Genomic DNA, 57,671 nt, shown 5'->3' on the forward strand with positions numbered 1-57,671 from the left:
ACGACCCCGCCGGGTCCCCGATTCCGCCCCCAGGGTGGCACCCGCCACGGGACGGCCATGTCGAATCCACCCAAACCACCCACCGGAAACGGACATCCGCCACCAGCCGGGGGTTGATCGACACGCGATCGGCGATATCGGGGTATCCGGGCGCCCGGGACACCCCGACATCAGCGAACCCGAGTGGATCACCTCCGCGCGGGACCCTGCGCCCATCTGATGATCGTGCTCGATCCAGGAAACAGGGCCCTCACCACGCGGGCAAGGCCACTACATCCGGGATCGAGCACGATCATGCCCGCCGGAACGTGCCGTGCACGGTGTCCGTCGATTGGGCGGCACGTCTTGCACGGAAACCTCGGGGCCACGCCACCGCCCGAGGGCTGATCGACTCGACTTCGGCGAAGTCGGGGTATCCGGGCGCCCGGGACACCCCGACATCACCGAACCCGAGTCGATCACCACCGCGCGGCCCCACGGCAAGCTGGATGATCGTGCTCGATCCAGGAAACAGGGCCGTCACCCTGCCTGCGAGGCCACTACATCCAGGATCGGGCGCGATCATGAAGGCCGGCGGGATTGTCCGCCGATCACCTGGGCGGGCCGGATGGGTCGGGTGGGACCGGCGTGGGAACGCACGGGGTAGACCGGGGAGGTTCGATCGGGCCCGGGTCGTCAGGCGGGGTCTGCGGGTTTGGCTGCCTCACTGGCCTGGGCGTGACGTTCCAGTAGCCGCTGCCGGATCTCCTCCGGCGTGTACGCGCGCCGGCGCCGTTCGGCCCGCGCTATGACCACACCGGACGCCGCGACCCCGGCGAGGCCGGCGAGCCCGAGGACCTTCCACCACCGCATTCGTTGCCGCATCGGCCTAGGCTAGACCCTCATGAGCATCAGCCTGGATGAGGCCGTCGAGTTGACCCGCACCGGCGACGTGTGGGTGTTCCGGGGTCGTAGCGTGCCGGACCGGGCGATCCAGTTCACCACGAACAGCCCGGTCAATCACGTCGGGATGGCCGTGGTGCTGGACGACATGCCGCCGTTGATGTGGCACGCCGAGCTGGGCCGATCGTTGCCGGACCTGTGGTCGGGCACGCACCAGCGCGGTGTGCAGCTGCACGACCTGCGGGACGCGGTCTGCGTGTGGGCCAACCGGTACGGGCAGCGGGCCTGGCTGCGGCAGCTCGACCCGCCGGCGGACGGGGAGATGGAGCGGGCGGTGCTGCGGACCGTCGCGCGGTTGGACGGCACGCCGTTCCCGTCGACCGCCCAGTTGGCGTGGCGGTGGGTGCGCGGTCGGGTGCCGTCGCTGCCGGGTCCCGGCCGGGCCGCACTCCGCGCCGTGTCGCGGGCCGCCCAGGCGACCTGGGCCAACCCGGCGGCTCCCTGGCCACAGTCCAACCCGGCCGCTCCGGGCGCTGCGCGCAACCCGGCCGCTCCGGGCACTGGGCGCAACCCGGCCAACCCGGCCGCTCCGGGCACTCCGGCCAACCCGGCCGCTTCCGGCACTGCCGGCAACCCGGCAGCCTCGGGCACTGCGGCGAACCAGGGGACGACGGCCGCTCCGACCAGCGCGGCTGCCCGCGAGAGGGCGTTGGAGACGGCGTACTGCGCCGAGGTGGTGGCGGTGACCTACGAGGCGATGGGCCTGCTCCCGGGCGGTAAGCGTCCAAACTGGTACGACCCGGGCCGGTTCTGGAGCGGTGACGATCTGGGGTTGACCGGTGGCGCCCGGTTGGGTGCGGAGATCGAGGTGCGGGTTCCGCCCCGCTGAGGTTTGGCCGGCCCGGTGAGCGGCAATTGCTGTCGCGTGAACGCCTCCACTGATCTCGACGCGCTGACCGGCTTCTTCGACCGGTACGGCGCCGCGATGACCTCCGGCGACCTGCCGTCGCTCGCTGGTTGTTACGCCCTGCCCGGGTTGGTGGTGGCCGACACGTACAGCTTCTCGTTCACCTCCCTCGCTGCGGTCGCGCTGTCCTTCGTGGGCGCCGCGCCCGACTACCAGGATCGGGAGTTGATCGCCGCGCACGCGCGGATCGAGGACGTGCAGCCGGTGTCGGCGCTGCTGACCATGGTGTCGGTGGAGTGGGAGTTCCTGGACAGCCGGGGGTACGCGGTGCCGGGGGAGCGGTACCGCTATCTGCTGCGTACCTCGGGTGAGGGGCCGGTGATCTGCACCGTTATCCGGACGGCCTGACCGGCGGGCGACCGTCCACGCGGGCGAGCCGTTTTCCGCTTCGGGTGGGCCGGTCGGTCCGATCTGTACCCGCGAGGTTTTCGGTCTGGCCGCCGCTGGCTACGCTGTCGCGTCGGTGGGACGAGGGGAGACCTGATGGCGTCAGGGCCGGACGGTGCGGGGGGTCCGCGGACGGCGCGCGTGTTGCTGTCGGTGCCGTGGATCGTGGTGCTGCTCGGCATCGGCGCGCTGGTGGTGCTGTTGGTGATCGCGCTGTTGTCGTTCCGTACCCGGGAGCGGGAGAGCGCGCCGCAGGCCGCGCCGCCGGTGTTCCTGCCGACCGTGCCGGCTACGGCGTCGTCGGCGCCGACGCCGGGCGGGCTGGAGCGGCGCACGGCGTCGCCGCGGCCGTCGCGCAGCAGCCGGACACCGTCGCCGCGCGCCACCACGGGTTCGCCGTCGCCGGCGCGGACGAGCGCTCCGGCGGTGGCGCCGGCGAAGGGGGCGGTGACCGCTCGGTACCAGGTCGGTACGGACGGCTCGGACGCAACCGAGGCCGTGCTGTCGGTGACGAACGAGTCGGGCCGCTCGGTGGACTGGCGGGTGGAGCTGGCGTTCCAGGACGACATGCGGGGCCTGCGGGTGAGCGGTGACGCGGGGATCTCCGTGTCGGCGCAGGGTGACGGTGAGTTCGTGCTGAGTGGCGGGACGTCGCTTGATCCGGGTGACAGGCAGACGTTGCGCCTGGGCTGGGACGGGTCGGCGCAGCGGCTGGTGCGGTGCACGGTCAACGGCGTCGACTGTCGCTTCGGCTGAACCGGTGCCGATGGCGGCGGTCGGCGCTTCCGGGCCCGGCCGTCGATCGCTACGCTGCCCGGACGGCACGCTGAGGGAGGCACATGTCCGGCATGCGTCGCGCGCCGCGACCGTCGCACGGTCCGGCTGCCATCGCGTCGTCGCCGTGGATCGTGGTGTGCGCTGGCGTCGTCGTGATGGTGGTTCTGCTCTTCGTGGCCCTGGGTGCGTACCGGGGGCGTAGTCCGGCTTCCGACGACGGGCCGCCGCCGGCGGGGTTGCCGTTGCCGCAGGCGCCGGTCACGCCGTCCGAGCTGTCGTCGACGCCGCCGCCGGAGAGGGCGCCGGTGCGGCCGGGGCTGTCGCCGCGGGCGAGCGGGCCGCCCCCGAGCACGCCGGCCATGTCGCGGCCACCGGTCGTCGGCCCGACGGTGGCACCGACCTCGCTGCGACCGTCGACCGGGGTGTCGCCGCAGCGGCCACCCGCGATGAGCGGGCGGTACCGGGTCGTGCAGAGCTTCGACGGGGGTTTCATCGGCGAGGTGCTGATCGTCAACGCGTCGGGTGCGGACCATGGCTGGACGGTGCGGTTCGACTTCGCTGGTGGGCGGCTGGTGACCGCCTGGGTGGAGGGGGTGCCACAGGGGACGCTGCGCCAGTCCGACGGCAGCTTCACGTACGTCAGTGGGGTGGACGTGCCGGCCGGCGGGTCGGTGGCGTTGCGGTTCCACCTGGAGCGGGCGTCCACGACGCCGCGGGGCTGCACAGTCGACGGAGTGCGCTGCAGCGGGTTCTGAGCTGTGCTTCCGCAAGGGCATTGCTTGGTTACGACTTTGTTTGCAAGGTATTGCAGATTGTTTCGGCAAGGGTTAGCGTGCGGCCAATCACGACCAGAGGAAGGCCGTCGATGAAACCCCCGCCGATCCCCCGTAGCGCCCTGCTCGCGCTCGTCTGCCTGCTCACCTTCACCCTCGTCGGTACGCCGGTCTCCGCGCGGCCCCTCGGCGCCGACGCCGACCCGCGACCGTCGGGCACCGACCCCCTCGCCGCGGCCGGCGCCGTTCAGTGGCGCGACGAGCCCACCACCGAGGCGTTGCTGGCCGCCGGCGCCGACACCGCGCGTGCCGAGCAGTTCTACTTCGTCCTGCCGGACCGGTTCGCCAACGGAGACCGGCGCAACGACTCCGGTGGCCTGACCGGTGACCGGCTGCGCACCGGGCTCGACCCGACCGACAAGGGCTTCTACCACGGCGGTGACCTCAAGGGTGTCATCGACAAGCTGGCCTACATCCAGGGTCTGGGCACCACCGCCATCTGGCTCGCCCCGATCTTCAAGAACCGTCCGGTGCAGGGCACGGGCGACGACATCTCGGCCGGCTACCACGGCTACTGGATCACCGACTTCACCCAGGTGGACCCGCACTTCGGCACCAACGAGGAGATGAAGCAGCTGGTCAAGCTCGCCCACCAGCGCGGCATCAAGATCTACCTCGATGTGATCGTCAACCACACCGCCGACGTCATCAAGTACGCCGAGGACAGGTACGCGTACGTGGACAAGGCGACCTCGCCGTACACCGACGCGCAGGGGCGGGCGTTCGAAGACCGCAACTACGCCGACGGCAGCCGTGCCTTCCCGCCGGTCGACGAGACGTCGTTCCCGTACACCCCGACGTTCGACGAGCCGAAGGACGCCACCGTCAAGGTGCCGGCCTGGCTGAACGACGCCACCATGTACCACAACCGGGGCGACTCCACCTTCTCCGGTGAGAACAGCGAGTACGGCGACTTCTTCGGCCTCGACGATCTGTGGACCGAGCGTCCCGAGGTGGTGCGGGGGTTGACCAAGGCGTACGGGGACTGGATCGGCGCGACCGGCGTCGACGGGTTCCGGCTGGACACGGTCAAGCACGTCAACATGGACTTCTGGCCGCAGTTCAGCCAGGGCATCGAGCGGGCCGCCGAGAAGGCCGGCAAGAAGGACTTCTTCATGTTCGGCGAGGTGTACAGCGCCGACCCGGAGATCAGCTCCAGCTACGTTCGGCAGGGTGGCCTGCCGGCCACCCTCGACTTCGCCTTCCAGGAGGCCGCACGCGGCTACACGGCGGGCGCCGGCTCGGCGAAGGCCCTCGCCGACGTGTACGCCCGCGACGACCTCTATGCCGCCCGGGACACCGACGCGGGTCGGCTGACCACGTTCCTCGGCAACCACGACATGGGCCGGATCGGGTCGTTCATCGCCGGCGGCGGCACCGCCCCGGCCAGCCACCTGCGGCGGGACCAGCTCGCCCACCAGTTGATGTTCCTCACCCGCGGCCAGCCGGTGGTCTACTCCGGTGACGAGCAGGGCTTCACCGGCCCCGGTGGGGACAAGGACGCCCGGCAGGACATGTTCGCCTCGAAGGTGCCCGACTACCTCGACGACGACCTGCTCGGCACCGACCGCACCCACGCCAGCGACCAGTTCGACACCGGCCACCCGCTGTACCGGACGATCGCCGAGCTGGGCCGGCTGCGCCAGGCGCACCCCGCGCTGCGCGACGGCATCCAGGTCACCCGGTACGCCGCCGACGGCCCCGGCGTATTCGCCGCCTCCCGGATCGCCCCCGCAGACCGGACCGAGTACGTGGTGGCGGTGAACAACGCCGAGACCGCGCAGACTGTCACCGTGGACACCTGGTCGGCCGGCGCCACCTTCACCGGCATCTACGGCGGATCGGGCGGCCAACAGGCCGGCGGCGACGGGAAACTGACGCTTACCGTGCCGCCGCTGTCGACGGCCGTGTACCGCGCGGGCACCCCCATAGCCCGGCCGACCGGCACGCCGACCATCAGCATCACCACCCCCGCGCCGGGCGCTTCGGTGGCGACCCGCGCGGCGGTTACCGCGAAGGTGACCGGCGACCCGCTGGCCACCGTCACCGTGGCGGCCCGGGTGGCCGGCGGCAGGTGGACGTTGCTGGGCAGCGCCGACCACGCGCCGTACACCGTGCACCACGACCTGGACGGGCTGGCCGGCGGCACCCGGATCGAGTACCGCGCCGTCGTCCGCGACGGCCGTGGCCGCACCGCGACGACGCGGTCCGTCGCCGTCGTCGGCACGCCCGAGCAGGGCGGGTCCCGGGAGTGGGCGGTGGTGCACTACCAGCGTCCGGCCGGAGGTTACGACGACTGGGGGCTGTACGCCTGGGGTGACATCGACCCGGCATACGTCACCGAGTGGCCCAAGGGACAGCCGTTCGCCGGGGAGGACTCCTACGGCCGGTTCGCCTGGGTGAAGCTCAAGCCGGGCGCGAAGTCCGTGGGCTTCGTGGTGGTCGACAAGAATGGCACCAAGGACGTCGCCCAGGATCGCAGCATCGACGTGACGGCCACCGGTGAGGTCTGGCTCAAGCAGGGTGACCCGGCGATCTACCCGAGCAGGCAGGCGGCCACCGGTCAACCGGATCCGCCGGTCGAGGAGGGCACCGCCCTCATCCACTACCGGCGGGCCGACGGCAACTACGACGGATGGGGCCTGCACCTGTGGGACGGTGCGGCCAACCCGACCGACTGGGCCACGCCGCTCGCGCCGACGTCGATCGACGCGTTCGGCGCGGTGTTCCGGGTGCCGCTGGCGGCCGGGGCCACCGGGCTGAATTACATCATTCATAAGGGCGACACCAAGGATCTGCCCGACGACCAGCGGCTCGACTTCGCCAGCGCCGGCCGGGAGGTGTGGCTGCTCGCCGCCACCCCGGGGCGGCTGCTGCCGTCGACCGCGACCAGCGCAGGCGGGGACACCGACATCGGCAAGCAGAAGGCGCACTGGATCGACAGGTCCACCGTGGCCTGGCAGACACCACCGACCGACGGTCGGGTGTACGCCCTGGTGGCCGCCCCCACCGGCGGGGTGAGCGTCGTCGACGGCGAGCTGTCCGGGACGTACACCAGCCTGCCGTTGCGGGCGCAGCGCAACGGGCTCACCGAGGCCCAGCGCGCGGCGTTCCCGCACCTGTGGTCCTACCGGGCCTTCACCCTCGACCGGGGTGACCTGGCGAAGGTGCCGGCGGCGCTGCGCGGGCAGCTGCTGGTCACCGAGCGCGACGCGGCGGGCGCCCTGCTCGCCGCGACCGGCGTGCAGATCCCCGGCGTGCTCGACGACGTGTACTCCCGGGCCACCCAGGTCACGCTCGGTCCGACCTTCGCCGGCCGTACGCCGAGCCTCGCGCTCTGGGCGCCGACCGCCCGGACGGTGGCGCTGCAACTGTTCGACTCACCCGCTGCGGCGCCGAAGACGGTGCCGATGCGCCGCGACGACCGCACCGGCGTCTGGTCGGTGCGCGGCAGCCACGCCTGGACGGGGAAGTACTACCGCTACCAGGTGCAGGCGTGGCAGCCGGCCGCGCAGCGGATGGTCACCGCGTCGGTGACCGACCCGTACTCGGTGGCTCTCGCCGCGGACTCCACGCACAGCCAGCTGGTCGACCTGAACGATCCGGCGCTGGCCCCGGCGGGGTGGCGGACGCTGCGCAAGCCGGCGGCCGTGCCGGCGTCGAAGGCGCAGATCTCCGAGCTGTCGGTGCGCGACTTCTCCATCGCCGACGAGACCGTGCCGGCCGAGCGGCGGGGGACGTTCCTGGCGTTCACCGACCCGAAGACCGCCGGGATGACCCACCTGCGGGCGTTGGGCGACGCCGGCGTGACGCACCTGCACCTGCTGCCGGCGTTCGACTTCGCCACGATCCCCGAGAAGCGGGCCGACCAGCGCCAGCCGGCCTGTGACCTGGCGGCGCTTCCGCCGGACTCCGAGCAGCAGCAGAAGTGCGTGGCGGCGGTCGCCGAGACCGACGGCTACAACTGGGGATACGACCCGCTGCACTACACCGTGCCGGAGGGCGGGTACGCCGTCGACCCGGTCGGCACGGCGCGGACCACCGAGTTCCGGCGGATGGTCGCCGGGGTGAACGAGGCCGGCCTGCGGGTGGTCATGGACGTGGTCTACAACCACACCTCGGCGGCCGGCGTCGACGAGAAGTCGGTGCTCGACCAGGTGGTGCCCGGCTACTACCACCGGTTGCTCGACGACGGGACGGTGGCCAACTCCACCTGCTGCGCCAACACCGCCCCGGAACACGCGATGATGGGCAAGCTGGTCGTCGACTCGCTGGTCACGTGGGCCAAGCAGTACAAGGTGGACGGCTTCCGGTTCGACCTCATGGGCCACCACCCGAAGGCGAACATCCTGGCCGTACGTGCCGCGCTGGACCGGCTGACCGTCGCCCGCGACGGGGTGGACGGCAAGGCGATCATGCTCTACGGCGAGGGCTGGAACTTCGGCGAGGTCGCCAACGACGCCCGGTTCGTGCAGGCCACCCAGGCCAACATGGCCGGCACCGGCATCGGCACGTTCAACGACCGACTGCGCGACGCGGTACGCGGCGGTGGGCCGTTCGACGCCAACCCCCGCGCGCAGGGTTTCGCGTCCGGGCTCTACACCGACCCCAACGGCGACCCGGTGAACGGGTCGGCGGCGGCGCAGAAGGCCCGCCTGCTGCACGCCCACGACCTGATCAAGGTGGGTCTCACGGGCAACCTGCGGGACTACCGGTTCACCGACACCTCGGGGCGGACGGTCACCGGGGCGCAGGTGGACTACAACGGCTCCCCGGCCGGCTACACCGCCGCGCCCGGGGAGGCGGTCACCTACGTCGACGCGCACGACAACGAGATCCTGTACGACGCGCTGGCGTACAAGCTGCCGCAGGCCACCACCGCGGCGGACCGATCCCGGATGCAGGTGCTGGCGCTGAGCACTGTGGTGCTGGGGCAGGGCACCGGGTTCGTCACCGCAGGCACCGAACGGCTGCGGTCGAAGTCGTTGGACCGCAACTCGTTCAACTCCGGTGATTGGTTCAACCAGATCCGCTGGGGTTGCGAGCGGGGCAACGGGTTCGGCGCCGGCCTGCCGCCGGCGCAGGACAACCAGGACAAGTGGTCGTACGCGAAGCCGCTGCTGGCCGATCCGACGTTGGTGCCGGACTGCGCCGCGATCAACCTGGCCGACGCCCGGTACGCGGAGCTGCTGCGGATCCGGAAGTCCTCGCCGGTGTTCGGGCTGGCCGCCGCCGGCCAGGTGCAGCAGCGGGTCGCCTTCCCGCTCTCCGGCGAGAAGGAGACGCCGGGCGTGCTCACCATGACCCTGGACGCCCGAGGGCTGGGCGGGAAGTGGAAGTCGGTGACCGTCGTCTTCAACGCCACCCCTGGGGCCGCGAAGCAGACGGTGACCGGCCTGCGCGGGGCGAACGTGGCGCTGCACCCGGTGCTGCGCGAGTCCGCCGACCCGGTGCTGCGGACCGCCTCGTTCGACCAGGCGAGCGGCACGTTCACCGTGCCGGCGCGCAGCGTGGCGGTCTTCGTCCAGAACTGATCCCACGACGATCCGGCCCCCTACCACCGAGGTGGTAGGGGGCCGGACCCTGCGTGGATCCGTTCGCTGACCGTCGGTCAGTTGAAGCAGTCCTTGACGGTGCCGGCGCAGTTGGTGGGGTCGTTGTTGGTGATGGTCGACTTTTCGTCGAGGCGGACCTTGCCGTTGTTGTTGAGGATGCCGCCGGCGACTCGGTGTGTCTTGGAGGAGTCGGTGGCGGTGTTCTTGGTGACGCGGGTCTTGGTCAGTGTGACGGTGCCCTTGTTGTTGAAGATGCCGCCGCCGTTGAGGGCGGTGTTGGCCTTGATTTCGGTGTCCCGCAGGGTGAGGCGGGCGTTGTCGTCCTTGTTGTCCTTGTTGTCGGGCTCTTCGAAGCCTTCCTTGAGCTTGACGTCGGGGTCGCCGTTGAAGATGCCGCCGCCGAAGCGTCCGGCGGTGTTCTCGACGATCTCGCTGTCGGCGATGGTGGCGCTGGCTTCCTGTTCCTTTTGCTCGTTCTTGTCGTCGCTGTAGGACGGGCCGTGCTTCTTTTCTTCGCCGCCGGTGTTGACGACGCCGCCGCCGTCCTTGCTGGCGTGGTTCTTGGCGACGATGACCTTCTCGAGGTCGAGGTTGGTGTTGCGGGCGTAGATGCCGCCGCCGCTTTCGCAGGCGGTGTTCTTCGTGATGGTCGACAGGACGATCTTGACGAAGCCGCTGGAGCTGAACACGCCGCCGCCGTTGCCGTTGGCCGTGTTGCCGTCGATGGAGGTCTTGAAGATCTCCACGCTGCCGGCCTCGTCGCGGCCCTGCACGCCTGGCCAGTAGTCGTTGTTCTTGTCCTTGTCCTTGCCGTGTTCGTCCTTCTTGCCGCGGCCGTTGGCGATGCCGCCGCCGTTGTCGCCGGCGGTGTTGTTGGTGATGCGGGACTCGTGATCCCGCTCGTGGGAGAACTCGTCCTTGCCGTCGGCCTTGCCGTCGGCCTTGCCGTCGGCGGACCCGCCCTGGCCGTGGGAGGAGGACCAGTCCTTGTCGTCGGAGGACCCCTTGACCTTGAGTACGCCGACGTTGAAGATGCCGCCGCCGTTCTCCCGGGCGTGGTTGTTGTCGACCTCGCTGTCGTCGAGGTCGACCCGGCCGAAGTTGGCGATGGCGCCGCCGTTGCCTTCGGCGTTGTTGCGGGTCAGTTCGACCTTCACCAGGTGGGCGCTGCCGCCGCGCTCGACCAGCAGCGCACCGCCGTCCGCGTCGCCGTCCTTCTTCGGCGGCGTGGGCTTCCCCGGGGCCGCCTGAACAGCGTCGGCACCCTGAACAGCGTCGGCACCCTGAACAGCGTCGGCACCCTGAACAGCGTCGGCACCCTGCGGAGCGTCGGCAGTCTGCGGCGCACCGGGAACCTGCGGACCGCCGGGAACCTGCGGACCGCCCGGACCCTGCGGACCGCCGGGGCCCTGCGGACCGCCCGGACCCTGCGGACCACCGGGGCCCTGCGGGCCGCCCGGGCCCTGCGGGCCGCCGTACTTGAACTCGGCGGCGTTGCCGTCCTTGATGGTGAGGTCCTTCAGGGTCAGGTCGCCGCCGTCGGCGACCCGGAAGATCCGGAACGCGTCCTCGGAGTCCCGCTTGATCGTCGCGTCGTTGCCCTTGATCGTGATCTCCTGCCGGATCGTCGGCAGACCCGTACCGGACTTCTTGTCGGAGAAGCTCAACTCATAGGTGCAGTGCGGGGCCAGCTTCAACGTGCCGCCCTGGTCCCGGTTGGCCAGATCGACCGCCTCGATCAGCTTCTCATCGTCACACGGCACCTCCCGCACCCTGCCGTGCTCATCCCGGTCCTCACCACGCCCGTCCCGGTCCTTGCCACGCTCATCCCGGTCCTCGCCACGCTCATCCCGGTCCTTGCCGTCGTCCTTCTTGAGCTGCTGAGCCGTGGACCACTTCACGTCGGTCAACCGGTGGGCACCGGTGGCCCCGGTGGTCGCATAGGCGACCCCTGCGAGGCTGACCGCTCCTGTGAGGCCCACAATGCCGGTGGCGAGCCAGAGCCGGCGACGACGGATCGGAAAGGTCGTCTCACCGTTGGCGTCCTCGTTATTGCGAAGGTAGTTGGACATCGGAGCTCTCTGCCCTCTCCTTGTACCCGACAAGGTCGCTTCGCCACAGCGAGGCGGCCTTCGCTACAAATCGGTTGTAGCTGCTGAAGAACACCGTATGAGAACCTTCTTCGCCTCGTGGGCGTATGCGAAAAAAGCCCACATTAGGTATGTGGGCGGTGCAGCCGACAGCACGGCGGACGGCCGGGCAGCAGGGGCGTCACGGATGGCGAAGGGTGTCGCGGAGGGCGGAAAGCGCGCGGTCACGTCCGATGACCGCGCGGCCGCCTCCGGCGGCACGCGTTCCTGACGCGCGGCGCACCACAACCGGGTGGGCGACGCGGGGAGGGGAGGGGAGTCCCTTTCCGCCGTGAGGCGGAAAGGGACTCCCGCGATCATGCGCTGGTCAGTTGAAGCAGTCCTTGACGGTGCCGGCGCAGTTGGTGGGGTCGTTGTTGGTGATGGTCGACTTTTCGTCGAGGCGGACCTTGCCGTTGTTGTTGAGGATGCCGCCGGCGACTCGGTGTGTCTTGGAGGAGTCGGTGGCGGTGTTCTTGGTGACGCGGGTCTTGGTCAGTGTGACGGTGCCCTTGTTGTTGAAGATGCCGCCGCCGTTGAGGGCGGTGTTGGCCTTGATTTCGGTGTCCCGCAGGGTGAGGCGGGCGTTGTCGTCCTTGTTGTCCTTGTTGTCGGGCTCTTCGAAGCCTTCCTTGAGCTTGACGTCGGGGTCGCCGTTGAAGATGCCGCCGCCGAAGCGTCCGGCGGTGTTCTCGACGATCTCGCTGTCGGCGATGGTGGCGCTGGCTTCCTGTTCCTTTTGCTCGTTCTTGTCGTCGCTGTAGGACGGGCCGTGCTTCTTTTCTTCGCCGCCGGTGTTGACGACGCCGCCGCCGTCCTTGCTGGCGTGGTTCTTGGCGACGATGACCTTCTCGAGGTCGAGGTTGGTGTTGCGGGCGTAGATGCCGCCGCCGCTTTCGCAGGCGGTGTTCTTCGTGATGGTCGACAGGACGATCTTGACGAAGCCGCTGGAGCTGAACACGCCGCCGCCGTTGCCGTTGGCCGTGTTGCCGTCGATGGAGGTCTTGAAGATCTCCACGCTGCCGGCCTCGTCGCGGCCCTGCACGCCTGGCCAGTAGTCGTTGTTCTTGTCCTTGTCCTTGCCGTGTTCGTCCTTCTTGCCGCGGCCGTTGGCGATGCCGCCGCCGTTGTCGCCGGCGGTGTTGTTGGTGATGCGGGACTCGTGATCCCGCTCGTGGGAGAACTCGTCCTTGCCGTCGGCCTTGCCGTCGGCCTTGCCGTCGGCGGACCCGCCCTGGCCGTGGGAGGAGGACCAGTCCTTGTCGTCGGAGGACCCCTTGACCTTGAGTACGCCGACGTTGAAGATGCCGCCGCCGTTCTCCCGGGCGTGGTTGTTGTCGACCTCGCTGTCGTCGAGGTCGACCCGGCCGAAGTTGGCGATGGCGCCGCCGTTGCCTTCGGCGTTGTTGCGGGTCAGTTCGACCTTCACCAGGTGGGCGCTGCCGCCGCGCTCGACCAGCAGCGCACCGCCGTCCGCGTCGCCGTCCTTCTTCGGCGGCGTGGGCTTCCCCGGGGCCGCCTGAACAGCGTCGGCACCCTGAACAGCGTCGGCACCCTGAACAGCGTCGGCACCCTGAACAGCGTCGGCACCCTGCGGAGCGTCGGCAGTCTGCGGCGCACCGGGAACCTGCGGACCGCCGGGAACCTGCGGACCGCCCGGACCCTGCGGACCGCCGGGGCCCTGCGGACCGCCCGGACCCTGCGGACCACCGGGGCCCTGCGGGCCGCCCGGGCCCTGCGGGCCGCCGTACTTGAACTCGGCGGCGTTGCCGTCCTTGATGGTGAGGTCCTTCAGGGTCAGGTCGCCGCCGTCGGCGACCCGGAAGATCCGGAACGCGTCCTCGGAGTCCCGCTTGATCGTCGCGTCGTTGCCCTTGATCGTGATCTCCTGCCGGATCGTCGGCAGACCCGTACCGGACTTCTTGTCGGAGAAGCTCAACTCATAGGTGCAGTGCGGGGCCAGCTTCAACGTGCCGCCCTGGTCCCGGTTGGCCAGATCGACCGCCTCGATCAGCTTCTCATCGTCACACGGCACCTCCCGCACCCTGCCGTGCTCATCCCGGTCCTCACCACGCCCGTCCCGGTCCTTGCCACGCTCATCCCGGTCCTCGCCACGCTCATCCCGGTCCTTAGCGTCGTCCTGGCCTTCGGCCTGGCCGGCATCGCTGACGTTCTGCTTCGGCGCCGCCTGCGAGTCGCTGGCCCGCTGTGCGTCGTCGGGCTTGTTGTCACGGGCAGCCAGCCCGCCCAGTGCCGCCAGACCGACGACGCCGGTCAGGCCGGCCACGCCGGTGGCGACCCACAGCTTGCGTCGCCTAGTCGACGGCGCGGCCCCTGGGGCCCCGCCGTCGGGAGTCGTTACGTCGTTGGACATCAGAGCCTTCCGCCCTTTCCTGCTACCAGACGGGCTCGTACCACTTGAGCGGCACGAGCAGCTACAAATGGGTTGCAGCCTGTTATCCACACCGTATGAGAAGGATCCTCGCGAGGCGGACGTATCCGAAAAAAGCCCGCATTCGCCTCACGTCGGTCGGGGTGGGCACACCAGGGCGCAGGGCGTGAAGAAAGGTTCTCGGCAACGCAAACAGCGACGGGCCCCGCCACCGGTGTCAGGACGACGGAAAACGTCGCCGGCACCGGGGGCGGGGCCCGCCGGGGGTCGTACCAGGTCAGCCGGGCAGGCGCGGACCCGCCTCGCGCTGCTCGGCCAGCCAGGTCTCCACCTCGTCGGCGGTGCGTGGCAGGCCAGCTGACAGGTTCACCGCACCGGTCGCGGTGACCAGGACGTCGTCCTCGATGCGGATGCCGATGCCGCGCAGCTCGGCGGGGACCAGCTCGTCCTCGGGCTGGAAGTACAGGCCCGGTTCGACGGTGAGCACGTATCCCTCGCCCAGGGCGCCGTCGCGGTACGTCTCCTTGCGGGCGTTGGAGCAGTCGTGCACGTCGATGCCGAGCATGTGACCAAAGCCGTGCAGCGTCCAGCGCCGGTAGACCGAGGACTTCTCGTCCATGGCCTCGTCCACGCTCACCGGCAGCAGGCCCAGGTCGGAGAGGCCCTCGGCGAGCACCCGCATGCAGGTCAGGTGGACGTCCTTGAACTTGACGCCGGGGCGGATGGCGTCGATGCCGGCCTGCTGTGAGGCGTACACGATGTCGTAGACCTGGCGTTGCAGGGCGGTGAACCGGCCGTTGACCGGCAGCACCCGGGTCACGTCGGCGGTGTAGAGGTTGCGCCCCTCGACGCCCATGTCCATCAGTAGCAGGTCGCCCGGACGGGTGGCGCCGTGGTTGTGCACCCAGTGCAGGATCGTGGCGTGCTCGCCGGCGCCGACGATCGAGCCGTACCCGACGTCGTTGCCGTCGTGCCGGGCGCGCAGCGCGAAGATCCCCTCCAGCAGTCGCTCCGACACGGCGCGGTCGGCGGGGAGGATCCGGGCCACGTCCTCGAAGCCGCGCACCGTGGCGTCGATGGCGTCCTGAAGCTGGCCGATCTCCCACTCGTCCTTGACCAGCTTCTGCTCCGAGATGGCGATCGCCAGCTCCCGGTCGCGGGGCGGCTGGCCCTCGGCGCGGACCCCGTCGTACGGGCGGACGGCCGCGTCGACCTGGGCGTCGAAGCCACGCAGCACCCGGGTGCGACCGGGTGCCAGGTCGGCCAGCGCCGCCTCCAGGCCGCTCAGGTCGGCGGTCGGCAGGCCCAGCTCGGTGGACTTCTCGCCGAGGGTGTGTCGCCGGCCGACCCACAGCTCGCCGTGGCGGCTGCGGAAGAACTCGTCGGTCTCCCGGGACGAGCGGGGCCGCATGAACAGCGTCGCGTCGTGCCCCGAGCCGTTCGGGCGCAGCACCAGCACGCTGTCCGGGTCGTGGTCGCCGGTCAGGTAGGCGAAGTCGCTGCCCGGCCGGAACGGGTAGGTGGTGTCGTTGGCGCGGACCTTCTCGCCGCCGGTCGGGATGACAAGCGTCTCGCCGGGGAAGGCCGCCGAGAGCGCGGCGCGGCGCTTGGCGTAGTTGGGCGCCTCGGGACGGGGCGTGACCGGGAGTTCGGTGTCCCGCCAGCCCTGCCGCATGAAGGACAGGAACGCCTCCGGAAAGTCCGGATCGTGCGATTCCGTGCCGTCTGTCGGCGTACCGTCGGTGCGTTCCTCGGTCATTGCGCCGCTCCCTCCGCGTCGTTGCTGGTCCCGACGGTACCGCGTGCCCGGTTCGTGTTGGTGGCGGCCGGGAGCGCTCCGGATCGACGGACGGCTGCGACGGGCCGACGGACCGCGTGGAAAGATGGCCACCATGTGCGGACTCCTGGCCTTCTTCAGCGCGAACGGCAACGCCGCCGCGCACCGCGACCACATCGCCGGAGCATTGGAATGCCTGCACCACCGTGGCCCCGACGAGACAGGGGTCGAGGTGGTCGGCGACGCCTCCGGCCGGTACGCGGACGGCGTGTTCGCCCACAAGCGGCTCGCCATCATCGACGTCGCGTCGAGTCACGAGCCGCTGCCCTACGCGAACGGCCGTTATCTGCTCACCTTCAACGGTGAGATCTACAACTACATCGAGCTGCGCGACGAGCTCGTCCGGAACTTCGGCGCGCAGTTCGCGACGGCCGGTGACGGCGAGGTGATCGTCGCCGGCTACCACTACTGGGGCGAGCAGGTGCTCACCCGCCTGCGTGGCATGTTCGCCTTCGTCATCTGGGACCGGCAGGAACGGCGCGCGTTCGGCGCCCGCGACTACTTCGGCATCAAGCCGCTGCACTACCTGGAGACCGCCGATGGCCTCTACCTGGCGTCGGAGAAGAAGGCGCTGCTGCCGTTCGCGCACAGCAACTACCAGGGCGACGCGGGTGTCGACGCGGCCAACCTGAGCCACTACCTGACGCTGCAGTACGTTCCCGAGCCCGGCACCCTGCACAAGGGCATCAGCCGCATCGGCTCGGGGGAGTATCTGACCTGGTCCCCGGGCGGGCGGATCGACGTACGGCGGTGGTACCGGCCGGTGTTCCGGCCGGCGCCGGTCGACGACGAGCAGAAGCTCTACCACGAGATCCGCGAGACGCTGCGCGAGAGCGTACGGATGCACATGCGCTCCGACGTGCCGGTCGGCTCGTTCCTGTCCAGCGGCATCGACTCGACAGCGGTCGTCGCGCTGGCCCGCGAGTTCAACCCGAACATCCTCACCTTCACCGTCGGCTACGACGTGCCGGGTTATTCGGAGATCGACGTCGCGCAGGAGTCGGCCCGGCACCTGGACGTCACCACCATCCCCACCAAGATCGGTCCGCAGGACATGATCGACGCGCTGCCGAAGATCGTCTGGCACCTCGACGACCCGGTGGCGGACCCGGCGCTGGTGCCGCTCTACTTCGTGGCGAAGAAGGCCGCCGAGCACGTCACCGTGGTGCTCTCCGGCGAGGGGGCCGACGAGTTCTTCGGCGGTTACACGATCTACCGGGAGCCGCTGTCGCTCGGCACCGTCAACGGCCTGCCCGGCGGCGTGCAGAAGGGCCTGCGGGCGGTCTCCAAGGCGATCCCGCAGGGTGTCAAGGGCAAGAGCTTCCTGGAGCGCGGCACCACCCCGATCGAGGAGCGCTACTACGGCAACGCCCGGATGTTCACCGAGGAGGAGAAGCAGCACCTGCTGCGCCGCTACGACCCCTCGGTGCGCTACACGGACGTGACCGCGCCGATCTACGCCGAGTGCACCGAGCTGGACGACGTCACCAAGATGCAGTACGTCGACCTCTACACCTGGCTGCGCGGCGACATCCTGGTCAAGGCCGACCGGATCTCGATGTCGCACTCGCTGGAGGTGCGGGTGCCGTTCCTCGACCGCGAGGTCTTCGACGTCGCGGCGAAGATCCCGGTGGATCTCAAGCTGCCGCCGCGCTCGGACGCCACCAAGTACGCGATGCGGCAGGCGTTGCAGGGTGTCGTGCCGCCGGCGATCGTCAACCGCAAGAAGCTGGGCTTCCCGACGCCCACCCGGGTCTGGCTGCGCGGCGAGATGTACGAGTGGGCCCGGCACGTGCTGAGCACCTCGGGCGCGGGTGACCTGCTCGACCTGTCGTACGCCCTGCGGCTGCTCGACGAGCACAAGCGGGAGGAGGCCGACCACTCCCGCAAGGTGTGGACGGTGCTGATCTTCTGCATCTGGCACGCGATCTTCGTGGCCAAGACGCTCGACCCGGGCATCCAGCGCAACCAGTCGGCTCTGCTGACGAAGCCGGTGGTCGGCTCCATGGTCCGCTGACCAGCGACCCCACCCTGTCGATCAAGAGGTTTGCGTCACCCGAGTGACTCCGGGTGACGCAAACCTCTTGATCATTTCAGGGAACCTCAGCGGCGCGCGCAGGTCACCGTCGGGATGCCGTTCGTTCCTGTGCTGCTGGCCAGGAAGCCGAACGTGGTCGTGCCCTCGGGTGCGACCGTGCCGTTGTACGAGACGTTCGTCGCCGTCACCGAGGCGCCGGACGTCGTCTGGGTGGCGCTCCAGATCTGATTGATCACCTGCCCGTTGGGCCAGGTCCAGCTCGCGGTCCAGCCGGCGAACGGCGTACTGCCGTGGTTCATGATCGTGACTTCGCCCTGGAAGCCGCCCTGCCAGGCGCTGGTCACCTTGTAGACGGCCATGCAGTCACCGGTCGACGGCGGCGGCGTGGTCGGCGGCGGGGTGGTCGGCGGCCGGGTCGTGGGAGGAGGCGTGGTCGGCGGCGGCGTCGTGGGCGGGGCAGTGGTGGGCGGAGGCGTCGTGGGCGGCGGGGTGGTGGGCGGGTTCGAGCCGCCCGGACCCACACCTGTCACCTGGCCGTTGCCGCCGTCGAAGGCGACGTCGGAGCAGCCGAAGAAGTTCTCCTGCGAGTCCGAGCGCACCCAGCGGGAGTAGATGATGTGCCGGCCGCTCTTGCCCGACGGCAGGTTGCCGCTGAAGTAGTAGTGACCGTCATTGGTGCCGACGCCGCCGCGCTGCGGCGGGTTGGTCACCGTCAGGAACGGCTGCTCCTCCAGGTCACTCCAGGCCAGGGCCCGGGTCGGGCTCCAGCTGTCCTTGGTGACGTAGAAGTAGAAGGTGCCCGGGTGGTGTGCCCAGTTGCTGTACCGGAAGTCCAGCCGCGCGCCGGAGGTCAGGTGGGTCAGCGGCCAGTCGGTGCGGGGCAGGTCGTAGCCCCGGTAGCCGGTGTTGCCACCACTGCACAGCTGCCCGTCCGGAATGAAGCCGGTGGTACGGCCACCGGCGTCCGAGCGCAGCACGCTGAACCAGTTGTAGAGCGAGTTCGTCCCGCTCTGCGCCACCGCGGCGGCGCACGCGGGGTTGTTCGGCCTGATCTCACCGGTCTGGCTGAGACCGTCCTGCCAGCAGAGGTAGGTCCGGGCGCCCGGCGTCATCGCCGCGCCGTGCGCGGCCGCCGGTTGCGGACTGGACACCAGGGCTACGGCGCCCAGCGCGAAGGTAAGGGCCGCGGTGAGCAACGCGGCCGTACGGGAACGGTTCACGGGTTCTCCTGACTCGCGAGGCGTGCCGCCCGAGCCGCCCCGCCGCAATCGGGTGGGGTTGTGGTGTCGTCGCAGCGCCGTGGGGGCGGTTGCGGCGATCACGGTGACGTGCCCCGGCCGAGGAGCGGCCAGCGGACACACGCCATCAACGGTCCTGTCCTGGACCGGTGCCCTCGCGTCGAACCAACCCGGCAACCGGCGGCGCGGCAGCCCTCGCACCGCCCGGTACGCGTCATCCCACCATGCGCCCGTCGCCGACGCAATAGTCGATCCTCGATGTGTGAAAACGCCTGTGGCGCGGCCAGTCGGGCCACCGTCGGCTCACCCGTCTCCGGATCGGATCGGGTGGTTCTCTCCTATAGTGATGGTCTGCATCCCCACGGCGACGACTGCCGTCCGGGCAGATCTCCCGCGTCGGGGCGGCGCACGCCGCCCTGTCGGTCGTACGGTGGGGCCGGACGGCGACGAGACGAAGGAGGCGGCAGCGCGTGCCCGACGTGTTCGACGACCTGCACCGCCGCTGCCGCGCCGGCGAGCCGGTCGCCCTGGCAACCGTCGTGGCCACCTGGCGATCGGCGCCCCAGCCGCCCGGCGCCGCCATGCTCGTGGCCGCCGACGGCACGGTCACCGGCAGCGTCTCCGGCGGCTGCGTCGAGGCCGACCTCTACGAGCGCGCCCGCCACGTGCTCGACACCGGCGTACCCGAGCTGGTCCACTACGGTGTCAGCGACGACGAGGCGTACGCCGTGGGCCTGACCTGCGGCGGGATGCTCGACGTGTTCGTGGAGCGGATCGACGGCGGCGCCCTCGCGCAGGTGGACGCGGTCGCCGCCGCGCGGCGGGCCGGCGAACCGGCCGCGGTCATCACCTGCGTGGCCGCCGACGCCGGCGACCCTCCGGGCGCGGCCCCGGCCGACCCGGCGGGGCGACTGGGCCGACGGCTGGTGCTGACCGGTGGACAGGTGACCGGCTCGCTCGGCGACGACCGGCTGGACGACGCCGCGACCGACGACGCGCTCGGGCTGCTCGCCGCCGGGCACAGCGGCGTGCTCCGGTACGGCTACCACGGGCAGCGCCGGGGCGCCGGCCTCAGCCTCTTCGTGGCCGCGTACGCCACCGCGCCCCGGATGATCGTCTTCGGGGCGATCGACTTCGCGGCCGCGGTGGCCCGGATCGGCGCGTTCCTCGGCTACCGGGTGACCGTCTGCGACGCCCGGGCCGTCTTCGCCACCGGCCGGCGCTTCCCGGACGCGCACGAGGTGGTGGTGCAGTGGCCGCACCGCTACCTGCGGGCCGAGGTCGACGCCGGCCGGGTCGACGCGCGCACCGTCGTCTGCGTGCTCACCCACGACCCGAAGTTCGACGTGCCGCTGCTGGCGCTGGCCCTGCGCCAACCGCTGGCGTACGTCGGCGCGATGGGGTCACGGCGTACCCACGACGAGCGGCACAAGCTGCTGCGCGAGGCCGGGCTCAGCCCGGAGCAGCTCGACCGGCTCGCCTCACCGATCGGGCTGGACCTCGGCGGTCGTACGCCCGAGGAGACCGCGGTGAGCGTCGCCGCGCAGATCGTCGCCGCCCGTTGGGGCGGCAGCGGCCGGCCCCTGTCCGCGCTCGACGGGCCGATCCACCACCCGGGCTGACGCCGCACCGGTACCGCGTCTTCGCCGCCCAGCAGGGCGTCCTTGTGCCAGCCTGGTGCCAGCGGACCGTGTCCGCCCGACCGTTTGATCGGCGGGCCGGCGTGCGGCACGCCGGGACGCTGCCGGCTGACGACGAAAGGACTTCGATGGGGTACGCGGTGGTGTTCGGCGAGGCGCTCGTCGACCTGCTCGACACCGAGCGCGACGGGGAACGGGTCTACCGGCAGGCGATCGGCGGTGGGCCGCTCAACGTCGCCGTCGGGGTGACCCGGCTCGGCGGTGCGGCGCAGTTCGTCGGTTCGCTCGGCGACGACGTGCTGGGCGGGCGGATCCGCGGCTTCCTGACCGATGTCGGCGTCGGTCTCGCCGGTGCGGTCACGGTGCCGGCGTCGACCGCGCTCGCGGTGGTCACGTACGACGGGCCGGAACCCGACTTCCGCTTCTACGGCGAGCCGCCCTCGTACAGCCTGCTCGGCGCCGACGAGCTGGACCTGGCGCTGCTGGAGGGCGCGGACGTGCTCTACTGCGGCTCGGTCGTGCTGGTGCAACCGCGCACCCTGGCCGCCGCGCGCCGGGCCTGGTCGCTCGCCGCCGGGCTGCGCGTCTTCGACCCGAACGTACGCCCCCACCTGCTCGACGGGCCGGCCGCGCTGGACGGGCTGCGCGAGGTGGTGGCCGAGTTCGCGGCGGGCGCGCACCTGGTCAAGCTGAGCACCGCCGACGCCAAGCTGCTCTACCCGCGCGAGCCGGTCGAGGGGGTGGCCGCGTACCTGCGTGAGCTGGGCGCGGCCACGGTGGTGGTGACGCTCGGTGCGGCCGGCGCGGTGCTGGCCGCCGCCGGTGCGGATCCGGTACGGGTGCGGGCCCCCAAGGTCAACGCCATCGACGCCACCGGCGCCGGCGACTCGGTCATGGCTGCGCTGATCGCTGACCTGCTCCTCGACGGCGAGCCCGACGACCCGGCGGGCTGGGTCGAGCGGGTGGCCTTCGCGCTGCGGGTGGCGGGCCTCGTCTGCGAATCCCCGGGCGGCGCCACAGCCATGCCCACCCGCGCCGACGTCGACCGCCGCTTCACACCCTGACCCGTCACGGGGTGGGGGGTCAGACCGTTCCGTTCAGTTCGGTGTAGCCGCGGCGGGCGGCGATCAGGGCGGCGCGGGCACCGAAGGGCGCCTCGGCGGCCACCCGCTCCGGTGGCGCGTCGCCGGTGTGCGCGGCGCGGATCAGCCAGGCCAGTCGCGCCAGTTCGGCGTGCTGGGCGCGGACGAACCCGACGTCCACCGGGTCGCCGTGGCCCGGCACGACCACCGTGCGCGCGGTCGTCAACCGCAGCACGTCCGCGACCGCGTCCGGCCACTGCAGGGGGTACGAGTCCTCGAAGGCGGGCGGTCCGCTCTGCTCCACCAGGTCGCCGGCGACGAGCACGTCCGCGTCGGGCACGTGCACCACGAGGTCGGCGTCGGTGTGCCCACGCCCCGGGTGCCGCAGCAGCACCCGCCGGCCACCCAGGTCGAGCGCGGTCTCGGTGTGCACCGTGTGCGTCGGTGCGAGCAGCGGGGTGTCGGCCAGCTCGGCTGCCAGCTCCGGGTGCTCCGTGCGTACCTCCTCGTACGCCTCCCGGCGTAGCCGCTCCGGCTCGTCGCGCAGGGCCGCGGCGGCCCGCTCGTGCGCGTACACCGGGCGGGGTGGGTCGCCGGCCAGGACGGCGTTGCCGAAGCAGTGGTCGTAGTGATGGTGGGTGTTGACAAGCGTCAACGGACAGTCGGTGACCCGCGCGACGGCGGCGGCCAGCTCGACGGCCTGCCCGGCCGAGGAGAACGTGTCCACCAGCAGCGCCTCGTCGTCGCCGACGACAAGGGTGACGTTGACCCGCAGCAGGGGCTCGCGCAGCACGTACACCCGGTCGGCGACCTCGCTGAACCCGGCGCTCACGACGACCGCCCGGCCCGGTCGACGAAGCGTTGCCGGTCCACCAGGATCCGGTCGACCCGGCCCCGGGCCACCGTCTGGTCGCCGTCCGCGACGGTGACCTCGAACGACAACCGGCGACCGTCGACCGTCGCGAGCAGCGCCTGCGCCCGTACCGTGCGCCCGACCACCGTCGGCGCGAGGTGCTCCAACTCGACCCGGGTGCCCACCGTTGTCGACCCGGGCGGCAGCGTGGCCGCCGTCGCCGCGACGGTGGCCGCCTCGGCGAGTGCGAGCACCCGGGGTGTGCCCAGCACCGGTACGTCCCCCGAACCGACCGCCTGGGCGGTGTCCGTGTCGGTGACGGTCAGTTCGACCTGGGCGGTCAGACCCGGCGCGAAGGCCGGCTCGGGCTGCTCCTGCATGGTCGTCAGCCTAGGTGCTCGCCGAGCCCGTCGAGCACGCGCCCGGCGATCCGCACGCCGACCGCCGCCCACGTGTGCACGGCTTCGTCGGGTGGTCCCCGTCGGTCGATGCCGTACCCGTCGTTAACCTTGACCGCGATGGCCGTCGTGACTGACCCCCAGCCCCCCGCCCGGACCGACCCGCCCGCGTCCCCGGACGGGGGCCGTCGGCGCATCGTCGCCATGACGGTCTGGGCGGTCGCCTTCGTCGCCGCCTGGCTCGCGATCGGGCTGCCCACCGACCCTGCGTACGCCTTCGTGTGGATCTGGCTGGCGACGATCGCCTGGAACAGCGACCGGCCGTGGCGCAGCCACCTGCGCTTCGCCCGGGACTGGGTGCCGGTGGTGCTGCTGTTCGTCGTCTACAACCTCTCGCGCGGGTTCGCCGACAACGGGGCCACCCCGCACGCCATGGAGTTGATCGTCGCCGACCGGTTCATGTTCGGCTGGGCCACCGGCGGGGAGGTGCCCACCATCTGGTTGCAGGAGCACCTGTACCGCCCGCAGGTGCACTGGTGGGACGTCGCGGCGAGCTGGGTGTACTTCTCGCACTTCGTGGTGGCGCTGACCGCCGCGGCGGTGCTCTGGCTGCGCGACCGGCGCCGCTGGGCCGCGTACATGCGGCGTTGGGGTTTCCTCTGCGCCGCCGGCCTGGTGACCTACTTCGTGTACCCGGCCGCCCCGCCGTGGTGGGCGGCGCAGAACGGCCTGCTCACCGAGGTCGCCCGGATCTCCACCCGGGGTTGGAAGGCGTTCGGCATGCACGGCGCCGGCAACGTGCTCAACGCCGGCCAGATCGCCTCGAACCCGGTCGCCGCGATGCCGTCGCTGCACACCGCGTGGGCGCTGTTCGTGGTGCTGTTCTTCCTGACCACCACCCGTCGCCGCTGGTGGCCGCTGCTGCTCGCGTACCCGCTGGCGATGACCTTCACCCTGGTCTACTCCGGTGAGCACTACGTGATCGACGTGCTGGTGGGCTGGACGTACGTCGGGCTCACCTACCTGGTCGTCGGCCTGGCCGAGCGCGCCTGGGCGGCGCTACGGGCCCGCCGAGCGGGGGCGGCCGCCGAACCACCAGGGCGGACCGCCATCCCCGAACCACCGGCCGACAGACACCCCACACCAAGCGACAAACCACCGATCCCCGCCGACCACTAACCAACCCCGCCCTGCCCGACCCTCCCCCTGCCCTGCTCCCGTCGATCATGAAGTTGTTGGCCGTCCGCTCGGCGTGTCGGGGCAATAACTTCATGATCACCGGTGGGGTGGGGTGGGGTGGGGTGGGGTTAGGGCGTGCGGCGGGCTTGGGTTGCTCGGGTGGTCAGCTCGGCTGCCAGGGCCCACGCCTCGGTGAGGTCCCGGTCCTGGGCGGCCGCGCCTGAGCCGCCGGCGGTGTCCGCGTACACGGTCGCCAGCCCCAGTCGGCGCTGCACCGGCCCCTGCACCACCCGCACGCTCTGGATCCGCGCGTACGGGACGATCGCCAACTGCCGGGTGAGCAGCCCGGACCGGGTGGCGAAGACCCGCTCGAACAGGCCCGCCCCGAGCGCGCCGCGCCCGAGCGGGTGCAGCCAGCGCGTCCGGGGCGGTGGTGGGCTCAGCGTCAGCGCGTCCAGGCGTACGCCCGGCAGCACCTCGGCGACGATCATCGTGGCGGTCGGCAGGTCGCCGACCGGCAGCAGCCGGTCCGGCCGGTTGCGGTCGTCGGCCTCCGCCACGGAGTAGCCGGCCACCTCCAGCCGCAGCCGCAGCCAGTCGTTGACCCGCCACAGCAGCGGCCAGGTGGCCCGCACGGTCTGGACCCGGTCCAGCGGCACGGTCTGCGCGCGCGTCTCCAGCAGGCCGTTGTGCACCCGCAGGGTGCCGCCGTCGCGGCCCAGCCGGAAGTTCCAGTCGTCGAGCACCCGGCGGATCGGTTGCAGCAGCACACCGGCCATCGCGGTGAGCGTGCTCGCCACCGCGACGAAGGACCACGACCCGGCGGTGACGAACTGCACCACGACGAAGGCCAGGCCGAACGGGAGCAGGAACGCCTGCGGGGTGAGCAATTGGCTGACCAGCAGGTTCTGGTTGCGCACCGCGTGCAGCGGTCGGCCCGGCGCGGCCGTCGGCGTCCCGGGTCCCGTCGGGGGCGCGGAAACGCCGGGCGGGGCCGGCGGGGTCGTCCGCCCGGCGAGCGCCAGCAGCCGCTCGCGCAGCCGGGCCGCGTCGGCCACTCCGAGGTACGCCAGCGGCGCCTCGGTCTTGCCTCCGCCGACCACCTCCAGGCGCAGCTCGGCCAGGCCGGTGAGCTGGGCGAGCAGCGGCCGGACCACCTCCACGGCCTGCAACCGCTCCAGCGGGATGGCCCGGGTACGCCGCCAGAGCAGCCCCTCGTGCACCCGCAGTTCGCGGCCCACCACGTGGTAGCCGGTGTTGTACCAGCTGATCACCGACAGCACTGTCGCGCCGAGCGCCAGCACCACCACCATGGCGGCGAACCAGCCGAAGCCGACCCGCGACAGCGTCGACCAGGACAGGCCCGCGATCACCACGACCAGCGACTTGGCGCCGTGCAGCAGCGGGCTGAGCGGGTGCAGCCGCTGTCGCGGCTCACCGCCACCGCCGCCCGGCGACGCAGGCCACGGGTAGACCGCCCCGGGCGGCACCCCAGGCGGGCCGGCGGGATGCGGAGGAGCAGGCGGTCCGGCGGGATGCGGAAAAGCAGGCGGTCCGGCGGGGTACGGCGGAGCAGGCGGTCCGGCGGGGTACGGCGGAGCAGGCGCACCGGCGGGATGCGGCGGAGTGGGCGGGCCAACGGGGTGCGGTGCGCCGGCGGGAGGCGCGCTTCCGGCGGGCAGCGGCGGCCGGGTGCCCGGCTCGGCGGGACCGTCGCTCATCGGGCCGGCTCTCGGCGGTGCCGACGGTCACCCGCGCGGGCGGTCACAGCCCCTCCGCCCGGTCCTCGCCCAGCGCCGTGAGCCGGTCGCGCAGTCGGGACGCCTCCGCCGGACGCAGCCCCGGCACCCGCGCGTCACTGGCGGCCGCCGCCGTGTGCAACTGCACCGTGGCCAGGTCGAAGGCACGCTCCAGTGGACCGGCGCTCACGTCGACGAACTGCATGCGGGAGTACGGGACGATGGACAACCGCCGGACCAGCAGCCCGTGCCGCACCAGCAGATCGTCGTCGCGCTCGGCGTAGCCCCAGGCGCGTACCGCGCGGACGATGGCCGTGGCCCGCCACGCGCCGAGCACCACCACGAGGGCGAGGGCGAGCCCGAACAGCCAGTGGCCGCTCAGCGCCCAGCCGATCGCGGTCACCGCCAGGCCGATGGCCACCACGACCGCGAGCCGGATCAGCTCCACCCAGATCAGGTTGGTGGAGATCGGCTGCCACCGGACGGTGTCCGGCCAGGGCTCCAGCGGCCCTCGCTCCGACGACTGCGGACCGGGGTGGGTCAGCGAACCCGTGCCCGACGGCAGGAGACCAGGCGACGGCAGGTCGGACGGGGGCGGACCGGCGTCGTACCCGCCGGGCGGGGGCAGGGCGTTCGGCGGCAGTGGGGCCGGCCACGAGACGTCCGGTGGCGAAGGGTCCGGGCCGAGTGTGCCGGGCGCCGGGAACGCGCCGGGCGGCGGCGCGACGCCGGGTGGCGGCGGACTGGCCGGTGAGGTGGGGTCGGGGGGACTCGGGCGGTCGACGCGGTCTTCCGCGCTCACCGGCGGGCGCCATTCCGCACGCCGCTACGCCGCACGATCCGTGCGCCGTGTGCCGCCGCCTCGCCCTGCCCGTCGGCGGCGCGGAGCGCCACGCTGCCGTGCCTCATCGGTCGCTCGCTGCGCTCGCTCACGTGTCGAGGGTAGGCGATCCGGGCACCGGAGTGACGGCACGAAGGAAGCCGCGAACGTTCAGGAATTCGCCGAGACTGTCGCGGTGCTCGGCGCAGGCCAGCCAGGTCTTGCGCCGATCGGCGGTGTGCAGGCGCGGATTGTTCCACTCCAGCGCCCAGACGGCGGGGGCGCGGCAGCCCCGGGCCGAGCAGACCAGGGGCTCGTCGGCAGGGGAGGGGAGGCTCATCCGGGCCAGTCTAGGGCGGCCGGACGGAAAACTTGAGCGCCGGGCGGCCACGGGGGGAGCCGCCCGGCGACGGGGTGAATCGTACACACGGCGGGCCGGTCCCTGTCCACCCGTGACACGCGAATCGGGCATTGGACGCTCGCGGCGAAAATCGGCTTCTCCCCACCTCGGCACTCAGGAAGGCGTGCGAGTCTTGATACCGCACCAGCCGCGACGACCGACCAACGCTGTGGAGGACCGGTGGCCCAGCCGACCACGCCCGACGCCCCGACGCCGAACGGGACGGCACCGGACACACCCGCGCCGGTGACCACACCCGCGCAGGACGCCAGCCTGCTGGAGAAGGCGCTCTTCGAGATCAAACGGGTGATCGTCGGGCAGGACCGGATGGTCGAGCGGATGTTCGTCGCGCTGCTCGCCCGGGGTCACTGCCTGCTCGAAGGCGTGCCCGGCGTGGCCAAGACCCTGGCCGTGGAGACCCTCGCCAAGGTCGTCGGCGGGTCCTTCGCCCGCGTGCAGTTCACCCCGGACCTGGTGCCGGCCGACATCATGGGCACCCGGATCTACCGGCAGTCGAGCGAGAAGTTCGACGTCGAGCTGGGCCCGGTCTTCGTCAACTTCCTGCTCGCCGACGAGATCAACCGCGCTCCGGCCAAGGTGCAGTCGGCGCTGCTGGAGGTCATGAGCGAGCGCCAGGTGTCGATCGGCGGGGAGAGCCATCGGGTGCCCGATCCGTTCCTGGTGATGGCCACCCAGAACCCGATCGAGCAGGAGGGCGTCTACCCGCTGCCGGAGGCGCAGCGGGACCGGTTCCTCATGAAGATCGTCGTGGGCTACCCGACCGACGCCGAGGAGCGGGAGATCGTCTACCGGATGGGCGTGACCGCCCCGGAGCCGACGGCGGTCTTCGACACCCCCGAGCTGATCGCCCTGCAACGCAAGGCCGACCAGGTCTTCGTGCACAACGCGCTTGTCGACTACGCGGTGCGCCTGGTGCTGGCCACCCGCGCACCCGCCGAGCACGGCATGCCGGACGTCGCCCAGCTGATCCAGTACGGGGCCAGCCCGCGCGCCTCGCTCGGTCTGGTCCGGGCCACCCGCGCGCTGGCGCTGCTGCGCGGGCGCGACTACGCCCTGCCGCAGGACGTGCAGGACATCGCCCCGGACATCCTGCGCCACCGGCTGGTGCTCAGCTACGACGCGCTCGCCGACGACGTGCCGGCCGACCACATCGTGCACCGGGTGATGTCGACCATCCCGCTCCCGGCCGTCGCGCCCCGACAGCAGGCCACCCCGCCGCCGAGTACCCCGCCGCCGGGCGCCGGCTGGCCCGGGCAGCGGCCGTGACCTCACCCACCCCTCATCCCGCCCCCGACCGCAGCGAGGCCGTGCTGTCCCGACTCCAGTTGCTGGTCACCCGCAAGCTCGATGGTCTGCTCCAGGGTGACTACGCCGGCCTGCTCCCGGGGCCGGGCAGCGAGGCGGGCGAGTCGCGGGAGTACCGCCCCGGTGACGACGTACGCCGGATGGACTGGCCGGTGACCGCGCGGACCACGACTCCGCACGTGCGGCGGACGGTCGCGGACCGGGAGTTGGAGACGTGGCTGGCTTTGGACCTCTCGGCCAGCCTGGACTTCGGCACCGGGCAGTGGCTCAAGCGGGAGGTGGTGGTGGCCGCCGCTGCCGCCATCACCCATCTGACCGTGCGTGGCGGCAACCGGATCGGCGCGGTGATCGGCACCGGTGGCGGCGCGTCCGCACCGGCGCGACGGTGGCGCGGTGGCCCGCCGCCGGTCGGGCCGGGGGTGTTCACCCGACTGCCGGCCCGCTCCGGCCGCAAGGAGGCGCAGGGCCTGCTGCGGGCCGTCGCCTGCACCGCGATCCAGCCCGGCCGGGGCGATCTGGGCGCGCTTGTCGACATGCTCAACCGTCCGCCCCGGCGGCGCGGGGTGGCCGTGGTGGTCTCGGATTTCCTGGCGCCGACCGAGCAGTGGGCCCGGCCGATGCGCAAGCTGCGCGTCCGGCACGACGTGCTGGCGATCGAGGTGGTGGACCCGCGCGAGCTGGAGCTGCCCGACGTGGGGGTGCTGCCGGTGGTCGACCCGGAGAGCGGTGAGCTGCACGAGGTGCAGACCGCCGACCCGCGGCTGCGGCAGCGCTACGCCGAGGCCGCCGCCGCCCAACGGGCCACGATCGCCGCCGCGCTGCGTGGCGCCGGCGCGGCCCACCTGCGTCTGCGTACCGACCGAGACTGGCTGCTGGACATGGTGCGTTTCGTGGCCGCGCAGCGGCACGCCCGCACCCGGGGGACGACACGATGATCCGTTTTCTGCAACCGTGGTGGCTGCTGGCCGTGCTGCCGGTGTTCGCCCTCGCCGCGTTCTACGTCTGGCGGCAGCTGCACCGCCGGGCGTACGCGATGCGGTTCACCAACGTGGACCTGCTGCGGACCGTCGCGCCGAAGGGTCTGGGCTGGCGGCGGCACGTGCCGGCGACCGCGTTCCTGCTCTGCCTGCTGGTGCTCGCCACGGCGCTGGCCCGTCCGGCGGTGGACACCAAGGAGCCGCTGGAGCGGGCGACGGTGATGCTCGCCATCGACGTGTCGCTGTCCATGCAGGCCGACGACGTGGCGCCGAACCGGCTGGAGGCCGCGCAGGAGGCGGCCAAGCAGTTCGTGGGCGAGCTGCCGGAGAGCTACAACCTGGGCCTCGTCTCGTTCGCCAAGGCGGCCAACGTGCTGGTGCCGCCGGGCAAGGACCGGGACGCGGTGACCGCCGCGATCGACGGGCTGGTGCTGGCCGAGGCGACCGCGACGGGCGAGGCGGTGTTCACCTGCCTGGAGGCGATCCGGTCGGTGCCGGCCGACGGCGCGGCGGGTATCCCACCGGCGCGGATCGTGCTGCTGTCGGACGGGTTCCGCACCTCGGGCCGGTCGGTGGAGGAGGCGGCGGCTGCCGCGCAGGCGGCCAACGTGCCGGTCTCCACCATCGCGTTCGGCACCGACACCGGTCAGGTCGACATCGGTGGGCAGCTCCAGCGGGTGCCGGTGGACCGGCTCGCCCTCGCGGAGCTGGCCGAGACCACCGAGGGCTACTTCTACGAGGCGGCCTCGGTGAGCGAGCTGAAGCAGGTCTACCAGGACATGGGCAGCTCGATCGGGTTCCGCACCGAGCCGCGCGAGGTGACCCAGTGGTACGCGGGGGTGGCGCTGCTGCTGGCGCTCTGCGCCGGCGCGCTCAGCCTGCTCTGGTCGTCACGGATGCTCTGAACGCCGACAGGCAGCGAACGGCCAGCAAAGAGAACGGGCCGGCGGTGGTCAGTGACCGCCGCCGGCCAGGACGAAGACGACGGCCACCCAGACGGCGGCGAGGGTGAAGCCCAGCGGGGCGACGTAGCGGCTCATGGACGGCTCCGAGTGGCGGCTGGACGGTCCGCGTGCGGGGGGCGGACCGCAGGGGGTGGGGACGCGCACACGAAGTCGTGACCGGGCGGCTCCCGGCGACCGTCCGGTGACCGGACGGCGCGGCACACGCGCCCCGGCGTCAGCCGAGGCGGTGGGGGAGCGGAGCGGGGTCAGCTCGCCAGACTGAGTCGTGGCTCAGCGGGGCTGACCATCGGCCCGGCCACGACTAGGAGGATCGCTATCTCGCACAGCGATCACCTCCTGCAAGTCGGCCGGGCCGGAACGTCGATGATCGTACACCTGAGCCGGCGCCGGGACGCACTCGGCCGACCGGTCGGCGACCGCTCCACCGCCCGGCCGACGCCGCCGGTCGGGGCGGTCCGCCGACCCGCGCCGACGGCCCGTACGCACGACGGTGACCAGCACCGCGGCGAGCAGGGGCAGCCAGCAGAATCGGGCCAGCACCCACGCCGGACCGTCCGGCGCGGTGTGCAGCCCGGGCAGGGCCAGGCCACCCCGGGCGGTGAGCGCCGTCACCGTGACCAGCACCGGCTGGTGCCACAGGTAGATCCGCACGGCGCCGCGGTTCACCGCGGTCACCGCCCGGCCCGGCAGCGGTCGGGCCAGCAACCGTTCCCAGCCGGGCCGGGCCAGCAGTCCCAGCCCAACCTGGGTGAGGGCCAACGCCACCGCCAGCAGCGAGGGTGGGTTCAGGTTGGACACCCCGTCCCCGGGCACCCCGACCGCGCTGACCGGGTAGCCCACCGCCAGCAGCACGGCCAGCGCCGCGGCCCCACCGGCCGCCAGCAGGCCGGCTGCCCGCCGCCCGGCCAGGCGCCCGTCGGCGTACGCCAGGCCGAGCAGGTACGGCACCGCCCAGGCCGCCACCACGCTGACCGGTGCCACCGCCACGCCGTCCGGCAGCAGGCGGACCGCCAGGTCGCTCGCCGCCACCACGGCCACCGCCGGCACGACGCAGCGGGCCAACCCCCACCGGCGTACGGCGGCGCGCAGCGGGCCGCTCACCGCCACCAGGAGCAGCAGCGGCACCAGGAACCAGAGCGGACTGACCGCCAGTCGCAGTCCGACGGTGAGCGTGTCGTCGGGTGCGCCCGCCACGGTGGCGGTCAGCAGCACGGCGGCGCCGGCGCCCAGCAGCGCCACCGTGGGCAGCAGCAGCCGGCCCGACCGGCGGGCCAGCCAGCGACCCGTCCCGTCCCGGTGCCGGGCCAGCGAGCGGGCCGAGCCGAAGCCGGCGGCGAAGAAGAACAGGCCGAGCGTCTGCAACACCCAGGTCACCGGGCGCAGGTCGGGCAGCGTGGTGAGCGGGCTGGCCTGGCGCAGCCCGCCGTCGCCGGCCAGCACCAGACCGGTGACCAGCCAGTGCCCGAGCACCACCCCACCGATCGCGTACGCCCGCAGCGCGTCGACCGCGCGGTCGCGGCTCACCGGGCGTCCTCGACGGGGCCGGCGCCGAGCACTACCGCCGTGACCGCGACCAGGGTGGCGCTGCCGGTCGCCAGGTAGCCGTCGTGCCCGGACACCCCGTCCACCGGCAGCGGCCGGGCGCCGAACGCCGGGTCACCGGGGCGACGCCCGTAGCCGAGGCCGGGCAGCCGCACCGGTGGCACCCGGCGGATCCAGTCCGACGGCGCCTCGGCCGCCCAGAACCGCAGTCCGTCACGCAGGTCGCCGGCGCGCTGCACCCCGGCGCCGACGCCACCGAGGCTGACCACGTCGGCGACCTGCGCCGGGGCGTGCGTCGCCGCCAGCGCCGCCACCAACGCCCCGTAGCTGTGCCCGATCACCGTGATCGTCGCGCCGGGACGACGCGCGGCCAGTTCCCGTAGCAGCCGGGCCAGCCCGGCCGCCCCGCGCCGGGCGCTGGCGTCGCTGACGGCGTTCACCACCCCGTCGGGCGGGTCGTAGCCCAGCCAGGCCAGCACCGCGACCCGCGCCGTCGGGTCGGTCGACCGCAGTTGCGCGTACAGCTGCGTGGCCTGCACCGCCGGCGCCCGCCGGGCCACCCCGCCCAACCCGCGGTCGAAATCCGCGAGGGTGCTGCCCACCCCCGGCACCAGGACCGCGATGTGGTCCGCGCCGGCCAGGTCGCCGATCACCTCGACCGCCCGGCCGTCACCGCGCTCGTCGAACAGCAGGAACCGGCGTCCGTCGGCCGCCCAGTCCGCGTACGGGGGGCCGGCCGCGCGCATCGCCGCCGCGGTGACCGGGTACGCCTCGACGAATCCCGCCGCCGCGACCGGCTCCGGCCGGGTGGGCAGGACCAGGTTCACGCCGAGCAGTGCGCTCAGTGCGAAGCGGGCGGCACCTCGTCGTCGCATCACGTTCTCCCTCTCCGAATGTCGTTCGGAGGGAGAGTGCGGGGGCGCACGGGTCGCGGGCGTCGCCCCGGGGAGCCGTTTCCCGGCTGGCCCTGTAGGGCTACTCGCCGGCGGCGACCAGACCCGTCTCGTACGCCAGCACCACGGCCTGGGCCCGGTCGCGCAGCCCCAGCTTGGCCAGGATCCGCCCGACGTGCGTCTTCACGGTCTGCTCCGCCACCACCAGGTCACCGGCGATCTCGGCGTTGTTGCGCCCCCGGGCGATCAACCGCAGCACCTCGGTCTCGCGGGGCGTGAGCCCGGCCAGGTCGGTGGGGCGGGGTCGGCGGCGGTCCGGGCGGGCCGCGAACTCGGCGATCAGTCGGCGGGTCACCGCCGGGGCGAGCAGCGCGTCCCCGGCCGCCACCACCCGTACCGCCTGCACCAGGTCGGCCGCCGGCGCGTCCTTGAGCAGGAAGCCGCTGGCGCCGGCCCGCAGCGCCTCGTACACGTAGTCGTCCAGGTCGAACGTCGTGAGGATGAGCACCCGGGGGCGCTGCGCCGAGCGGTCGCCCAACAGCTTGCGGGTGGCCTCCAGCCCGTCCATGACCGGCATCCGCACGTCCATCAGCACCACGTCCGGGTCGAGCCGGCGGGCGGCGGCGACGGCCTGCGCGCCGTCGGCGGCGTCGCCCACCACGAGCAGGTCCGGCTGGGCGGCGAGCAACGCGCCGAAGCCCTGCCGGACCATCGCCTGGTCGTCGGCGATCAGCACCTTGATCATGCGTCTCCGCTCTCCGGCTCGTACGGCAGTTCGGCCGCCACCGCGTAACCGCCGTCGGGCAGCGGCCCGGCGGTGAACGTACCGCCCAGTGAGGTGGCCCGCTCCCGCATGCCGGTCAGCCCGTGCCCCGGGCTGCCGTCGGCGGTCGGTCGGGCGTCGGTCGGGGAGTTCTCGACGCGTACTCCCAGACCGGATTGGCGGGCGCGGACGGTGACGCGCACCGCGGCGCCGGCCGCGTGCCGGGCCGCGTTCGCCAGCCCCTCCTGCACGATGCGGTACGCGGCCAGCCCGACCGGCGCGGGCACCCGCCCGTCACCCAGCGGGCCGACGTCCAAGGTGACCGGCAGCCCGGCGCGGCGGGCCGCGTCCACCATCGGGCCCAGGTCGGTCAGGTCGGGCTGCGGAGCGGTCTGCGGGCCGGTGGCCTCGCTGCGCAGCACCCCCAGCAGCCGCCGCATGTCGGTAAGCGCGTCGCGGGCCGAGCCGGCGATGGCGGCGAACTCGGCGGCGGCCGGCGCCGGGACGTCGGTCAGCCGGTACGGCGCGGTCTCGGCCTGCACCGCGATCAGCGACATGTGGTGGGCCACCACGTCGTGCAGCTCGCGGGCGATCCGGGTGCGCTCCTCCAGCACCGCGCGGCGCTCCTGCTCCCGCTCGCTCAGCTCGGTCTGCGCGGCCAGCGCCCGCCGGGACAGCCGGTTGCGTCGGATCAGGTCGCCGACGATCGCCAGCGCGCCGAGCAGCAGCAGGACCGGAACCCGATTGTCGGGGTGCACCAGGGTGAGCACCGGGACCGTGGTGATCAGCACCACCCAGACCAGCACCGGCCGGTCGACCCGCGCGACGACCACCGCGACCACCACGATCGACCCGAGCGCCAGCGGCGGGGTCCACGGCCAGGACTGGTCGGACGGCGCGTTGAAGGTGCAGATCAGCAGGGCCAGCACCGACAACCGCCAGGCCAGCAGCGGACGCCGGGGCAGCGCCAGCAGCGGTGCCACGGTCATCGCCGCGAACAGCAGCGCGACCAGGATGGGCAGACCCCACTCGCTTTCCACGGTCAGCGTGATCAGGAACAGGCCGAGCGCGGCGAGCAGGCCGACCGGGGCGGCGTAACGAGCCGGGCCGGGCCAGCGGGCCAGCAGCGGCCGACCGGGCGGGGCGTCCCGGCCCCACAGGGTCTGCCCGAGGCCCCCGAGGGCCACGGTGATCGGTCGCCGGTTCACCACTCGGAGGCTACGGGCCGACTCCGCCACCAGGCGTGCCACCAGGGGTTGATCCCGGTGTCGTACCACGGTGTGACGCGGCTCCCGTTAGCGCTTACCTGCCGGTAACGCCTAGGCTCCGACGCGTCCGTGCTGACCATTCGCAAGGAGGAACCGTGGCCCGTACCGTGCTGGTGACCGGGGGTAACCGGGGGATCGGCCTGGCCATCGCGCAGGCCTTCGCCAAGCAGGGCGATCGGGTGGCGGTCACCCACCGCAGCGGCGATGCCCCCGACGGGCTGTTCGGTGTGCGCGCCGACGTCACCGACGCGGCCTCGATCGACGCGGCGTTCACCGCCGTCGAGGCCGAGCTGGGACCGGTCGAGGTGGTGGTCGCCAACGCCGGCATGACCGACGACACCCTGCTGCTGCGGATGACCGAGGAGCAGTTCACCGGTGTACTGGACACCAACCTCACCGGCGCGTTCCGGGTCGCCAAGCGGGCCTCCGGCAAGATGTTGCGGGCCAAGTGGGGCCGGATGATCTTCATCTCCTCGGTGGTGGGCCTCTCCGGCGGCGCGGGTCAGGTCAACTACGCCGCCAGCAAGGCCGGCCTGGTCGGCGTGGCCCGGTCGATCACCCGTGAGCTGGGCAGCCGCAACATCACCGCGAACGTGGTGGCGCCCGGCTTCATCGACACCGACATGACCGCCAGCCTCAGCGACGACCGCAAGGCGGAGATCCGCAAGTCCATCCCGGCCGGCCGGATGGCCAGCCCGGACGAGGTGGCCGCCGTGGTCACCTGGCTGGCCTCGGACGGCGCCGGGTACGTCTCCGGCGCCGTGATCCCGGTCGACGGCGGCCTCGGCATGGGCCACTGACCAGCGCTTCGACAACGTACGGAGGAAACCCTGCATGTCCGGACTGCTCGCCGGTAAGCGGCTGCTCGTCACCGGTGTGATCACCGAGGCTTCGATCGCCTTCTCGGTGGCGAAACTCGCCCAGGAGAACGGCGCGCAGGTCGTGCTGACCGGCTTCGGACGGCTCTCCCTGGTCGAGCGGATCGCCAAGCGGCTGCCCGAGCCCGCGCCGGTGATCGAGGTCGACGTGACCAACGCCGAGCACCTGGCCAGCCTCGCCGACCGGGTCCGCGAGCACGTCGACGGTCTCGACGGCGTCGTGCACTCGATCGGCTTCGCCCCGCAGAGCTGCCTCGGCGGTGGCTTCCTCGATGCCCCCTGGGAGGACGTGGCGACCGCCCTGCACGTCTCCACCTTCTCGTACAAGTCCCTCGCCATGGCGGCGCTGCCGCTGATGTCGGCCGGCGGCGCGGTGGTCGGCCTGACCTTCGACGCGACGAAGGCGTGGCCGGTCTACGACTGGATGGGCGTGGCCAAGGCCGGCCTGGAGTCCGCGTCCCGCTACCTCGCCATGCACCTGGGCAAGCAGGGCATCCGCAGCAACCTGGTGGCCGCCGGGCCGCTGCGCACCATCGCCGCGAAGTCGATCCCCGGCTTCGACCAGTTCGAGGAGGCCTGGGCCGAGCGGGCCCCGCTGGGCTGGAGCCTCACCGACCAGGAGCCGGCCGCCCGGGCCTGCCTGGCGCTGCTCTCCGACTGGTTCCCGGCCACCACCGGCGAGATCGTGCACGTCGACGGCGGCTACCACGCCGTCGGTTCCTGACGCTGCGCCGCGACGCTCCCTGGTCGCCGTCCGCGTGATCCACGCGTCCGGACCAGGGGGCGTCGCCGGGCCGTCGCGGCCGAGGGGCGAGAATGACCCCATGGCGTACGACGCGGTGGTGCTGGTGTCCTTCGGCGGGCCCGAACGGCCCGAGGACGTGATGCCGTTCCTGCAGAACGTGACCCGCGGCCGAGGCGTGCCGCCCGAGCGGCTGGCCGAGGTCGCCGAGCACTACCAGCACTTCGGCGGGGTGTCCCCGATCAACCAGCAGAACCGCGAGCTGCTGGCCGCCGTGCGCGCCGACTTCGCCGCGCACGGTCTCGACCTGCCCATCTACTGGGGCAACCGCAACTGGGACCCGATGCTCGCCGACACCGTGACGCAGATGCGCGACGACGGGGTCACCCGGGCGCTGGCCTTCGTCACCAGCGCGTACGGCGGCTACTCGTCCTGCCGGCAGTACCAGGAGGACATCGCCGCCGCCCGCGCCGCCGTCGGCCCGGACGCCCCGGTGATCGAGAAGATCCGCCAGTTCTGGGACCACCCCGGCTTCATCGAGCCGCACATCGACGCCGTTCGTGCCGCGCTGGGCCAGCTCGACCCGGCCAGGCGGGACACCACCCGGCTGGTGTTCACCGCCCACTCCATCCCCACCTCGATGGCGGCCAACGCCGGCCCGCACGGCGGCCGGTACGAGGCGCAACTGCGGGAGGCCGCCGCGCTGGTGGCCGCTGCCGCCGCCCCCGACCTGGCGTACGACCTGGTCTGGCAGAGCCGTTCGGGCCCCCCGCACGTGCCGTGGCTGGAGCCGGACATCAACGACCACCTGGGCACCCTCGCCGAGGGCGGCACCACAAGCGTGGTGGTCAGCCCGATCGGGTTCGTCTCCGACCACCTGGAAGTCGTGTGGGACCTCGACACCGAGGCACTGGAGACGGCCAAGCAACTCGGCCTGGACTTCGTCCGGGCCGGCACCCCCGGCACCGACCCGCGCTTCGTGACCATGGTCCGGGAGTTGGTCACCGAGCGGACCGACCCGGACGGCGCGCAGCTGCGTCGTCGCCTCGGCGAGCTGCCGATGTGGGACACCTGCCCGACCGTGTGCTGCGTACCGACCCGCCGTCCGACGCCCGCTGGGAGCACCGATGCATGACCGCAAGCCCGTGCAGAGCTGGCTCACCGACATGGACGGCGTGCTGGTGCACGAGGGCCAGCCGGTGCCGGGCGCACCGGAGTTCATCAACCGGCTACGCGCCTCCGGCAAGCCGTTCCTGGTGCTGACCAACAACTCGATCTACACCCCGCGGGACCTCACTGCCCGGTTGAGCCGGATGGGTCTGGACGTGCCGGAGGAGTCGATCTGGTCCTCGGCCCTGGCCACCGGCCAGTTCCTCGCCGACCAGCGGCCGGGTGGCACCGCGTACGTCATCGGGGAGGCCGGCCTGACCACCGCGCTGCACGCGGTCGGCTACGTGCTCACCGACTTCGCCCCGGACTACGTGGTGCTCGGCGAGACCCGCACCTACAGCTTCGAGGCGATCACCAAGGCGGTGCGGCTGATCAACGACGGGGCCCGGTTCATCTGCACCAACCCCGACGTGACCGGCCCGTCCGTCGAGGGCGCGTTGCCCGCCGCCGGCTCGGTCGCCGCCATGATCTCCAAGGCGACCGGGGTGGAGCCGTACTTCGTCGGCAAGCCCAACCCGATGATGATGCGCTCCGCGCTGAACACCATCAACGCGCACTCGGAGACCACGGCGATGATCGGCGACCGGATGGACACCGACATCCTCTGTGGTCTGGAGGCCGGGCTGGAGACCATCCTGGTGCTCACCGGCATCAGCAGCCGTACCGAGGCGGAGCGCTACCCGTACCGACCGTCCCGGATCATCAATTCGGTGGCCGACCTGCTCGACGAGGTCTGACCGCGCGGCGCGCTGGTGAGCCCCGGCGGCGTGGGTCAGGGGCGTAGCGGGGCGTTGCAGGCGGCGACCAGTGCCTGCCGGCAGGCCGTGGTGAGCGGACGCAGCGCGGCGTCGCGCTGCTGGGCCTCGTAGTTGTTGATCGCGCCACCGGGGGCGGCGTGCCCGGCCAGCGCGAGCACCCGGTCGAGCACCGCGGCCCGGGCGAAGAGCCGGCGGGCCCGTGGGTCGAAGCCGGGTGGCAGGTCGGTGGCGCCATCCGGGCGGCGCAGCGCGGCCAGCGCTCCGGCCAACTCGGGCCGCCACTGGGCCACGTCGAGGCGGGTCAGCGCGGCAGTCGTCTCGGCCAGCGCGGCGGCCAGCTCGGCCTCCGCCTCGGCGGCGCCGGGCAGCGACAGCGAGGCGGCCGGGGCGTTGGCCGGCAGCGGGTACACCCGCCACAGCACCGTCTCGAAACAGTCCCCCGAGCCGGAGGTGTGGCTGCGCACCTGCGGGATCAGACCCAGCCCACCGGCCACCACCGCCTCACCCGCCACCAGCGCCGCCCCGGCGAAGTCCCCGGGACCGGGCAGACCCCGCGGGTCGCCCGGCGCGGGCAGCACCAGACGGATCTCGTCGGGGGAGAGCTTGGCCAGGGTGGGCAGCGCGGCGCCCAGCGGGACGTCGGTCCAGGTGCCGGGGGCGTCCGCAACGAGGTGCTCCTCGTCGCCGGCGATGGCGTCGGCGACCTCGTCGTACGGCACCAGCCCGGCGCGCCACGCGCGCACCCAGGCAACGAACCGGCTCGACCGGCGCGGCGCAAGCGTGGCCGCGCCCGTTGCGGGGGTGGACATGCCGAAAGGGTACGTGGTCATCGGTGGCCGTGTCTCGACTGCCGCTCCGGCCGCCCTGCCTGCCCCGATCTGCCCCCTTCGCCCGATCCGCGCCCGCAGCGCGGTCCGCTGATCCGCGGTTGTCCGTCAGCCGCCGGGGCGCGGCGCTGCGACCCCGTCCCGCGCATCTCCCTGAGCGCTGGCGCAGCCGCAGACCTCGATGGGGTGGCGCGGTGTGTCGGGGGGCGGGGTGCTGATGGGGGCGTTAGCGTGATCGACATGGCGGGGCGATACGGCGAGGACGTGCTGGCGGGGGACTGGCGGCGGCGGAAGGTCACCCCCGAGGTGGACGCCGAACCGGATCTCGTGGTGGAGGACGCCGACTCCGGGTTCTGCGGCGCGGTGGTGGGCTTCGAGGCCGGCGCGGTGGTGTTGGAGGACCGGCACGGCCGGCGACGCAACTTCCCGCTGCTGCCGGCGGCGTTCCTGCTCGACGGTCGCCCGGTGACGTTGCGTCGCCCGAGCCGCGCGCCGGTGCCGGCGGCCCGCCGACGTACCGCGTCCGGCTCGGTGGCGGTGGACAACGTTCGCGCCCAGGTGGCCAAGGCCAGCCGGATCTGGGTGGAGGGCATCCACGACGCCGCCCTCGTCGAGCGGATCTGGGGCGACGACCTGCGGATCGAGGGCGTGGTGGTCGAGCCGTTGGACGGCATCGACGACCTGGACGCCGACGTACGCGACTTCGGCCCCGGCCCGACCCGACGACTCGGCGTGCTCGTCGACCACCTGGTGCCGGGCAGCAAGGAGAGCCGGATCGTCGCCCGGGTCAACTCGTCGTACGTGTTGGTGACCGGGCACCCGTACGTGGACGTCTGGCAGGCGGTCAAACCGGCGGCGCTGGGTATCGCGGCGTGGCCGGTCGTGCCGCCGGGGCAGCCGTGGAAGGAGGGGGTCTGCGCGGCCCTCGGGGTGGCCGAGCCGGCCGACATGTGGCGGCACATCCTGTCCCGGGTGAACAGCTTCGCCGACGTGGAGACCCCCCTGATCAACGCCATGGAACGCCTCATCGACTTCGTCACCGAGCCAGCCTGACCCGTCGCCCCGGCGGCGTGTCGGGGCGACGGGCGGGGGCGTTCTCAGGGCTCCTGGTCGGGGCTGCGGGTGTAGACGAAGGTGGCGATGTCCAGCGCGACCGCGCGGCCCTGCCCGTCGCGGCGCACCGTGAGGATCTCGCCGTCCTGCCCACCGGCCCGACCCCGCCAGCGGTCCGGGCCCTCGGGAACGAACCGGAGGTTCGGTGCGCCGACCGGGCCGGCGTGCAGGTCGCCGGCGGCGTCCGCGTACACCTCGATGGTGGTGCCCATCCACCACCAGCGGCCGGTCAGCTCGGCGAGTTCGGCAGGCGGCGGGGCGGCGGCTGGCAGCCACGGGGTGACCGGGGCGGGTTCGGCGTCCAGCACCAGCGTGAGCAGTTGCCGGCCCAGCCCGCCGATGTGGCCGGTGCGGAAACCGTAGGAGTTGGCGAAGCCGACGACCGCGGTGCGGCTGGGCCGGTGCACGGCCAGCGAGGCGACGTAGCCGGGCATGGAGCCGCCGTGTCCGACGTACACCCGGTCGCCTTCCCGGTGGAGCTCCAGCCCGAGGCCGTGGCCGTGTCTCCAGGACTCCTGGTCGCTGATCACCACGGGGGAGCACATCTCGGTAAGCGTCTCGGCGGCCAGCACCGAGGGGTCGGGATCGGCCAGGAACGCCGCCCAACGGCCCAGATCCTCGATCGTCGACCAGAGCTGCCCGGCCGGGGCCATCGCCCCGGTGTCGGTACGCGGCTCCTCGCGCAGGGTGTCGTGCCAGGGGTGTACGACGTAGCCAGGGGCGAACGGCTCGGTGGCCGCGTACGTGGTGCGGCGCAGGCCCAGCGGGGTGAGGATCCGCTCGTTGAGCAGGTCGGCCCAGGGCGTTCCGGTGAGTCGTTCGAGGATGCCGCCGAGCAGCCCGTACGCCAGGTTGGAGTAGTGGTAGGTGAGGTGCGGCGGGTAGGCGATCTTGTCGGGGGTGACCCCGGCGAGCAGGGTGGTGAGGTCCACGCCGGCCGCCCGCTCCCACCAGTCGCCCTCGGGTTCGCGCTGGATGCCGCTGGCGTGCGCGAGCAGTTGGCGCAGGGTGAGCGCGCCGACGCTGGTGCCCTGCAGGTGGCGCTCCACCGGGTCGTCGATGGCGAGCCGGCCCGCGTCGCGCAACTGCATGATCAGGGTCGCGGTCATGGTCTTGCTGATCGAGCCCAACCGGTACTGCAGGTCGGCGTCCGGGCGGGGGTGCGCGCCGGCGGTGGCCAGGTGCGCCAGCGTGCCGTCACGCACCACGCCCAGCACCAGCGACGGGGTGTGGCCGTCGGCCTGGGCCTGCGCGACCCGGGCGTCGATCTGCCGGGCGGTCTCGGGCAGCAGCGTCAAGGGGATCTCCTCGGGTCGGGCCGCCGATCGGTGGTGTTTCGGCGGGCCGGTAGGGGCCTGGTCGAGCCTACTGATCTTCGCGGGGAGGTCGCGCGTGCGTCTGCGTGTCAGGATCGTGGTGTGGACGCCGTGGTGTGGATCGTTTTGGGTGTGGTGCTGGCGGTCGCCGAGATCTTCACGACGACCCTCTTTCTCATCATGTTCGGGGTCGGGGCGTTCGCGGCCGCCGGTGCCGCCGCTCTGGGTGCGCCGGTGGCCGTGCAGGCCCTGGTCTTCGCGGTGGTGTCCGCCTTGAGCCTGGTGGTGGCGCGACCGGTGATGAAGCGGCACCGTCGTTCGGCGCTGGAGAGCGGCGAACAGCCGTTCGGCGTGGAGGCGATCGAGGGCTCCACGGCGCTGGTGCTGGAGCGGGTGGACGCCGACAGGGGCCTCGTCAAGATCGACGGGGAGCTGTGGAGTGCCCGGCCGTACGACACGACGCAGACTTTCGAGCCCGGCGAGCGGGTTCGGGTGATAAAGGTCCGGGGCGCGACCGCCCTGGTCTGGCAGGACGACGTTTCTTCCGCCGGTGAGTTGCCGGAAGCGAGAGGGTGAACGGGATGACGATAGTCGGGGTGCTGGTGATCGCGGTGGCGTTGATCGCCGTGATAACGCTGGCCAAGGCGGTACGGATCGTGCCGCAGCAGCGCCAGGACGTGGTGGAACGGCTCGGCAAGTACAAGCGCACCCTCAGCCCCGGCCTCAACCTGCTGGTGCCGTTCATCGACGCGGTCCGGACCAAGGTCGACATGCGGGAGCAGGTCGTCAGTTTCCCGCCGCAGCCGGTGATCACCTCGGACAACCTGGTGGTCTCGATCGACACGGTCCTCTACTTCAAGGTGGTCGACTCGGTCCGGGCGACGTACGAGATCTCCAGCTTCCTCCAGGCCATCGAGCAGTTGACCGTCACGACGCTGCGCAACGTGATCGGCTCGCTGGATCTGGAGCGGGCGCTGACCAGCCGGGACGAGATCAACCGGCACCTGTCCGGCGTGCTGGACGAGACCACCGGCCGCTGGGGCATCAAGGTGACCCGGGTGGAGATCAAGGCGATCGAGCCGCCGGCCAGCATCCGCGACTCGATGGAGAAGCAGATGCGCGCCGAGCGGGACCGCCGCGCCGCGATCCTGACCGCAGAGGGGCACAAGCAGTCGCAGATCCTCACCGCCGAGGGTGAGAAGCAGTCGGCGGTGCTGCGGGCCGACGGTGACCGGCAGGCGCGGATCCTGCAGGCCGAGGGTCAGGCGAAGGCGATCCGGACGGTGTTCGACGCGATCCACCAGGCGAACCCGAGCCAGAAGGTCCTCGCCTACCAGTACCTGCAGGCCCTCCCGCAGATCGCCCAGGGCAGCGCCAACAAGGTCTGGATCATCCCGGCCGAGCTGACCAAGGCCCTGGAGGGCATGGGTGGCGCGCTCGGTGGGCTGAGCCAGATGGTGGGGGATCTGCCCGCGCCGGAGGCGGCCGACCACGCGAGCCAGGTGGAGCGCGAGGCGGCGGAGGCGGCGCAGGCCGCCGCGGACGCCGCCCAGCAGATCCACGACGAGGTACGCGTCGCCGAGGCGCAGGCCACCGGCGGCAACAAGCCGCAGGGGCTGCCCGCGCCGGAGCCGGTCACCCCGGCCAGCCTGACCGAGGACCCGGCCGACCAGCGCGAGCGCGGCTGATCCGGCACGCCTGCCGGACGGGGCGAGCCTCCGGCGCACGGCGTTAATGCGAAAAGTGCTCATGGGCGCTCCGATGCCTGCCACGATCGGTCCTAGGACGGGTGGTGACCAGGCAATCGGGGCGCCCTGGCGCGTCTCGCACCGCTCGTGGACGAGCGAGGTGACGCATGAAGGATCCGGCGAATCGGATGTGGTCCTCGGCCCCGGTGCCCGGCGCGCACGACCCGGTCGCCCCACTGGGCTCCCGGAGCACCGGTGGAGGGTTCGGCGTACTGCCCTTCGTGGGCGAGCCGACCCCGGGCGCCCCGGCCACGAATGCCAGCTGGGCCTGGTCGGTACGCCGGTTCGCGCGGGCCGCGGTGTGGCTGCTGCCCGCGTACGCCATTCTCTACGGCGTGGTGGCGATGGCCAGCGACGGCGGCGTGGGCAACGACCCCTATCCCGCCGACGGCCGGGCCGTGTATCTGATCGGCTGGGTGGCCGCGGTCTGGCTCGGCCTGCTCGCGCTCCTGGCCCTCACGGGCCTGCTGGCCGCCACGCGCAGCCGCCGGGTGGCCGCCGCCGGCCTGCTGATCAGCATCGCCGGCACCGTGCTGATGCTGCCCTTCGCCGGGCTCGAGGAGCAGACGCCGGTCTTCGGCACCACCGCGCGCTCGCTGGTCCTGCTCGGCGCGACGTTCTACAGCGTGGGCTGGTTCCTCACCGGGTGGGCGGTGGCCCGCTCCGGCACCTTCAGCCTCGGCGACGGAGCCATGCTGATCATCGCCGCACCGCTGCTCGGCCTGGGAGGTGCCCTGATCGGCTCGCTCCAGACGTTCGGCGCGATCTTCGTGCTGATCGCCGGCATCGGCATCGGCTACCGCTCCGGCCGCCTGATGCCCCGCGAAACCGCGAGAGACGCCGCCAACGCCAGCCTGAGCACCCCAAACCCCTGAAGCGCCGGCGCGGTCGTCCTCCCACGCCGTTGATCATGAAGTTATTGCGCTCTGCCTCGGCGTGTCGTGGCAACAACTTCATGATCAACGCGGTCTGGGGAGGGGGCCGTGGGGGCGTGAAGTTGGCGACAGTTGGGAGGTGGGGGTGGTCGGTTGGCGGTTTTTGTGGCAATCCTGGGGAGCATGGCCGCCTCTCGCTCGCCGCTGTCGCGGCTGTTCACCGTGCTGCTCGCCGGCGTGCTGGCCGGGCTCGCCCTGGCCGTCGCCGCGCTCCCGGGCAACCTGCTGGTCGGGTTCGCCGCGCGCGCCGCGATCGGGTCGTACGCCGCGTTGCCGGCCTCGCTGAAGACCCCGGCCACCCCGCAGCGCTCGTACCTCTACGCCAACGACGGCAAGACGCTGCTCACCACGTTCTACGACGTGAACCGCACCGACGTCGCGCTGGCGGACATCGCCCCGGTGATGCGGCAGGCGATCGTGGCGGCCGAGGACCGGCGGTTCTACGACCACGGCGGCGCGGACCTGCGGGGCCTGGCCCGAGCGCTGGTCGCCAACGTCAAGGGCGGCGGCACCGAGCAGGGCGGCTCCACGCTGACCATGCAGTACGTCCGCAACGTGCTCAAGACCGACCCCACCCGCACGCCGCAGGAGCGCGCCGCCGCCACCGACCCGACCGTCGGCCGCAAGCTCCAGGAGATCCGGTACGCGGGCGCGCTGGAGAAGAGCCTCGGCAAGGACGAGATCCTCAACCGGTACCTGAACATCGCCTACTTCGGCTCCGGGGCGTACGGGATCGCGGCGGCCAGCCAGCGCTACTTCGGCAAGTCACCCGCGAACCTGACCCTCGCCGAGTCGGCGTTGCTCGCCGGCCTGGTGCAGTCCCCGGACGCGTACAGCCCGATCAGCGGCGACAAGGACGAGGCGCTGGCCCGCCGGTCGTACGTGCTGGACTCGATGGTCGCCACCGGCGCGATCACCGCCGCGCAGGCCGCGCAGGCCAAGGCGGAGCCGCTGACCCTGCACCCGACCGCGCAGCCCAACGGCTGCACCGCCGTCGCACAGGGCCACGACGACTGGGGCTACTTCTGTGACTACCTGCGCCAGTGGTGGCTGACCCAGCCGGCCTTCGGCGCCACCACCGCCGAGCGCGAGCAGGCCCTGCGCTCGGGCGGCTACACCGTCGTGACCTCGCTGGATCCGCAGGTCCAGGCCACCGCGCAGCAGCAGGCCACCAAGGTGTACGGGTACGACAACAAGCGCGCCCTGCCGATCGCGGCCGTGCAGCCGGGCACCGGTCGGGTGCTGGCGATGGCGGTCAACCGGCACTACAGCCTCGCCGACAACCCGGCCGGGCAGGCGAACTACCCGAACACCGTCAACCCGTTGATCTCCGGCGGGGCCAGTGTCGACGGCTACCAGGCGGGTTCGACGTTCAAGCTGTTCACCATGCTCGCCGCGCTGGAGTCGGGCCGTACCCTCTCCACCGGGTTCGACGCGCCCGCCAAGCTGCCCACCCGGTACGCCGCCGAGGGCCCGGGTAGTTGCGACGGCCGCTGGTGCCCGGCGAACGCCAACCCGGACTGGATGGACGGGTACCGGATGATGTGGGACGGCTTCGGTCGTTCGGTGAACACCTACTTCGTCTGGCTGGCCGAGCAGGTCGGGCAGGACAAGGTGGTGGAGATGGCGCAGCGGCTGGGCATCACCTTCCGCGCCGACACGGACGCCGCCTTCGCCAAGGACAACGCCGCGAACTGGGGGTCGTTCACCCTGGGCGTCGCCGCCACCACCCCGCTGGACCTCGCCAACGCGTACGCCACGGTGGCCGCGGAGGGCACCTACTGCACCCCGGTGCCGGTGGTCTCGGTGACCGACGCGAAGGGCGCGACGGTGCCGGTCGGCCAGCCGTCCTGCAAGCGGGTCCTCGACGCCGACGTGGCGCGCGCCGCGACGGACGCGGCCCGCTGCCCGGTGGGCCAGCAGTCGCCGTACGGGCAGTGCAACGGCGGCACCGCCACCGGCGTGAACGACATCCTGGGCGGTCGGCCGGTGGCCGGCAAGACGGGTAGCTCGGAGGAGAACGCCACCGAGACGTTCGTCGGTTTCACCCCGCAGGTGGCCGTCGCCGGCATCGCCGCCAACCCGGACGACCCCGCCGACTCGGTGGGTTCGGCGGTGCAGAGCAAGGTGATCGACGCGGTCGCCCGGGTCATCGCCACCGCCGTCAAGGGCCAGCCGGAGCAGGCGTTCGCCGCGCCGAGCCGTGAGCTGGCCGGCGAGCCCCGCCGCCCCGTCGAGCGCCCGACCGTCCCGGACCGCCAGCCCACCCAGGACCCCCGCTCGGCCCTGCAACGCTGGCTCGACCGCCGGGGCTGACCCCGGATGCAGTGGCGGCCCGGCTCACCTCGAGCCGGGCCGCCGTGCTCTTTCCCCAGGTACGCCGCCTGGCGTCGGTCCCTCCGAGCCTGGCGGTGACCTCGGAGGCGACGTGACCGGCGCAGCCTCAGCTGTTGGTGGAGGCTGCCGAGATCATGGCGCGCACCTGCTGGGCGAAACCGGCGACGGTGAAGCCCGAGGGCAGGCTGTCGACCAGGATGATGTCCGAGACCGCGTTGTTCGTCCGAAGCGGCAGGATGGCCTGGTATTCGGGCGAGTTGTACCAGTTCTCGGCGTCCGCGCGGGTGGGGAACTCCATCAGGACGACGGAGCCGGGCCAGGCTCCCTCGACCACGTCCACGTCGCCCTGGGCGAGCCACTTGCCGCCGTACGGGTGCACGGTGGCCTCGACCTGCTCCAGGTACGACAGGCCCGCCTCGTTCGGGATGCCGCCGGGGATGCGCAGGTGGTTGATCAGGTATGTGCTCATGGGGATCTCCAGCCCTCGAGTTTTAGATGACACCCATAATCTAACCGAGGCATGCGGTCACGGCAAGTTTTGGATTAGGGTCATACTCTATAATTACGGGGTCCAGTGGTGAGCACGTGAGAGGGGAAGCGCGATGGGCAGGACGTCACGTGCCGAAGCGGCGAGGCACCGTGAGGAAGTGGTGGCCGTCACCTCGAGGCTGCTCCGTGAACGCGGCGCGGCGGGCATGAGCGTGCAGGACCTCATGGGTGCCGCCGGGCTGACCCACGGGGGGTTCTACAAGCACTTCAGCTCGAAGGACGAGTTGGTGGGCATTGCCGCCACGACCGCCTTCGGCGAACTCCTGGCCCTGCTGGACCAACTCGCCAGCGATCTCCCCGACCGGTCGGAAGCGCGGACCGAGCTGCTGCGGCACTACCTGTCACCCGAGCATCGCGACACACCCGGCACGGGATGTGCCAATACCGCGCTGGCCGCCGACGCCGCCCGGTCACCCGCCGACAGCCCGCTGCGCATGTCGTACGCGGTCGGTGTTCAGGAGACCATCACGCGACTGACGGACCTCGAGAACGCGCCCGGCCGAGACGGGCCCGAGGCCCGCCGGAGGGCGCTCGTCGATCTCGCGACGATGGTCGGCGCGCTCACGCTGGCCCGCGCGACGGGTCAGACACCCCTGTCGGAGGAGATCCTGCAGACCGCGCGGGAAGCCCTGTCGAGCCCGGCCGCCGCTTGCCGCGACGGGGACGGTGGCTAGCGATCGTCGCGGCGAGGCCGCACCCCTGCAACGCTGGTTCGACGCGCGACGGCGCCTCCCCACCGCAGGGGTGGGGAGGCGCCGGCCGAACAGCAGTGCGTCGTCTACTTCTTGTTCTTCAACTGGTCGAAGTCGACCACCTGGCCCTCCGGCGGCGCCTTCAGGTCGTCGAAGGCCGTGCCGAACTCGCTGAATGTGATCTGACCGGCCGTGTCCTGGTCGCCTTCCATCCGGATCGGGTATGGCTCACCGGTGGTGGCGATGTAGAGAGTGCCGCTCTTGTCGCCGTCGACGAGACCGATGGTCTTGACGCCGTCGATCTCCTTGGCTTCGCCCTTGGTCAGGGTGCCGTCCGGCTTGAGCAGTTCGTCGATATTGGCGATGTCGAACAGCTGGGAGAAGTCGTCCTTGGCGGAGACCTTCGCCCACTTGTCGCCCATCAGCTTCACGATCTCGTCCGATGCCTGGGCGCCGGCGTTCTTGGCCCAGAATTTCTCGTCCGGCCGGATGTACTGCTGGCCGGCGACGGAGAGCAGTTCCACGGTGCCCTCGTCCGTGGACACTCGACCACCCAGGTCGCTGCCGGCCACCTTGAAGTCGAGGGTCATCTTCTGGCCGTCATTGTCGACGTCGCCCACCAGGTGGTACGACTTGGCGTCTCGCACGGCCGTCGTGGCGCGCTGAAGAGCCTCGTTCGGCGCGAGCGCGGCGACACCGTTGTCGGCGGGTGCCGTCGACTCCGGCTGCCCCTCGTCACCGCCGCCCCCGCAGCCGCTCAGCAGGGCCGCCGCCACGATGGCGAGAACGCTTGTTCTGACTGTCGTCGATCTCATCGTCAGCTCCCTTGTGCCACCCCCCGTGGGTGAGCGGACAGGCAGGTACCCGCGATTGATCTCGGGCAATCCTTCGATCTGCCCGTCACGCCGGGCGTGGCACCCGGAGGGCTCTTCCCTCGCCCGTCGCGGTCAGCGCTCCCGGCGGCGGGGGCGGTAGCTGGCGATCGTCGCGGGGAGGCCGCGGCGGACGATGCCCGCCCAGTCGGTGTCGCCCCGTAGCACCGCCGCCGCGGTCTTGCGGGCCTGCTCGGCGGTGAAGTGCGGCGGCAGCATCAGCTCGGCCGGGTCGACAAGCGCGTTGATGACGACCGGCCGGTCGGCGGTCAGCGCGCGCTCCCAGACGCCGGGCACCTGCTCCGGCGAGTCGATGAGCTCTCCGTGCAGCCCGAGCACCTCGGCCCACTTGTGGTAGCCGATGTTCGGCAGTTGCTGGCTGTCCGGGAACATCGGCGTCCCCTCGCTGGAGCGCTGTTCCCAGCTGACGAACGCCAGGTCCCGGTTGTTGAGCACCAGCACCACGAACCGCGGGTCGGCCCAGCCACGCCAGTACTTCGCCACGGTGATCAGCTCGTTGACGCCGTTCATCTGCATCGCCCCGTCGCCGATCAGCGCGACCAGTGGCCGGTCCGGGTGGGCGAACTTGGCGCTCAGGGCGTACGGCATGGCCCCACCCATGGACAGCAGCGTGCCGGAGAGACTGGCCAGCATCCCGGGTCGGACCTGCACGTGCCGGGCGTACCAGGCGGTCGCGGTGCCGCAGTCGACGGCGAGCATCACGTCGTCGGGGAGCCGGTCGCTGAGCGTGCTGAACAGCAGTTGCGGGTTGACCGGGTCGGCGGTCTGCCCGGCCAGGTCGCGCTGCACGCGTCGCCAGGCCGAGGTGGACTCGGCGATCTCGGCCCGCCAGGCGGTCGGCCCGGGGCCGGGGCCCAGCTCGTCGAGCAGCGCCCGCAGGGTCGGACGGGCGTCGCCGGTCAGGTTCACCTCGGTCGGGTAGCGCAGCCCGAGCTGGGTGCCGTCCAGGTCGATCTGCACCGCGCGGGCCTGACCGGGTGGCGGGTAGAACTCCGAGTACGGCATGTTGCTGCCCACGATCAGCAGCCGGTCGCAGCCGGTCATGAGCTGCCAGCTGGGCCGGGTGCCGAGCAGCCCGATCGCGCCGGTCACCCACGGCTCGCGATGGTCGACGACGGTGAAGCCGAGCAGCGCGGTGGCCACCCCGGCGCCGAGCCGGTGGGCGATCTCGCGGACCTCGTCCTGCGCGCCGAGCGCCCCCTGCCCGACCAGCATGGCCACCCGCTCGCCGCCGCGCAGCACCTCGGCGGCGCGACGCAGGTCGGCCTGCGGCGGCACCGTCGGCGTACTGCTCGGCACGTTGCTGGTGTGGTAGTAGCCGTGCGCGTGCGGCGGGTCGGGGATGGCCGGCTCGTCCTGCAGGTCCGAGGGGAGCACCAGCGCGGTGACGGTACGCCGGGACAGCGCCGTGCGGCACGCCCGGTCGACGAGGTGACGCACCTGCGCCGGGTGGTCGAGCTGGGCCAGGAACGCCGCCGCGACGTCCTTGTAGAGGGCGAGGAGGTCGACCTCCTGGTAATAGCCGCCGCCCTCGGCGGTGACCGCGGTGTGCCCGACGAGGGCGACCACCGGCTGGTGGTCGAGCTTGGCGTCGTACAGGCCGTTGAGCAGGTGGATGGCGCCGGGCCCGCTGGTCACCAGCGCGCAGCCCAGCGGCCCGCCGCCGTACTTGACGTGCGCGGAGGCGGCGAAGCCGGCGGTCTCCTCGTGCCGGACCTGGACGAACTGGGCGCGCTCGTTGGTGCGTTGCAGGGCGGAGGTGATGCCGTTGATGCCGTCGCCGGGATAGCCGAAGTAGCGCCGTACGCCCCAGCTGAACAGGCGGGAGACGATGTGGTCCGCGACGGTTGGGCGCCGGGGCAGCGCGCCCGCTTCGCCCGGTGCCGTGTGGTCTGCGCTCACCTGGCTGGTCCTTCCCGTCGGGTCCGGTACGTCACCGGTCGTTCCCCGTCTCGACCGGACAAAACACCCCGCCGGGCGGGCAGCCGGGGCCGGGGTCGGCCGTCCGGCAGAATCGTCGGGTGCCCGTCCACCAGATCACCGACCCCGACGACGACCGGATCGCCGACTACCGCGCGCTCACCGACGTCGAGCTGCGCACCCGCTGGGAGCCTCCGCACGGCCTGTTCATCGCCGAGGGCGAGCTGGTGCTGCGCCGGGCGCTGCGCGCCGGCTATCCGGCCCGGTCGTACCTGGTCGACGCCAAGCGCGTCGATCAGCTCGCCGACCTGGACACCGGCGACGCTCCCGTCTACGCCGCCACCCAGGACGTGCTGCAACGGGCCACCGGTTTCCACGTACACCGGGGGGTGCTCGCGTCGTTCCACCGCCGCTCGCTGCCGACGGCGGCCGAGGTGCTCGCCGCCGCGCGCCGGGTGGTGATCCTGGAGGACGTCAACAACCACACGAACCTCGGCGCGATCTTCCGGGGCGCCGCCGCGCTGGGCATCGACGCCGTGCTGCTGTCGCCGTCCTGCGCCGATCCGCTCTACCGGCGCAGCGTGCGGGTCAGCATGGGGGAGGTCTTCGCGATGCCGTACGCCAAGCTCGAACGCTGGCCCACCGGCCTCGACGAGGTACGCGAGGCGGGCTTCACCGTGCTCGCCATGACGCCGGCGCCGGACGCCGTACCCATTCAGCGGTTGACCCCGGCGCAGCGCGCGCGGGCGGCGTTGCTGCTCGGCGCCGAGGGTCCCGGCCTCACCGCGGCGGCGCAGGCGGCCAGCGACGTGCGGGTGGTCGTCCCGATGCGGCGCGGCGTGGACTCGTTGAACGTCGCCGCCGCCGCGGCGGTGGCGTTCTGGGAACTGGGTCGCGACGATCCGCTTGCATGACCATGCGTCTTGCTGAATAATCTTCCCCGTGTCCAAGGTTCTCACCTCCCTGCCCATCGGCGAACGTGTCGGCATCGCCTTCTCCGGCGGCCTCGACACCTCGGTCGCGGTCGCGTGGATGCGCGACAAGGGCGCCGTCCCCTGCGCCTACACGGCCGACATCGGCCAGTACGACGAGCCCGACATCGGCTCGGTGCCCGGCCGTGCGCTCAGCTACGGCGCCGAGGTCGCCCGGCTGGTCGACTGCCGCGCCGCCCTGGTCGAGGAGGGATTGGCGGCGCTGACCTGCGGCGCCTTCCACATCCGCTCCGGCGGGCGGGCGTACTTCAACACCACCCCGCTGGGCCGTGCCGTGACCGGCACCCTGCTGGTGCGGGCGATGATCTCCGACGACGTCCAGATCTGGGGCGACGGCTCGACCTTCAAGGGCAACGACATCGAGCGGTTCTACCGCTACGGCCTGCTGGCCAACCCGCAGCTGCGCATCTACAAGCCGTGGCTCGACACCGACTTCGTCACCGAACTGGGTGGGCGTAAGGAGATGTCGGAGTGGCTGCTGGAGCGCGGCCTGCCGTACCGGGACAGCACCGAGAAGGCGTACTCCACCGACGCCAACATCTGGGGCGCGACGCACGAGGCGAAGACCCTGGAGCACCTCGACACCGGCATCGAGACGGTCAGCCCGATCATGGGCGTCCGGTTCTGGGACCCGTCGGTGGAGATCCCGACCGAGGACGTCACGATCGGGTTCGACCAGGGTCGCCCGGTGACGATCAACGGCAAGGAGTTCGGCAGCCCCGTCGACCTGGTGCTGGAGGCCAACGCCATCGGCGGCCGGCACGGCCTGGGCATGTCCGACCAGATCGAGAACCGGATCATCGAGGCCAAGAGCCGGGGCATCTACGAGGCGCCCGGCATGGCGCTGCTGCACGCCGCGTACGAGCGGCTGGTCAACGCCATCCACAACGAGGACACCCTGGCGAACTACCACAGCGAGGGTCGCCGCCTCGGTCGCCTGATGTACGAGGGTCGCTGGCTCGACCCGCAGGCGCTGATGCTGCGTGAGTCGTTGCAGCGCTGGGTCGGCACGGCGGTCACCGGCGAGGTGACGCTGCGGCTGCGCCGGGGCGAGGACTACTCGATCCTGGACACGACCGGCCCGGCGTTCAGCTACCACCCGGACAAGCTGTCGATGGAGCGTACCGAGGACTCGGCGTTCGGCCCGTCCGACCGGATCGGCCAGCTCACCATGCGCAACCTGGACATCGCCGACTCGCGGGCGAAGCTCGAGCAGTACGCCTCCCTCGGCATGGTCGGCGGCGCGGCTCCCCAGCGGATGATCGGCGCCGCGCAGGCAGCCTCGACCGGGCTGATCGGCGCGATGCCCGAGGGCGGCGCGGAGGCCATCGCCTCCCGGGGCGTCGCCTCCGCCGCCGACGAGGCGCTCGACCGCGCCGCCATGGAGTTCGGCGTCGACTGAGCGGCCCCGGCACGTCGAGGTCCGGGGTCACGGACGGTAGCGTGTCCGCCGTGTTCCCTACCGTCCGTGAGGTCCTCGCCCTGGACCCCGTCCGCCACGGCGCTCCCCGCGTGGTTGCCGGGGACGCCGGGCTGGACCGGCCGGTGCGCTGGGTGCACGTCGCCGAGGTGCCGGACATCGCCACCCTGCTCGGCGGCGGCGAGCTGGTGCTCACCACCGGCATCGGGCTGCCGGCCGACGACGCGGGCCTGCGCGCGTTCATCGGCGACCTCGCCGACGTCGGTGTCTCCGGGCTCGTCGTCGAACTGGGTCGCCGGTACGTCAGCGGCGTACCCCGGGTGATGGCCGCCGCCGCCGAGCGGCGCGGCCTGCCCCTGGTCGAGCTGCGCCGGGCCACCCCGTTCGTGCGGATCACCGAGGCGGTGCACGCGTTGATCGTCGACGCGCAGCTCACCGAGCTGCGGGCCGCCGAGGAGATCCACCAGCGGTTCACCGACCTCTCCGTCGAGGGCGCCGACGCGGCCGAGGTGATCCGGCAGGCTGCCGAGCTGTCCGGGTGCTCCGTGGTGCTGGAGAACCTGTCCCGGCAGGTCCTCGGGTACGACCCGGCGGGGGAGAGCGCCGAGCTGCTGCTGGACGGCTGGGAGCAGCACTCGCGGCGGATCCGGCCGGCCGGGCGCACCGCGTACGACCCGGACAGCGGCTGGCTGGTGACGGTCGTCGGCGCCCGAGGGCAGGACTGGGGGCGGTTGCTGCTGCGCTGGCCGGCCAGCGGAGACGCGCCCAGCGCCCGGGCCGGCGAGCCGACCGTCGCCCCGCCCACCCGGCTCACGATCCTCATCGAGCGGGCCGCGTCCACCCTCGCGCTGGGCCGGTTGATCCGCCGCGACGCCGAGGGGCTGGAACGGCAGCTGCACCGCACCCTGCTCACGGCGTTGCTCGACCACTCCCGACCGGTCGACGAGGTGGCGCTGCGCGCCAAGGCGCTCGGTGTGGCGTTGGACCGCCGGCACCTCGTCGGCGTGATGGTTCGCCACCGTGGCGACGACCCCGCCGGAGAGGGCGGCCCCGAGGCCGGCCAGGCCCGGCTGCGGGACCTGTCCGAGGCCGTCGGCCAGGCGCTGCGCGAGGCGAAACTGACCGCGCTGACCAGCGCGGTCGACGACAACTCGGTGGGTGCGCTGCTGGCGCTGCCCGACCCGGCCGCCGAGGACCGCGCGCTGTCCGCGTTCGCCGCCGCACTTCGTCGGGTACGCCTCGACGCCGGCACGGGCCGGGCCACGTCCGCCGCCGCCGATCCGTCCCGGCCGGGGTCGGGTGTCGACCCGCTGCGGGGTGGCGTCGGTGGCGCGTCGGCCGGACTGATCGTGGCCGCCGGGTCCGGGGTGAGCAGTCTGCGCGAGGCGCGACGGTCGCTCGTCGAGGCGCGGCAGATCGTCGAGGCGGCCCGACGGGACCGGCGTGACCTGCCGATCTTCCGACTGCCGCACGTGGGCCTCGCGGGGCTGCTGCACCTGCTGCGCGACGAGCCCCGGCTACAGACCTTCGTGGAGCGCGAACTCGGCCCACTGCTGGAGTACGACGCCCAGCACCCCCGGGAGCGGCTGCTCGACACCCTGCGCGCATACCTGGAGCAGGGGCGCAACAAGTCCGCCGGCGCCGCGGCTGCCCACCTGTCCCGACCGGCCTTCTACGAACGCCTGGCCCGCATAGCCCGCATCCTCGACGTCGACCTCGACTCGGTAGAGGCAAGCCTCTCCCTACACGTGGCCCTGCTAGCCCTGGAAGCAGTCCGCACCCCCTAACCCCCGTCCCGGCCTCCACCCGCCCCTGACCGCGTTGATCATGAAGTTATTGCCAAGACACGCCGATGAGGGTGGCAATAACTTCATGATCAACGGGGGCAGCGGGGCCGGGGGCAGGGGAGGGGGTGGGGGTTAGGAGAGGGAGGTTAGGGCTTTTGCGTAGGTTGGTGGGATGTGGTTGGGGCCGCCGGGGGTGAAGACGTCCGACGTCGCCACCGCGGACCAGGCCGTTTCCGGTACGGCTTCGACCAGGGCCTTGATCACCGGGGCGTCGCGCCACTGGTCCTGTTCGGCGAGCAGCCCGAGAGCCACCACCGACTCCTCGACCTCGCCCACGCACTCGAACGGCTTGTGCCCGTCCACGCCCAGCAGCTCCCGGTAGCCGGGGATCTGCTCCGGGTCGGCCAGCAGGTCGCCGCCGAAGATGTGGGTGACCCGCTCGCGGGGCATGAACGGCGCCATCGCGAGGAAGACGAACCGGCACTTCGGGCAGTCCCGGCACCAGCGCTCGGACGCGTCGCGCAGCTTGAACGCCTGGTTGCAGCTCGTCACCACGTCGTCGTACCGGGTGAACTCGGCGAACAGCCGGGCGATGTGCAGCTCGGACAGCGAACGCAGCAGCGAGAAGTACGGTTCGGTCAGGCCGGCGTGCTCGGCCAGCGCCCCCCGCAGCAGCCCTTCGGCCTCGACGCCCTTGGACCACTGGTGGTTGATCTCGTGGCCGTTCCAGACCAGGTTCGGGTCGGACGCGGAGCGCTCGTTGGACATCACCACCGGGCCGAGCCCGTGCAGCACCGCCGTCGCCACCGCGATCAGCGAGTTGATGGCGGTGACCGGGATGTGCCCGTTCAGCGCGCCCGCCGCGTTCAGGTCGAACAGCACCGGGTCGATGCGCCGTCGGGCCGCGAGCGGGGTCAGCCCGGACGCCTCGTTGACCGAGACGATCACGTGGTTCGGGTTGACCGAGAACGGCACCGGGTCCAGCTCGGCGCGGCGCAGCGCCTCCAAGCTCACGATCGAGTCCTTGCCGCCGCCGACGGCGGAGAGGGGCCGACGATCGGAGTTGTCGTAGACGCGCGGCGACTCCGGGGAGCCGGCCGGCACCTGCGGGCGCAACTCGAGCACGTGCGGCAACTGGTTGCGGTACGCGTACTCCGCGAGGCCCTTGGTGTAGACGGCCGTGACGTAGTCGACGGTGGCCGCGCCCAGCGGCGCCGGCAGCACCAGCCGGGGCGGCGCGGCGACCTTGTAGTAGCTCACGCCGGCGACGAGGTGCAGCACCTCCAGCACCCGGCCGAGGGTGGCCACGGTCTCATCCGACGGCGGCTGCGCCGGCAACGGAAGGGTGATCACCTCGGTGAACCGTTGCTCACCGGCCGGGCCGGTCAGCGCGTAGTCGAACAACACCTCGCCGGTGGCGAAGTCGATCGAGTAGGACGGGAAGGTGAAGGCGTCCATCCGCCGGAGCTGCTCGTTGGGCACACGCCATACTAGGCCCTGGTTCGTCCGGCCGTGTCCGGACCGGCCCCCGCCCTGCCGCCGCCGTGACCCCGAGGAGAGCCCAGTGCGCCTGTCTGACCTGCGCGGACGTACCGTCGCCGTCTGGGGCACCGGCCGGGAGGGCCGGGCAGCTGTGACCGCGATCGCCGCGCACGGCCCCGCCGAGCTGGTCGCCGTCGACGACAGCGCCAACTTCCTGTCACTGCCCTGGGACGGCCCGCTGGCCGAGGCGGCCCCGCTGGTCACCGGCGAGGAGGGCTTCGCCCGGCTGGCCGCCGCCGACGTGGTCGTCCGCTCGCCCGGCGTGCCGCAGACCCATCCCTGGCTGGTCGAGCTGCGCCGACGCGGCGTGCCGGTCACCCAGGGCACCGCCCTGTGGATGGCCGACCACGCCGCGCGCACCGTCGGGGTGACCGGCAGCAAGGGCAAGAGCACCACCTCCAGCCTGATCAGCCACCTGCTCACCGCGATGGGCCGCCCGAACGTCTTCGGCGGCAACATCGGGGTGCCGACCCTCGACCTGCCCGACGCGGAGCTGTACGTGCTGGAGCTGTCGAGCTACCAGTGCAGCGACCTCACCGACTCGCCCCGGGTGGCCGTGGTCACCGCGCTGTTCCCCGAGCACCTGGACGCACACGGCGGGGAGCGGGAGTACTACCGCGACAAGCTCAACCTGCTCGCCCACGATCCGCAGACGATCGTGGTCAACGGCGCCGACCCACGGCTCGCCGCCGAGCTGGGGGAGCTGCCGGCGGTGCGGGCCGGTCGCCCCAACACCACCAACGTCGCCACCGGCGCGGACGGCACGCCCTGGTTCCACCTCGGCAACCAGCCGCTCTTCCCCCGCGCTGTGCTGCCGCTGGTGGGCCGGCACAACGAGGGCAACCTGTGCGTCGCCCTCGCCGTGCTCGACGCGCTCGGCATCGACGTGGTGGCCGCCAAGGACCACCTCGCCGTCGCGGTGGCCGAGTTCCAGGGGCTGGCCCACCGGCTCACCGAGATCACCGACCCGTCCGGCCTGACCTTCGTCGACGACACCCTGGCCACCAGCCCGTACGCGGCCATGCACGCCATCGACGCGTACGACGGGCGGCCGTTGACGGTGATCGTCGGGGGTAACGACCGGGGTCTGGACTACACGCCGCTGGCCGAGCACCTCGCCGAGCGGGAACTGACCGTGATCGGCATCCCGGACAGCGGCGCCCGCATCGTCG

The 57,671-nt window shown here is 72.2% G+C and carries 48 protein-coding genes (1 of these 48 running past the window's edge); 26 read left to right on the forward strand and 22 right to left on the reverse strand.

Annotated elements, in window-relative coordinates; translation table 11 throughout:
• Positions 1 to 675 precede the first annotated feature (675 nt).
• On the reverse strand, positions 676 to 864 hold the full coding sequence (locus tag ACGGAQ_RS27820; RefSeq protein WP_354863390.1) for a hypothetical protein: 189 nt from the start codon (positions 862 to 864) through the stop codon (positions 676 to 678).
• Between the two features lie 19 nt (positions 865 to 883).
• Here ACGGAQ_RS27820 and ACGGAQ_RS27825 point away from each other — a divergent pair, with 19 nt between their 5' ends.
• From ACGGAQ_RS27825 to pulA, 5 genes are all read left to right on the forward strand, one after another.
• Positions 884 to 1,771, forward strand: coding sequence for a hypothetical protein (locus ACGGAQ_RS27825; protein ID WP_393054203.1), 888 nt, complete (start codon positions 884 to 886; stop codon positions 1,769 to 1,771).
• A gap of 36 nt (positions 1,772 to 1,807) precedes the next feature.
• Positions 1,808 to 2,197 (forward strand): hypothetical protein, encoded by a 390-nt coding sequence (locus ACGGAQ_RS27830; RefSeq protein ID WP_355134641.1) that lies wholly within the window; start codon positions 1,808 to 1,810, stop codon positions 2,195 to 2,197.
• A 180-nt stretch (positions 2,198 to 2,377) separates the two neighbouring features.
• A complete protein-coding gene (locus ACGGAQ_RS27835; protein ID WP_393054206.1) occupies positions 2,378 to 2,992 on the forward strand; it encodes a hypothetical protein in 615 nt (204 codons plus the stop codon).
• Positions 2,993 to 3,075: 83 nt separating this feature from the next.
• Positions 3,076 to 3,768: a cellulose binding domain-containing protein gene (locus tag ACGGAQ_RS27840; RefSeq protein WP_393054209.1), complete on the forward strand. Its 693-nt coding sequence runs from the start codon at positions 3,076 to 3,078 to the stop codon at positions 3,766 to 3,768.
• A 110-nt stretch (positions 3,769 to 3,878) separates the two neighbouring features.
• Positions 3,879 to 9,380, forward strand: coding sequence for a pullulanase-type alpha-1,6-glucosidase (gene pulA, locus ACGGAQ_RS27845; protein WP_393054212.1), 5,502 nt, complete (start codon positions 3,879 to 3,881; stop codon positions 9,378 to 9,380).
• Between the two features lie 77 nt (positions 9,381 to 9,457).
• Here pulA and ACGGAQ_RS27850 read toward each other — a convergent pair whose 3' ends face one another.
• The 3 genes from ACGGAQ_RS27850 to ACGGAQ_RS27860 form a co-directional block, all read right to left on the reverse strand.
• Entirely contained in the window at positions 9,458 to 11,473 is a 2,016-nt protein-coding gene (locus ACGGAQ_RS27850; RefSeq protein WP_393054215.1) for a hypothetical protein, read from the reverse strand.
• 385 nt (positions 11,474 to 11,858) lie between these two features.
• Positions 11,859 to 13,904, reverse strand: a complete 2,046-nt coding sequence (locus tag ACGGAQ_RS27855; protein WP_393054436.1) for a hypothetical protein — start codon at positions 13,902 to 13,904, stop codon at positions 11,859 to 11,861.
• A gap of 295 nt (positions 13,905 to 14,199) precedes the next feature.
• Positions 14,200 to 15,681: an aminopeptidase P family protein gene (locus ACGGAQ_RS27860; RefSeq protein WP_393054218.1), complete on the reverse strand. Its 1,482-nt coding sequence runs from the start codon at positions 15,679 to 15,681 to the stop codon at positions 14,200 to 14,202.
• Positions 15,682 to 15,814: 133 nt separating this feature from the next.
• On the opposite strand from ACGGAQ_RS27860, the gene asnB reads away from it, so the two are divergent.
• Entirely contained in the window at positions 15,815 to 17,776 is a 1,962-nt protein-coding gene (gene asnB, locus ACGGAQ_RS27865) for an asparagine synthase (glutamine-hydrolyzing) (RefSeq protein ID WP_354863278.1), read from the forward strand.
• An 86-nt stretch (positions 17,777 to 17,862) separates the two neighbouring features.
• Here asnB and ACGGAQ_RS27870 read toward each other — a convergent pair whose 3' ends face one another.
• Positions 17,863 to 19,017, reverse strand: a complete 1,155-nt coding sequence (locus ACGGAQ_RS27870) for a lytic polysaccharide monooxygenase (protein WP_393054221.1) — start codon at positions 19,015 to 19,017, stop codon at positions 17,863 to 17,865.
• A 488-nt stretch (positions 19,018 to 19,505) separates the two neighbouring features.
• Here ACGGAQ_RS27870 and ACGGAQ_RS27875 point away from each other — a divergent pair, with 488 nt between their 5' ends.
• Together ACGGAQ_RS27875 and ACGGAQ_RS27880 are read left to right on the forward strand one after the other, a co-directional pair.
• The gene (locus ACGGAQ_RS27875) at positions 19,506 to 20,657 is read left to right on the forward strand and encodes an XdhC family protein (protein ID WP_393054224.1); all 1,152 of its coding nucleotides are present in this window, start codon (positions 19,506 to 19,508) and stop codon (positions 20,655 to 20,657) included.
• Between the two features lie 146 nt (positions 20,658 to 20,803).
• Positions 20,804 to 21,739, forward strand: coding sequence for a carbohydrate kinase (locus tag ACGGAQ_RS27880; RefSeq protein ID WP_393054227.1), 936 nt, complete (start codon positions 20,804 to 20,806; stop codon positions 21,737 to 21,739).
• Positions 21,740 to 21,758: 19 nt separating this feature from the next.
• On the opposite strand, the gene ACGGAQ_RS27885 is transcribed toward ACGGAQ_RS27880, so the two are convergent.
• Positions 21,759 to 22,589: an MBL fold metallo-hydrolase gene (locus ACGGAQ_RS27885; protein ID WP_393054230.1), complete on the reverse strand. Its 831-nt coding sequence runs from the start codon at positions 22,587 to 22,589 to the stop codon at positions 21,759 to 21,761.
• A complete protein-coding gene (locus ACGGAQ_RS27890) occupies positions 22,586 to 22,990 on the reverse strand; it encodes a hotdog domain-containing protein (RefSeq protein ID WP_354862978.1) in 405 nt (134 codons plus the stop codon). Before ACGGAQ_RS27890 ends, ACGGAQ_RS27885 begins: the two co-directional genes overlap by 4 nt.
• A 138-nt stretch (positions 22,991 to 23,128) precedes the next feature.
• Between ACGGAQ_RS27890 and ACGGAQ_RS27895 the strand changes: the two genes are divergently transcribed.
• Complete coding sequence (locus ACGGAQ_RS27895; protein ID WP_393054234.1) at positions 23,129 to 24,187, forward strand: phosphatase PAP2 family protein; 1,059 nt, start codon at positions 23,129 to 23,131, stop codon at positions 24,185 to 24,187.
• A 128-nt stretch (positions 24,188 to 24,315) separates the two neighbouring features.
• Here the strand turns inward: ACGGAQ_RS27895 and ACGGAQ_RS27900 are convergent, their stop codons facing one another.
• The 4 genes from ACGGAQ_RS27900 to ACGGAQ_RS27915 all read right to left on the reverse strand — a co-directional run bounded on the left by ACGGAQ_RS27900 (position 24,316) and on the right by ACGGAQ_RS27915 (position 27,086).
• Complete coding sequence (locus ACGGAQ_RS27900; protein WP_393054236.1) at positions 24,316 to 25,908, reverse strand: PH domain-containing protein; 1,593 nt, start codon at positions 25,906 to 25,908, stop codon at positions 24,316 to 24,318.
• Between the two features lie 43 nt (positions 25,909 to 25,951).
• Entirely contained in the window at positions 25,952 to 26,491 is a 540-nt protein-coding gene (locus ACGGAQ_RS27905) for a PH domain-containing protein (RefSeq protein WP_393054438.1), read from the reverse strand.
• A 233-nt stretch (positions 26,492 to 26,724) separates the two neighbouring features.
• Positions 26,725 to 26,859 (reverse strand): hypothetical protein, encoded by a 135-nt coding sequence (locus ACGGAQ_RS27910; RefSeq protein ID WP_393054239.1) that lies wholly within the window; start codon positions 26,857 to 26,859, stop codon positions 26,725 to 26,727.
• The gene (locus tag ACGGAQ_RS27915) at positions 26,856 to 27,086 is read right to left on the reverse strand and encodes a hypothetical protein (protein WP_357493371.1); all 231 of its coding nucleotides are present in this window, start codon (positions 27,084 to 27,086) and stop codon (positions 26,856 to 26,858) included. Before ACGGAQ_RS27915 ends, ACGGAQ_RS27910 begins: the two co-directional genes overlap by 4 nt.
• Positions 27,087 to 27,326: 240 nt before the next feature.
• Here ACGGAQ_RS27915 and ACGGAQ_RS27920 point away from each other — a divergent pair, with 240 nt between their 5' ends.
• Genes ACGGAQ_RS27920 through ACGGAQ_RS27930 form a run of 3 tightly spaced genes read left to right on the forward strand, consistent with a single transcriptional unit; the run spans position 27,327 to position 30,354 of the window.
• Positions 27,327 to 28,433 (forward strand): MoxR family ATPase, encoded by a 1,107-nt coding sequence (locus ACGGAQ_RS27920; RefSeq protein WP_354861694.1) that lies wholly within the window; start codon positions 27,327 to 27,329, stop codon positions 28,431 to 28,433.
• Positions 28,412 to 29,407, forward strand: a complete 996-nt coding sequence (locus ACGGAQ_RS27925; protein WP_393054440.1) for a DUF58 domain-containing protein — start codon at positions 28,412 to 28,414, stop codon at positions 29,405 to 29,407. The genes ACGGAQ_RS27920 and ACGGAQ_RS27925 overlap by 22 nt, the downstream gene beginning before the upstream one ends.
• Complete coding sequence (locus tag ACGGAQ_RS27930) at positions 29,404 to 30,354, forward strand: VWA domain-containing protein (RefSeq protein WP_393054244.1); 951 nt, start codon at positions 29,404 to 29,406, stop codon at positions 30,352 to 30,354. The genes ACGGAQ_RS27925 and ACGGAQ_RS27930 overlap by 4 nt, the downstream gene beginning before the upstream one ends.
• Positions 30,355 to 30,402: 48 nt before the next feature.
• Here ACGGAQ_RS27930 and ACGGAQ_RS27935 read toward each other — a convergent pair whose 3' ends face one another.
• The 5 genes from ACGGAQ_RS27935 to ACGGAQ_RS27955 form a co-directional block, all read right to left on the reverse strand.
• A complete protein-coding gene (locus tag ACGGAQ_RS27935; protein WP_354861697.1) occupies positions 30,403 to 30,558 on the reverse strand; it encodes a hypothetical protein in 156 nt (51 codons plus the stop codon).
• Between the two features lie 126 nt (positions 30,559 to 30,684).
• The gene (locus ACGGAQ_RS27940) at positions 30,685 to 31,938 is read right to left on the reverse strand and encodes an acyltransferase family protein (RefSeq protein ID WP_393054247.1); all 1,254 of its coding nucleotides are present in this window, start codon (positions 31,936 to 31,938) and stop codon (positions 30,685 to 30,687) included.
• Positions 31,935 to 32,831, reverse strand: a complete 897-nt coding sequence (locus ACGGAQ_RS27945; RefSeq protein ID WP_393054250.1) for an alpha/beta hydrolase — start codon at positions 32,829 to 32,831, stop codon at positions 31,935 to 31,937. The genes ACGGAQ_RS27940 and ACGGAQ_RS27945 overlap by 4 nt, the downstream gene beginning before the upstream one ends.
• Before the next feature lie 100 nt (positions 32,832 to 32,931).
• Positions 32,932 to 33,594 (reverse strand): response regulator transcription factor, encoded by a 663-nt coding sequence (locus tag ACGGAQ_RS27950; protein ID WP_354861699.1) that lies wholly within the window; start codon positions 33,592 to 33,594, stop codon positions 32,932 to 32,934.
• Positions 33,591 to 34,820, reverse strand: a complete 1,230-nt coding sequence (locus ACGGAQ_RS27955; protein ID WP_393054255.1) for a sensor histidine kinase — start codon at positions 34,818 to 34,820, stop codon at positions 33,591 to 33,593. The genes ACGGAQ_RS27950 and ACGGAQ_RS27955 overlap by 4 nt, the downstream gene beginning before the upstream one ends.
• A gap of 155 nt (positions 34,821 to 34,975) precedes the next feature.
• Here ACGGAQ_RS27955 and fabG point away from each other — a divergent pair, with 155 nt between their 5' ends.
• The 4 genes from fabG (at position 34,976) to ACGGAQ_RS27975 (ending at position 38,407) form a co-directional block, all read left to right on the forward strand.
• Positions 34,976 to 35,680 (forward strand): 3-oxoacyl-ACP reductase FabG, encoded by a 705-nt coding sequence (fabG, locus tag ACGGAQ_RS27960; RefSeq protein WP_393054258.1) that lies wholly within the window; start codon positions 34,976 to 34,978, stop codon positions 35,678 to 35,680.
• 34 nt (positions 35,681 to 35,714) lie between these two features.
• The gene (gene fabI, locus ACGGAQ_RS27965) at positions 35,715 to 36,482 is read left to right on the forward strand and encodes an enoyl-ACP reductase FabI (protein WP_393054261.1); all 768 of its coding nucleotides are present in this window, start codon (positions 35,715 to 35,717) and stop codon (positions 36,480 to 36,482) included.
• Positions 36,483 to 36,582: 100 nt separating this feature from the next.
• The gene (locus ACGGAQ_RS27970; RefSeq protein WP_393054264.1) at positions 36,583 to 37,635 is read left to right on the forward strand and encodes a ferrochelatase; all 1,053 of its coding nucleotides are present in this window, start codon (positions 36,583 to 36,585) and stop codon (positions 37,633 to 37,635) included.
• Positions 37,628 to 38,407 (forward strand): HAD-IIA family hydrolase, encoded by a 780-nt coding sequence (locus tag ACGGAQ_RS27975; protein WP_234588479.1) that lies wholly within the window; start codon positions 37,628 to 37,630, stop codon positions 38,405 to 38,407. Before ACGGAQ_RS27970 ends, ACGGAQ_RS27975 begins: the two co-directional genes overlap by 8 nt.
• A 35-nt stretch (positions 38,408 to 38,442) precedes the next feature.
• On the opposite strand, the gene ACGGAQ_RS27980 is transcribed toward ACGGAQ_RS27975, so the two are convergent.
• Positions 38,443 to 39,237, reverse strand: coding sequence for a hypothetical protein (locus ACGGAQ_RS27980; protein WP_039908695.1), 795 nt, complete (start codon positions 39,235 to 39,237; stop codon positions 38,443 to 38,445).
• A gap of 258 nt (positions 39,238 to 39,495) precedes the next feature.
• Between ACGGAQ_RS27980 and ACGGAQ_RS27985 the strand changes: the two genes are divergently transcribed.
• The gene (locus ACGGAQ_RS27985; protein ID WP_363940152.1) at positions 39,496 to 40,308 is read left to right on the forward strand and encodes a DUF3097 domain-containing protein; all 813 of its coding nucleotides are present in this window, start codon (positions 39,496 to 39,498) and stop codon (positions 40,306 to 40,308) included.
• Positions 40,309 to 40,352: 44 nt separating this feature from the next.
• Here the strand turns inward: ACGGAQ_RS27985 and ACGGAQ_RS27990 are convergent, their stop codons facing one another.
• Entirely contained in the window at positions 40,353 to 41,666 is a 1,314-nt protein-coding gene (locus ACGGAQ_RS27990; RefSeq protein WP_393054268.1) for a serine hydrolase domain-containing protein, read from the reverse strand.
• A 120-nt stretch (positions 41,667 to 41,786) separates the two neighbouring features.
• Between ACGGAQ_RS27990 and ACGGAQ_RS27995 the strand changes: the two genes are divergently transcribed.
• The 4 genes from ACGGAQ_RS27995 (at position 41,787) to ACGGAQ_RS28010 (ending at position 46,683) form a co-directional block, all read left to right on the forward strand.
• Positions 41,787 to 42,260, forward strand: coding sequence for an NfeD family protein (locus tag ACGGAQ_RS27995; RefSeq protein ID WP_393054271.1), 474 nt, complete (start codon positions 41,787 to 41,789; stop codon positions 42,258 to 42,260).
• 5 nt (positions 42,261 to 42,265) lie between these two features.
• Positions 42,266 to 43,372, forward strand: a complete 1,107-nt coding sequence (locus tag ACGGAQ_RS28000) for an SPFH domain-containing protein (RefSeq protein WP_393054274.1) — start codon at positions 42,266 to 42,268, stop codon at positions 43,370 to 43,372.
• 167 nt (positions 43,373 to 43,539) lie between these two features.
• Positions 43,540 to 44,307 carry a hypothetical protein gene (locus tag ACGGAQ_RS28005; protein ID WP_393054277.1) on the forward strand — a complete coding sequence of 256 codons (768 nt, stop codon included), beginning with the start codon at positions 43,540 to 43,542 and terminating at the stop codon, positions 44,305 to 44,307.
• A 183-nt stretch (positions 44,308 to 44,490) separates the two neighbouring features.
• Complete coding sequence (locus ACGGAQ_RS28010) at positions 44,491 to 46,683, forward strand: transglycosylase domain-containing protein (protein WP_393054280.1); 2,193 nt, start codon at positions 44,491 to 44,493, stop codon at positions 46,681 to 46,683.
• Between the two features lie 127 nt (positions 46,684 to 46,810).
• Here ACGGAQ_RS28010 and ACGGAQ_RS28015 read toward each other — a convergent pair whose 3' ends face one another.
• Entirely contained in the window at positions 46,811 to 47,173 is a 363-nt protein-coding gene (locus ACGGAQ_RS28015; RefSeq protein ID WP_393054283.1) for a DUF1330 domain-containing protein, read from the reverse strand.
• Positions 47,174 to 47,351: 178 nt separating this feature from the next.
• Between ACGGAQ_RS28015 and ACGGAQ_RS28020 the strand changes: the two genes are divergently transcribed.
• Complete coding sequence (locus ACGGAQ_RS28020; RefSeq protein ID WP_393054286.1) at positions 47,352 to 47,927, forward strand: TetR/AcrR family transcriptional regulator; 576 nt, start codon at positions 47,352 to 47,354, stop codon at positions 47,925 to 47,927.
• 104 nt (positions 47,928 to 48,031) lie between these two features.
• Here ACGGAQ_RS28020 and ACGGAQ_RS28025 read toward each other — a convergent pair whose 3' ends face one another.
• On the reverse strand, positions 48,032 to 48,760 hold the full coding sequence (locus tag ACGGAQ_RS28025; RefSeq protein ID WP_393054289.1) for a hypothetical protein: 729 nt from the start codon (positions 48,758 to 48,760) through the stop codon (positions 48,032 to 48,034).
• Positions 48,761 to 48,892: 132 nt separating this feature from the next.
• Positions 48,893 to 50,740: a thiamine pyrophosphate-requiring protein gene (locus tag ACGGAQ_RS28030; protein ID WP_393054292.1), complete on the reverse strand. Its 1,848-nt coding sequence runs from the start codon at positions 50,738 to 50,740 to the stop codon at positions 48,893 to 48,895.
• 119 nt (positions 50,741 to 50,859) lie between these two features.
• Between ACGGAQ_RS28030 and ACGGAQ_RS28035 the strand changes: the two genes are divergently transcribed.
• The 3 genes from ACGGAQ_RS28035 to ACGGAQ_RS28045 are packed head-to-tail and all read left to right on the forward strand — an operon-like array spanning position 50,860 to position 54,957.
• The gene (locus ACGGAQ_RS28035) at positions 50,860 to 51,672 is read left to right on the forward strand and encodes a TrmH family RNA methyltransferase (RefSeq protein WP_393054294.1); all 813 of its coding nucleotides are present in this window, start codon (positions 50,860 to 50,862) and stop codon (positions 51,670 to 51,672) included.
• A gap of 28 nt (positions 51,673 to 51,700) precedes the next feature.
• Positions 51,701 to 53,152 carry an argininosuccinate synthase gene (argG, locus tag ACGGAQ_RS28040; RefSeq protein WP_234588495.1) on the forward strand — a complete coding sequence of 484 codons (1,452 nt, stop codon included), beginning with the start codon at positions 51,701 to 51,703 and terminating at the stop codon, positions 53,150 to 53,152.
• Positions 53,153 to 53,193: 41 nt separating this feature from the next.
• Positions 53,194 to 54,957, forward strand: a complete 1,764-nt coding sequence (locus ACGGAQ_RS28045) for a PucR family transcriptional regulator (protein WP_393054296.1) — start codon at positions 53,194 to 53,196, stop codon at positions 54,955 to 54,957.
• 132 nt (positions 54,958 to 55,089) lie between these two features.
• Here ACGGAQ_RS28045 and ACGGAQ_RS28050 read toward each other — a convergent pair whose 3' ends face one another.
• The gene (locus tag ACGGAQ_RS28050) at positions 55,090 to 56,439 is read right to left on the reverse strand and encodes a hypothetical protein (protein WP_363937942.1); all 1,350 of its coding nucleotides are present in this window, start codon (positions 56,437 to 56,439) and stop codon (positions 55,090 to 55,092) included.
• 82 nt (positions 56,440 to 56,521) lie between these two features.
• On the opposite strand from ACGGAQ_RS28050, the gene murD reads away from it, so the two are divergent.
• A protein-coding gene (gene murD / locus ACGGAQ_RS28055; protein WP_393054299.1) for a UDP-N-acetylmuramoyl-L-alanine--D-glutamate ligase crosses the window boundary here: on the forward strand, positions 56,522 to 57,671 show its 5' portion. The gene runs 200 nt beyond the window's last position; 1,150 of the gene's 1,350 nt are visible here — the first part of the coding sequence; it begins with the start codon at positions 56,522 to 56,524; its stop codon lies beyond the right edge, outside the window.

It is taken from the genome of Micromonospora sp. NPDC047557, from assembly GCF_043205095.1.
Lineage (GTDB): Bacteria > Actinomycetota > Actinomycetes > Mycobacteriales > Micromonosporaceae > Micromonospora.

Coding starts and splice junctions, on each gene's coding strand:
- ACGGAQ_RS28000 (WP_393054274.1), top strand. CDS start 42,266: ATGACGATAGTCGGGGTGCTGGTGATCGCGGTGGCGTTGATCGCCGTG.
- ACGGAQ_RS27945 (WP_393054250.1), bottom strand. CDS start 32,831: ATGCGACGACGAGGTGCCGCCCGCTTCGCACTGAGCGCACTGCTCGGC.
- ACGGAQ_RS27930 (WP_393054244.1), top strand. CDS start 29,404: ATGATCCGTTTTCTGCAACCGTGGTGGCTGCTGGCCGTGCTGCCGGTG.
- ACGGAQ_RS27985 (WP_363940152.1), top strand. CDS start 39,496: ATGGCGGGGCGATACGGCGAGGACGTGCTGGCGGGGGACTGGCGGCGG.
- ACGGAQ_RS27860 (WP_393054218.1), bottom strand. CDS start 15,681: ATGACCGAGGAACGCACCGACGGTACGCCGACAGACGGCACGGAATCG.
- ACGGAQ_RS27880 (WP_393054227.1), top strand. CDS start 20,804: ATGGGGTACGCGGTGGTGTTCGGCGAGGCGCTCGTCGACCTGCTCGAC.
- ACGGAQ_RS28005 (WP_393054277.1), top strand. CDS start 43,540: ATGAAGGATCCGGCGAATCGGATGTGGTCCTCGGCCCCGGTGCCCGGC.
- ACGGAQ_RS27850 (WP_393054215.1), bottom strand. CDS start 11,473: ATGTCCAACTACCTTCGCAATAACGAGGACGCCAACGGTGAGACGACC.
- ACGGAQ_RS28015 (WP_393054283.1), bottom strand. CDS start 47,173: ATGAGCACATACCTGATCAACCACCTGCGCATCCCCGGCGGCATCCCG.
- ACGGAQ_RS27915 (WP_357493371.1), bottom strand. CDS start 27,086: ATGAGCCTCCCCTCCCCTGCCGACGAGCCCCTGGTCTGCTCGGCCCGG.
- ACGGAQ_RS27890 (WP_354862978.1), bottom strand. CDS start 22,990: ATGCAGGAGCAGCCCGAGCCGGCCTTCGCGCCGGGTCTGACCGCCCAG.
- pulA (WP_393054212.1), top strand. CDS start 3,879: ATGAAACCCCCGCCGATCCCCCGTAGCGCCCTGCTCGCGCTCGTCTGC.
- asnB (WP_354863278.1), top strand. CDS start 15,815: ATGTGCGGACTCCTGGCCTTCTTCAGCGCGAACGGCAACGCCGCCGCG.
- ACGGAQ_RS27895 (WP_393054234.1), top strand. CDS start 23,129: ATGGCCGTCGTGACTGACCCCCAGCCCCCCGCCCGGACCGACCCGCCC.
- ACGGAQ_RS27980 (WP_039908695.1), bottom strand. CDS start 39,237: ATGTCCACCCCCGCAACGGGCGCGGCCACGCTTGCGCCGCGCCGGTCG.
- ACGGAQ_RS27970 (WP_393054264.1), top strand. CDS start 36,583: ATGGCGTACGACGCGGTGGTGCTGGTGTCCTTCGGCGGGCCCGAACGG.
- ACGGAQ_RS28010 (WP_393054280.1), top strand. CDS start 44,491: ATGGCCGCCTCTCGCTCGCCGCTGTCGCGGCTGTTCACCGTGCTGCTC.
- ACGGAQ_RS27950 (WP_354861699.1), bottom strand. CDS start 33,594: ATGATCAAGGTGCTGATCGCCGACGACCAGGCGATGGTCCGGCAGGGC.
- ACGGAQ_RS27840 (WP_393054209.1), top strand. CDS start 3,076: ATGTCCGGCATGCGTCGCGCGCCGCGACCGTCGCACGGTCCGGCTGCC.
- ACGGAQ_RS27975 (WP_234588479.1), top strand. CDS start 37,628: ATGCATGACCGCAAGCCCGTGCAGAGCTGGCTCACCGACATGGACGGC.
- ACGGAQ_RS27820 (WP_354863390.1), bottom strand. CDS start 864: ATGCGGCAACGAATGCGGTGGTGGAAGGTCCTCGGGCTCGCCGGCCTC.
- ACGGAQ_RS27825 (WP_393054203.1), top strand. CDS start 884: ATGAGCATCAGCCTGGATGAGGCCGTCGAGTTGACCCGCACCGGCGAC.
- ACGGAQ_RS27900 (WP_393054236.1), bottom strand. CDS start 25,908: ATGAGCGACGGTCCCGCCGAGCCGGGCACCCGGCCGCCGCTGCCCGCC.
- ACGGAQ_RS28025 (WP_393054289.1), bottom strand. CDS start 48,760: ATGAGATCGACGACAGTCAGAACAAGCGTTCTCGCCATCGTGGCGGCG.
- ACGGAQ_RS27855 (WP_393054436.1), bottom strand. CDS start 13,904: ATGTCCAACGACGTAACGACTCCCGACGGCGGGGCCCCAGGGGCCGCG.
- fabI (WP_393054261.1), top strand. CDS start 35,715: ATGTCCGGACTGCTCGCCGGTAAGCGGCTGCTCGTCACCGGTGTGATC.